Source organism: Rubrivivax sp. JA1055 (assembly GCF_020966565.1).
GTDB classification, from domain to species: Bacteria; Pseudomonadota; Gammaproteobacteria; order Burkholderiales; family Burkholderiaceae_C; genus Rubrivivax; species Rubrivivax benzoatilyticus.
In genome coordinates this window covers 505,981-560,804 of the sequence record NZ_JAJKFP010000006.1, presented here as the reverse complement: position 1 = coordinate 560,804, position 54,824 = coordinate 505,981, and the positions used below count along the sequence as shown (strand labels likewise).

Below are 54,824 nucleotides of genomic sequence, written 5' to 3'. Positions count from 1 at the left end.
TGCACTTCCGCGCCGCGATCGCCGAGCCCGGCTGCGAGGCCAACGTCGACGTTCTGCTGGACTCGACCTTCGCCGACGCCGCCGCGCTGGACGCCTACCAGAACCACCCGCATCACCAGGCGGTGTCCAAGCTGCTCGGCACGCTGCGCCAGACGCGCCACGTGCTCGACTACACGACGGAGGGCTGATTGATGAGTACGCCGGTGATGGACCTCTTCCGCCTGGACGGGCGTGTCGCGCTCGTCACCGGCGGCTCGCGCGGCCTGGGGCTGCAGATCGCCGAGGCGCTGGGCGAAGCCGGCGCCAAGGTGATGCTGACCTCGCGCAAGGCGGCCGACCTGGAGGAGGCCGTCGCCCGCCTGGCCGAGCGGGGAATCGACGCGCGCTGGGTCGCCGGCGACGCCAGCCGCCCCGAGGACGTGCAGCACGTCGTCGACGAGACGCTGCAGCGCCTGGGGCCGATCGACATCCTCGTCAACAACGCCGGCGCCACCTGGGGCGCGCCGGCCGAGGACCACCCGCTCGACGCCTGGGACAAGGTCATGGACCTTAACGTGCGCAGCCTGTTCCTGTTCTCGCAGGCGGTGGCGCGCGCCAGCATGATCCCGCGCCGTTCGGGGCGCATCGTCAACGTCGCCTCGATCGCCGGCCTGGCCGGCAGCCTGAACATGAAGTTCATCGCCTACGGCACGAGCAAGGGCGCGGTGGTGAACTTCACGCGCACGCTGGCCGGCGAATGGGGCCGCCACGGCATCAACGTCAACGCGCTGGCGCCGGGTTTTTTCCCGAGCAAGATGACACGCGGCACGCTCGAAGCGGTCGGCGAGCAGCGCCTGGCCGCCGCGGCGCCGCTGGGCCGCATCGGCGACGACGACGATCTGAAGGGCGCCGCGCTGCTGCTGTGCAGCCCGGCCGGCAAACACATCACGGGCCAGGTGCTGGCGGTGGACGGCGGTGTCAGCGCCGTGCACGCTGGCTAGGGCTCCAGGAGACGACATGAACAACCAGCAGATCGTGCTGGCCTCGCGCCCGCAAGGCGAAGCGACGGCCGCCAACTTCCGCTTCGTCGAGGCGCCGCTGCCGGCGCTGGCCGACGGCCAGGTGCTCGTGCGCCACCACTACCTGAGCCTGGATCCGTACATGCGCGGCCGCATGAACGACTCCAAGAGCTACGCCGCACCGCAGCCACTGGGCAAGGTGATGATCGGCGGCACGGTCGGCGAGGTCGTCGACTCGCGCCACCCGGGCTACGCGGCCGGCGACGCCGTCGTCGGCATGGGCGGCTGGCAGCTCTATTCGGTGGTCGACGGTGGCGCCGCCGGCATGCTGCGCAAGGTCGACACGCGGCTGCCGCTGTCGGTCTACCTGGGCGCCGTCGGCATGCCGGGCGTCACCGCCTGGTACGGGCTGGTGCGCATCATCGCGCCGAAGGCCGGGCAGACGGTGGTGGTCAGCGCCGCCAGCGGCGCCGTCGGCAGCGTCGTCGGCCAGCTCGCCAAGGCGCGCGGCTGCCGCGTCGTCGGTTATGCCGGCGGCGCGGCCAAATGCGCCTACGTCGTGGACGAACTGGGCTTCGACGCCTGCATCGACTACCGCGAACACGCCGACGCACGCTCGCTGGCGCGTGCGCTGCGCGACGCCGCACCCGACGGCGTCGACGGCTGCTTCGAGAACGTCGGCGGCGCGGTGATGGACGCGACGATGCTGCGAATGAACGACTTCGGCCGCATCGCGCTGTGCGGGATGATCGCCGGCTACGACGGCCAGCCGATCCCGATGACCTGGCCGCAGCTCATCCTGCAGTCGCGGCTGACGGTGCAGGGTTTCATCGTCAGCGAGCACATGGGCGACTGGCCCGAGGCGCTGCGCGAACTGGCGGCGGGTGTGGCCGGCGGCACGATCAAGTACCGCGAGAGCGTCGCCGACGGCCTGGCCGCGGCGCCCGAGGCTTTCCTCGGCATGCTGAAGGGCCGCAACTTCGGCAAACAACTGGTGAAACTCGTTTGATCCACTGGCACTGGCTGCGCTGGGACGACCTGCGCCTGGACGACCTCTACGACGCGCTGGCGCTGCGCTGCCGCGTCTTCATCCTCGAACAAGGGCCGTACCTGGACCCCGACGGCATCGACCGGCACTGCTGGCATCTGCTCGGCCGCGACGACGCCGGCGTGTTGCAGGCCTATCTGCGTGTCGTCGATCCGGGGCTGAAGTACGCCGAGCCGTCGATCGGCCGCGTCATCAGTTCGGCCGAGCGCCGCGGCACCGGGCTGGGCCGCGCGCTGGTCGCCGAAGGCGTCACGCGCTGTCTGGCGGCGTGGCCGGGGCAGGGCATCCGCATCAGCGCCCAGGCCCACCTCGAACGTTTCTACGCCGGCTTCGGCTTCGAGCCGGTCGGCGAGCCCTACCTCGAAGACGACATCCCCCACCTCGAAATGCTGCTGAGGAGCCCCCGATGAACACCGACTGGCAGGGCCGCGTCGCGGTCATCACCGGCGCCGCGAGCGGCTTCGGGCTGGAGACCGCACGCATCGCCGCCGCACGCGGCATGAAGATCGTCGCCGCCGACCTGCAGGCCGCCGCGCTGGACGCCGCGGCCGAGGAACTGCGTGGCCGTGGCGCCGAGGTGCTGCCGGTCCGGCTGGACGTCGCCAAGGCGGCCGAGGTCGAGGCGCTGGCCGCGGCCACCTTCGAGCGTTTCGGCACGCCGCACTTCGTCTTCAACAACGCCGGCGTCGGCGCCGGCGGGCTGATCTGGGAGCAGTCGGCGCGCGACTGGGAATGGGTGCTAGGCGTCAACCTGATGGGCGTGGCGCACGGCGTGCGCGTGTTCGTGCCGGCGATGCTGGAAGCGGCGAAGGCCGACCCCGGCTACCGCGGCCACGTCGTCAACACCGCCAGCATGGCCGGCCTCGTCAACATGCCCAACATGGGCGTTTACAACGTCAGCAAACACGCCGTCGTGGCGCTCAGCGAGACGCTGTACCAGGACCTGTCGCTGGTCGCCGAACGTGTGCACGCCCACGTGCTGTGCCCGTTCTTCGTGCCCACCGGCATCCACGAGAGCGGCCGCCACCGCCCGCCCGAGCTGGCCGCCGACGGCCGGCCGACACGCAGCCAGATGGTCGCCCAGGCGATGATGGAAAAAGCCGTCACCGGCGGCAAGGTCAGCGCTGCCGACGTCGCGCAGTGGGTCTTCGACGCGATGGACGAGAACCGCTTCTACGTCTTCAGCCATCCGCAGACGCTGGGCTCGGTGCGCCAGCGTTTGGACGACCTCGTCGCCGGGCGCAACCCGAGCGACGCCTTCGCCGACCGACCCCAGGTCGGCGAGCAGCTGCGCGCGGCGCTGCGCGGCCGGGGCTGAGCGGCAGCGGTTACAGTCCGGGCGCCGGCATGGTGCCGGCACACGTCTTCAGGGCGGGGTGGAACTCCCCACCGGCGGTAGGCGGCTCCGGCCGCGAGCCCGCGAGCGCCCGGCGCAAGCCGGGGTCAGCAGACCTGGTGCGAAGCCAGGGCCGACGGTCACAGTCCGGATGAAAGAAGACGTGCCGCTGTGCCGCGCCCGGCTCCGGCTGGTTGCGGCGTGGCGGCGCGCAGGCGTCCCTGGAACGTCTCCATCCCACTCGAAGGAGCGTCTCCACATGAATCACTCTGTCCACACCCCGGCGCTGGCCGGTTCTCCGTCCACGCTGCGCCAGCGGCTGGCTGCCGCCGCGGCGGCGATGCGCGCCGGCCGCCCGGTGCTGCTCGTCGACGACGACGACCGCGAAAACGAGGCCGACCTGATCGTCGCCGCCGAACACCTCACCGAGGCGACGATGGCGATGCTGATCCGCGAATGCAGCGGCATCGTCTGCCTGTGCCTGCCGCCCGAGGCCATAGCGCGGCTGCGGCTGGCGCCGATGGTCGTTCACAACGGCAGCCGCCACGGCACGGCCTTCACCGTGTCGATCGAGGCGCGCGACGGCGTCACGACCGGTGTCAGCGCCGCCGACCGGCTGACGACGGTGCGTGCCGCCACCGCGCCCGGTGCCGGTGCCGACGCGCTGGTCAGCCCCGGCCACGTCTTCCCGCTGCGTGCCGAAGCTGGCGGCGTGCTGCAGCGCCGCGGCCACACCGAAGGCGCGATCGAACTCTGCGACCTGGCCGGCCTGCAACGCGCCGCGGTGCTCTGCGAGCTGATGAACCCCGACGGCAGCATGGCGCGTGGCGCCCAGATCGAGGCCTTCGCCGCGCTGCACGGGCTGCCGACGCTGTCCATCGAGGACCTCGTGCAGTGGCGCCAGGGGAGGGCCGATGGCTGATCGCCTGGCCGTCGTCATCGGTGCCGGCCCGGCCGGACTGATGGCCGCCGAACGCCTGGCCGCCGCCGGGCACCGTGTCGAGGTCTTCGACGCGATGCCCTCGGCGGGGCGCAAGTTCCTGCTCGCCGGCAAGGGCGGGCTGAACCTGACGCACTCCGAGCCCTTCGAGCGTTTCGTCACGCGTTACGGCCCGGCCGCCGGCTGGATGGCGCCGCGGCTGCAGGCTTTCGGCGCCGACGCGCTGCGCGCCTGGGCCGCCGGGCTCGGCGTGTCGACCTTCGTCGGCACCTCGGGCCGCGTCTTCCCGGCGGAAATGAAAGCCGCGCCGCTGCTGCGCGCCTGGCTGCACCGGCTGCGTGCGGCCGGCGTCGTCTTCCAGATGCGCCACCGCTGGACCGGATGGAGCGACGACGGCGCGCTGGCCTTCGACGGCCCGGCCGGGCCGGTGACGCGCCGCGCCGACGCGACGGTCCTGGCGCTGGGCGGCGCCAGCTGGCCGCGCCTGGGCAGCGACGGCGCCTGGTGGCCCTGGCTGGCAGCGCGTGGCGTCGAGCTGGCGCCGCTGGCGCCGTCCAACTGCGGTTTCGACGTCGCCTGGAGCGAGTTCCTGCGCACGCGCCACGCCGGCGAGCCGCTGAAGTCGGTGGCCATCGCCTTCGGCGGCGAGCGCCGCCCGGGCGAATTCGTGCTGACCGAGACCGGCGTCGAAGGCAGCCTGGTCTACGCCTTCTCGGCCGCGCTGCGCGATGCGATCGCGCGCGACGGCCGGGCGGTGTTCGAGCTCGACCTGCTGCCGGCGCGGCCGCTGGAGTGGGTGCGGCGCGAACTGGCGCACCCGCGTGGCAGCCGCTCGCTGGCCTCGCACCTGAAGTCGCGGCTGAACCTGGGCGGCGTGAAGACCGCGCTGCTGTGGGAGCTGGTGCCCAAGGCCGATCAGCACGACGTCGACAAGCTGGCCGCGGCGATCAAGGCCTTGCCGGTGCCGGTGACGGCGCCGCGGCCGATCGCCGAGGCGATCAGCAGCGCCGGCGGCGTGCGCCTCGGCGCCGTCGACGACGCCCTGATGCTGCAGGCGCTGCCGGGCGTCTTCGTCGCCGGCGAGATGCTCGACTGGGAGGCACCGACCGGCGGTTATCTGCTGACCGGCTGCTTCACGACCGGGCTCGCGGCGGGTGACGGCGCCGCGCGCTGGCTGTCGCGCTGAGCCCTCGCGCCGGCCGTGGCCACCGCCGGCGGGCGGTCACGGCCGGCCATTAAACTGCGCGCCTTTCGCTTTCCCGGACTTTGCTTTTGGACAAGATCGTTCTGCAGATCGCCGCCGAACTGAAGGTTCGCCCGGCGCAGGTGCTGGCCGCGGTCGAACTGCTCGACGGCGGCGCCACGGTGCCGTTCATCGCCCGTTACCGCAAGGAGGCGACCGACGGCCTCGACGACGTCCAGCTGCGTGAACTGGAGGCCCGCCTGGCCTATCTGCGCGAGCTGGAGGAGCGCCGTGCCGCGGTGCTCAAGAGCATCGACGAACAAGGCAAGCTGACGCCCGAACTGCGCGCCGCCATCGAGGCCGCGCCGACCAAGCAGGAACTGGAAGACCTGTACCTGCCGTACAAGCCGCGCCGCCGCACCAAGGGCATGATCGCCCGCGAAGCCGGCCTCGAGCCGCTGGCCGACAAGCTCTTTGCCGACCCGACGCTGGAGCCGCTGGCCGAGGCCGCCGCCTTCATCAACGCCGACGGCGGTTTTGCCGACGCGCACGCGGTGCTCGACGGCGTGCGCGACCTGCTCGCCGAACGCTGGGCCGAAGACGCGGTGCTGGTCGGCCAGCTGCGCGAATGGCTGTGGGCCGAAGGCCTGTTCCAGAGCAAGCTGGTCGACGGCAAGGACGGCAACCACGCCGACGCCGCCAAGTTCCGCGACTACTTCGATTACGCCGAGCCGATCCGCACCGTGCCCAGCCACCGCGCGCTGGCCGTGTTCCGCGGCCGCACGCAGGAGTGGCTGGACGCCAAGCTGGTGCTCGACGAGGAGCTCGTGCCCGGCCAGCCGTCACGCGCCGAAGGCCGCATCGCGCGCCACCTCGGCTGGAGCCACGCCAAGCGCCCGGCCGACGACCTGATCCGCAAGACCGTCGCCTGGACCTGGAAGGTCAAGCTCTCGCTGTCGCTGGAGCGCGACCTGTTCTCGCGCCTGCGCGAGGAGGCCGAGGCCGTGGCGATCAAGGTCTTCGCCGACAACCTGCGCGACCTGCTGCTGGCCGCGCCGGCCGGCAAACGTGTCGTGATGGGCCTGGACCCGGGCATCCGCACCGGCGTCAAGGTGGCCGTGGTCAGCGACACCGGCAAGGTGCTGGACACCTCGACCGTCTACCCGCACGAGCCGCGCAACGACTGGGAAGGTTCGCTGCACGTGCTCGGCCGCCTGGTCGCGACGCACGGCGTCAACCTGATCGCGATCGGCAACGGCACCGCCAGCCGCGAGACCGACAAGCTGGCCGCCGACCTGATCAAGCGCATCCGCCAGATGGCGCCCGACGTCCAGATCGACAAGGTCGTCGTCAGCGAGGCCGGCGCCTCGGTCTATTCGGCCAGCGAGTACGCGAGCAAGGAGCTGCCCGAGCTGGACGTCAGCCTGCGCGGCGCGGTCAGCATCGCGCGCCGGCTGCAGGACCCGCTGGCCGAGCTGGTGAAGATCGACCCGAAGAGCATCGGCGTCGGCCAGTACCAGCACGACGTCAACCAGAGCGGGCTGGCGAAGTCGCTGGACGCCGTCGTCGAGGACTGCGTCAACGGCGTCGGCGTCGACCTGAACACCGCGTCGGCGCCGCTGCTGGCGCGCGTGTCGGGGCTGTCGCCGGCCGTGGCGGCGAGCATCGTGCGCTGGCGCGACGCGCACGGCGCCTTCCGCAACCGCCAGCAGCTGCTGGAGGTGTCGGGCCTGGGGCCGCGCACTTTCGAGCAGGCCGCCGGTTTCCTGCGCATCCGCGACGGTGACAACCCGCTGGACCTGACCGGGGTGCACCCGGAGACCTATCCGGTCGTGCAGAAGATGCTGGCCGCCACCGGCCGGCCGGTGCAGGAGCTGATGGGCCGCGCCGAGGTGCTGCGCACGCTCAAGCCCGAACTCTTCGCCGACGAGAAGTTCGGCGCCATCACCGTCAAGGACATCCTCGCCGAGCTGGAGAAGCCCGGGCGCGACCCGCGGCCCGACTTCACGGTGGCGCGCTTCAACGAAGGCGTCGAGGACATCAAGGACCTGCAGCCGGGCATGGTGCTCGAAGGCACGGTCAGCAACGTCGCCCAGTTCGGCGCCTTCGTCGACCTGGGCGTGCACCAGGACGGCCTGGTGCACGTCAGCCAGCTGTCCAACAAGTTCGTCAACGACGCGCGCGAGGTCGTGAAGACCGGCCAGACGGTCAAGGTGCGTGTGCTCGAGGTCGACCTGGCGCGCAAGCGCATCTCGCTGACGATGAAGCTGGATGCGGCGCCGCGCCCGGCGGGCGAACGGGGCGGCAACGCCTACCGGCCCGCGGGTCGCGACGAGCGTGCCCGCGGCGGCGGCCAGGCCGCCGCGCAGCAACAGGGTCAGGGCGCGATGGCCGCGGCCTTCGCCAAGTTGTTGACCAAGCGCTCGTAGTTCTCCTGACCCTGGGCGCGCTGGACGGCCTCCAGCGCGCGGCGGCGGATGTCGTCGTCGATGCGTGCCGCCGGGCGGTAGCTGGCGTCCAGACGCACGGTCACCGGGCTGGGTTCCAGCTGCACCTGCGGCACGCTGATCGGCGACGAGCGCATCAGCGCGAAGATGTCGCGCTGGGCCTGCAGCGCCGGTGACAGCTGCGGCGTGATGCCGGTCTGCGGCAGCGTGACGAACACTGCCAGCGTGGCCATGCCCGTGGCCATTACCGCGCGCGGCCGGCCGATGGCAGCGGCTGCGCTGCGGGCGGCGTTGACCACCGGCGGCGGCACGAGGTCGGCAAAACCGCGGTTCTCGGCGGCGCGTGCCACCGGGCGCGGCGGTTCGCGGTCTTCGGGCGTCAGCAGCAGGCCGGCGCGGCGCACTGCGCGGCCGACGGCCTCGCTGCCGGTCAGCACCGTGAACGGCACCGCCAGCAGCAGCGGCACGACCAGCGGCGCCAGGTGCCAGACCCCGATCTCGCCGCTGCGCTGGCCCAGCACGGCCAGCGCCAGCATCGGCAGCGACATCAGCCCGATGCTGACCGCCGCGTCGCGCCAGGCGACGGTGCCGGCCTGCCGCGGTGGCGACTTCCATTCCAGCTTCAGCCCGGTCAGCGCGCCGATGACGAAGGTCGTGTGGGCGAGCATGCGCAGCGGCGCCTGGATCGCCGAAGCCAGCAGCTCCAGCACCGAGCTGGCGAGCAGCGCCGCCACGCCGCCGAAGCGGCGGGCCTGGCCGGCGGCCAGCACCGCGACGACGCCGAGCACACGCGGCATCAGCAGCAGCATGGCGGTCATGACCCAGAGCACGACGGCGCTGTCGTGCGACATCTCCGGCGGGTCCAGCAGCGTGCCCAGCACGACGAAGCCGATCCACAGCGGCGCGATCGCGTACGACAGCGCGCCGGTGACGAACATCGCGCGGTGCGCCGGGCGCCAGCCCGGTTCGGCCACCAGGCGCGCGTTCTGCAGGTTGCCCTGGCACCAGCGGCGGTCACGCTGCAGCTCGGCGAGCAGGTTGGGCGGGTATTGCTCCCAGGAGCCGTCGAGCTGCGGCGCCAGCCAGACCTCGTAGCCGGCGCGGCGCATCAGCGCGGCCTCGACGAAGTCGTGCGACAGGATCTCGCCGGCCAGGCCGCCGCGGCCCGGGATCGGCGCCAGCGCGCAGTGCTTCATGAAGGCTTCGACGCGGATGATCGCGTTGTGGCCCCAGTAGTGCGACTCGCCGAGCTGCCAGAAGGCCATGCCCAGCGAGAACAGCCGGCCGGTGACCCGCGTGGCGAACTGCTGCAGCTGCGAGTGCAGCGTGTCCTGCGCCCGCGCCGTCGGCAGCGACTGCACGATGCCGGCGCGCGGGTTCTCTTCCATCAGCCGCACCATGTCGACCAGCGTGCGGCCGCTCATCGTGCTGTCGGCGTCGAGCACGACCATGTAGCGGTACTGCGAGCCCCAGCGGCGGCAGAAGTCGGCGACGTTGCCGGCCTTGCGCTTGGTGCGCCGGCGGCGCCAGCGGTAGAAGACACGCGCGCCGCCGTCGACCTCGCCGTCGCCCAGCATCGTGCGCAGGCGCTCCCAGGCGGCGACTTCGGCCGCGCGCAGCTTCGGGTCGGCGGTGTCCGACAGCACGTAGATGTCGAACAGCGACAGCGCCCCGGTGGCGGCGAGCGACTCGCAGGTCGCGCGCAGGCCGCCGTACACGGTGGCGATGTCCTCGTTGCAGATCGGCATGATCACCGCGGTGCGTGCGCCGCGGTCGATCGGCGCGTGCGGGCGCTTGAGCGTCAGCGCGTGCGGGTCGCCGCGCAGCATCACCCAGCCGCCCATCAGCGCGGTGACGAAGCCGATCGCCACCCAGGCGAAGAGCAGCGTCTGCAGCAGCGCCTGCGGCCATGGCGTGCCCTCGGGTGTCAGCGACCAGGCGGCGACGGCGAAGGCCGCCACCAGCGCCAGCAGCAGCCGGCGGCGCGCCATCGCGGCGGCCAGCCAGGGCGTGTCGCGTGGCACCGCGCCGTAGCTCATGCCGGGCATCGCGGCGAACAGCAGGCCGCGCAGGAAACCGAACCAGGGGTGCGGTCGCATCGGCGAACGCACGACCGGGGGTGCGGTGCGTAGAGTGGTTTTCATTGGGGTGCGAGGGCGTAGGACCAGGTTTCGGACAGCGTGCGGTCGCCCAGGCGCAGGAACGCACGCAGCTCGAGGGCGCGGCCGGCATCGGCGCGCTCGACATCGATCGAGACACGCCAACCGCCGCGCGCCGGATTGGGATAAACGATCGCGCGCAGCGCACGCGCGTTGTCATTGCCGCTGACGACCGCCTCGACGGCGGCGTCGGCCGGCAGCCCGGCCAGCGCCGGGCCGTCGAAGTCGAGGTGGAACTGCAGGCGCTGTGGCGGGATCGGCGCCTCGCGGTAGCCGTGGCCGAAACGCGTCTGCACGACGCGCGCGCCCGGCGGCTGCGTCGCGGCATCGGCGGCCCAGTGCATGCGCCAGCCGATGGCCAGCGGCTGTCCCGGGGGCGGCAGCGTCTGCGGCACCCAGTAGGCGGCGATGTTGTCGTGGGTTTCGTCGGGCGTGTGGAACTGCAGCAGCTCGACACGGCCGGCGCCCCAGTCGCCCAGCGGCTCGATCCAGACGCTGGGCCGGCGCTCGTAGGCGGCTTCGAGGTCTTCGTAGCTGGTGAAGCTGCGGTCACGCTGCTGCAGGCCGAAACCGCGCGGGGACTTCAGCGCGAACGAGGTGACGAAGGCGCCTCGCCTCGGGTTGGTCAGCGGACGCCAGATCCACTCGCCGTCGCCGGTGGCGATCTGCAGGCCGTCGGAGTCGTGCACCTCGGGGCGGTAGTCGTCGGCCACCGGCTGGTTCTCTCCGTGCAGGAACATGCTCGACAGCGGCGCGATGCCCAGCGTCGCGACCGGCGCGCGCAGCCACAGCCGCGCCTGCACGTCGACGACGGTCGTCTGCCCGGGCTTGACGTCGAACTGGTAGGCGCCGGCCACACGCGGGCCGTCGAGCAGGGCGTACAGGCGCAGCGTCTGCGCGCCCGGCACCGGGCGTTCGAGCCAGAAGGCGGTGAAGGCCGGGAACTCCTCGCCGTTGCCGCCGGCGGTGTCCACCGCCAGGCCACGTGCCGACAGGCCGTAGCGCTGGCCGGCGCCCAGCGCGCGGAAGTAGCTCGCGCCGAGGAAGACGATCAGCTCGTCCATCACTTTCGGCGTGTTCAGCGCGTGGTGCACACGCAGCCCGGCGATGCCGGAGACCACCTCCGACGGCGGCAGCACGCCTTCGTCGCTGAACGCGGCGCGCGGGATCTCCAGCGGCCGGGCCTGGCCGTCGACGATCTCCATCAGCTTCAGCGGCCGCGTGAAGCCGCGGCCGACGTGGAAGAACTGCAGCTCGAAGGGCAGGGCCTCGGGGCGCCACAGGCCCTGGTCGGGGCGGTAGCGCACCTTGCGGTAGTCGTCGTAGCTGAGCTGGGCGAGTTCGGCCGGCAGCGGCGCCGGTTCCCGGTAAGGCTGGCGCGCCAGGGCTTCGGCGTCGCGGGCGACATCGTCGAGGCCGAAGGCGCCGGCCTGGCCGGCCGTCAGGGAGGAGGCGGCGACCACGAGGGTCGTCAGGGCACGCAGCCAGCCGCTGCGGCGCATCACGGACGTCGCTTCAATTTGCATTGCCTTGGAACATAGGGTCGCAACCGCCGCGTGTCGCGGGGTGCGGGCGTATCGGGCCGTGAGCGATGGCAACAAGACCTGCCCTAGCATCGCGGCCCATGCGTGCTTTGCAACTCTTCGCCGGGCCACGCGCACGGCGTGCACTCCAGGAACGCGGCCTGCGGGCCAGCGACGTCCGGGTGATGCCGGGTGCCGCCGGCGGGCCGAAAGGTCTGGTGCTCATTCCGCTCGACCGGTTCATTTTCGGGCATTGGCTGCGTGACACGACGGAGACCGTGCACCTTCTGGGCGCATCGATCGGCTCCTGGAGACTGGCTTCGGCCTGCCTGCCCGACGCCGACGGGGCGCTGGCGACTCTGGCCGAGGACTACATCACGCAACACTACGAGCACGAACCGGGCCGGCCGCCGACGAAGCGGCAGGTCAGCGAATCATTCGGACAGACCGTCAACGCACGACTGGTGTTCGCGCTGACGAGGTGTTGTCGCATCCGCGTTTTCGGCTGCACGTTTTCACGAGTCGCGGCCGCCATGTCCTGCGGCGGGAAGGGCGCTGGCGCACGCCGATCGGCTACGCCGGCGCCTTCGTCGCCAACGCCGCCAGCCGGCGAGCGCTGGGCGGCTGGATCGAGCGGGTCGTCTTCAGCGACCCGCGCGACGCGCTGCCGTTCGCGCTGTCGGACTATCCGAGCCGGGTCTGCGCGCTGACACCGCACAACCTCGCGCCGGCGGTGCTGGCCAGCTGCTCGATCCCGTTCTGGCTCGACGCCGTGCACGACGTGCCGGGTGGCCCGCGCGGCGCCTACTGGGACGGTGGCATCACCGACTACCACCTGCACCTGGGCTACGCGGCGATGACCGACGGCCTGGTGCTGTACCCGCACTTCCAGCCACAGGTCGTGCCCGGCTGGCTGGACAAGGCCTGGAAACGCCGCCATCGCGCGACACCGCTGCTCGACAACGTCGTCGTCCTGGCGCCGACACCCGAGTGGGTGGCCTCGCTGCCGAACGGCAAGCTGCCCGACCGCGCCGACTTCAAGGCCTACGGCGACGACCTTGCGGGCCGCGTGCGCGTGTGGCGCCGCGCAGTCGACGAGAGCCGCCGCCTGGCCGACGAATTCGCCGAGCTGGTGGCTTCCGGGCGCACGATCGACGCTGCGGCGCTTGCATGAGGGCTAAAATGCCCGTTCCCATCAACCCAACAAGGGCGAGAAAGGCATGACGGTTATGACACCGCGGACTACCCCGTTCACCACCGAGGTCTGAGCCCCGCGCGTCCCGCGATTCCCTTTCTCCGGACAAAGCGCGGCCTGGCTCCGCGCTTTTTCATTTCCCGAGGTTGAACATGATCCAGATCACCCTGCCGGATGGTTCCCGGCGTGAATACCCGGCGCCGCTGACGGTCGCCGACGTCGCCGCCTCGATCGGCGCCGGCCTGGCCAAGGCCGCACTGGCCGGCCGCGTCGACGGCAAGCTCGTCGACACGAGCTATCGCATCGAACGCGACGCGCAGCTCGCGATCGTCACCGAGAAGGACCCCGACGCGCTGGAGCTGATCCGCCACTCGACGGCCCACCTCCTGGCCTACGCGGTCAAGCAGCTGTTCCCCGAGGCCCAGGTGACGATCGGCCCGACGGTCGAAAACGGCTTCTATTACGACTTCGCCTACAAGCGCCCGTTCACGCCGGAAGACCTGGCGGCGATCGAGAAGCGCATGGCCGAACTCGCGGCCAAGAACGAGCCGGTCGTGCGCCGCGTGCTGCCGCGCGACGAGGCCGTGGCCTATTTCAAGGGTCTGGGCGAGGACTACAAGGCCGAGATCATCGGCAGCATCCCGAGCAACGAAGACGTCTCGCTGTACCGCGAAGGCGACTTCGAGGATCTGTGCCGCGGCCCGCACGTGCCGAGCACGGGCCGGCTCAAGCACTTCAAGCTGATGAAGGTGGCCGGAGCCTACTGGCGCGGCGACCAGAACAACGAGCAGCTGCAGCGCATCTACGGCACGGCCTGGGCGACCAAGGACGAGCTGCAGGGCTATCTGCGCATGCTCGAGGAAGCCGAGAAGCGCGACCACCGCAAGCTTGGCCGCGAGCTCGACCTGTTCCACCTCGACGAGCATTCGCCCGGCACGGTGTTCTGGCACCCCAAGGGCTGGACCGTCTGGCAGGAGGTCGAGCAGTACATGCGCCGTGTCTACCGCGACAACGGCTACCAGGAGGTCAAGGGCCCGCAGATCCTGGACAAGGCGCTGTGGGAGAAGACCGGCCACTGGGACAAGTACCGCGAGAACATGTTCACGACGGAATCGGAGAAGCGCGACTACGCGCTGAAACCGATGAACTGTCCCGGCCACATCCTGATCTTCAAGCAGGGCATCAAGAGCTACCGCGACCTGCCGCTGCGCTACGGCGAGTTCGGCCAGTGCCACCGCAACGAGCCCACCGGCGGCCTGCACGGCATCATGCGCGTGCGCGGCTTCACGCAGGACGACGGCCACATCTTCTGCACCGAGGACATGATCCTGGGCGAGTGCGTGGCCTACACGGCGCTGCTGCAGAAGGTCTACGCCGACTTCGGCTTCACCGACATCCTCTACAAGGTCGCCACGCGGCCCGAGAAGCGCATCGGCAGCGACGCGATCTGGGACAAGGCCGAGGAGGCGCTGATCGAGAGCCTGAAGCGCTCGGGCTGCGACTACGTCATCGCCCCGGGCGACGGCGCCTTCTACGGCCCGAAGATCGAGTACACGCTGAAGGACGCGATCGGTCGCCAGTGGCAGTGCGGCACGATGCAGGTCGACTTCTCGATGGCCGAGCGCCTGGACGCCGAGTACGTCGCCGAGGACGGCTCGCGCCGCCACCCGGTGATGCTGCACCGGGCGATCGTCGGCAGCCTCGAGCGTTTCATCGGCATCCTGATCGAGCAGCACGCCGGCGCGTTGCCGGTCTGGCTGGCGCCGGTGCAGGCGGTGGTGGCGTCGATCACGGATTCCCAGGCCGATTACGCCGCCGAAGTGGCGAAATCGCTGCAAAAGCAGGGGCTGCGAGTGCACCTGGACCTGCGCAACGAGAAAATCAACTATAAAATCCGCGAGCACTCTGTGCAGAAGGCCCCGTTCATCCTCGTCGTCGGTGACAAGGAGAAGGCAAACGGGGCTGTTGCCGTGCGCGCGAGGGGCAACCTCGATCTCGGCGTGATGCCTCTCGCAGACTTCCAGCAGAAGATCGCCAGCGACATCGCCGCCAAGGTATGAGCCTTGCCCGCGCCGCCCGCACCTACGTCTTGGATTGACGGCCCGTCGCCTTCGGGCCGCTCGAGGAGTTGACACATCGCTACGTTCATGGATCGCCGCACTCCCAACGCGGAGCGCAAGCACAGGCTGAATCGGGAGATCATGGCGCCGCAGGTGCGCTTGAACGGGGTCGACAACGAACCCCTGGGCATCGTCCCGACGATGGAGGCCCTGCGCATGGCTGGCGAGCTGGACGTCGATCTCGTCGAGATCGCGGCCACTGCGGATCCGCCGGTGTGTCGGCTGATGGACTACGGCAAGTTCAAGTACCAGGAGCAGAAGAAGGCTGCCGAAGCCAAGTCCAAGCAGAAGGTCATCGAGGTCAAGGAAGTCAAGTTCCGTCCCGGTACCGACGAAGGCGACTACGCGATCAAGATGCGCAACCTGCGCCGCTTCATCGCGGAGGACGGCGACAAGGGCAAGGTCACGCTGCGTTTCCGCGGCCGCGAGATCACGCACCAGGACATCGGCATGCGCCTCCTGGAGCGCATCCGCGACGAGCTGGCGGACGTGGCGGTCGTCGAGCACATGCCCAAGCTCGAAGGCCGGCAGATGATCATGGTGCTGGCGCCCAAGCGGAAGTGAAGGCGCGGGCCGTTTGAGTTGATGGAATTCCGCCGCCGCGGTCGGTCACCGCGGCGGGGGAGCAGAAGCCGCTGCAGGCCGACAAGCACGCCGGATTCTTCCGGCGACGCCTGCAGGGGTCACTTAGAAGGAGCAGTCATGCCCAAGATGAAGACCAAGAGCAGCGCGAAGAAGCGCTTCCGCGTGCGTCCGGGTGGCACCGTCAAGCGGGGCCAGGCGTTCAAGCGCCACATCCTGACGAAGAAGAGCACGACCCGTAAGCGCCACCTGCGCGGCGCCGCGAACGTGCACGAGACCGACATGGGCCACATCGCCTCGATGCTGCCCTTCGCCGGCCTGTAATCTTCTTACGCACGCACAAGGAGCCACACAATGCCTCGCGTCAAACGCGGTGTAACCGCCCACGCCCGCCACAAGAAGATCCTGGCCCTCGCCAAGGGTTTCCGTGGCCGTCGCAAGAACGTCTTCCGCATCGCCAAGCAGGCGGTGATGAAGGCGGGCCAGTACGCCTACCGCGACCGTCGTACCCGCAAGCGGGTGTTCCGTCAGCTCTGGATCGCGCGTATCAACGCCGCGAGCCGTGAGCTCGGCATCACCTACAGCAAGTTCATGGCCGGCCTGAAGAAGGCGCAGATCGACATCGACCGCAAGGTCCTGGCCGATCTGGCGGTCAAGGACCCGGCGGCTTTCGGCGCCATCGTGGCGAAGGTGAAGGCCCAGCTCGCTTGACCGGCAAGCCCCGGCTCGCCGGGGCATGAGCGTTCCAAAGGCCGTCAGCTTGCAGGCGGCCTTTTTTGTTTTCTCGAGCCGACACCGTGGGCGCCGGCTCTCCGCAGATCCTGCCGACATGAACGACCTCGAATCGCTGGTGCAGGCTGCCGTTGCCGACTTCGGCGCGGCGCCCAACCCGGCCGAACTGGAGAACGCCAAGGCGCGCTACCTCGGCAAGAGCGGTCGCGTGACCGAGCTGCTGAAGGGCATGGCCGCCTTGCCGCCCGAGCAGAAGAAGACGCTCGGCGCCGAGATCAACCAGGCCAAGGCCCGCATCGAGACCGAGCTGACGGCCGCGCGCGAGCGCCTGGCCGAAGCCGAACTCGCCGCGCAGCTGCGCGCCGAGGCGCTGGACGTCACGCTGCCCGGCCGCGGGCGTTCGGTCGGCGGGCTGCACCCGGTCAGCCGCGTCATCGAGCGCATCGAGCAGATCTTCGGCTCGATGGGCTTCGACGTCGCCGAGGGTCCCGAGATCGAGACCGACTGGATGAGCTTCACCGCGCTGAACAACCCGGAGAACCATCCGGCGCGTTCGATGCAGGACACCTTCTACGTCGACCTGAAGGACGAGCAGGGCCGCTGGCTGAACCTGCGTCCGCACACCAGCCCGATGCAGGTGCGCTACGCACGTGCCCACGCCGCCAAGCACGCTGCCGATCTGGCCGCCGGCAAGAGCATCCCCGAGATCCGAGTCGTCGCCCCCGGCCGCACCTACCGCGTCGACAGCGACGCGACGCACTCGCCGATGTTCCACCAGTGCGAAGGCCTGTGGATCGGCGAGAACGTCAGCTTCAAGGACCTGAAGTTCGTCTTCTCGGAGTTCATCCGCCAGTTTTTCGAGACCGACGACTTCGACGTGCGCTTCCGGCCGTCGTTCTTCCCGTTCACCGAACCGTCGGCCGAGATCGACATCGCCTTCCGCAGCGGCCCGCTGGCCGGGCGCTGGCTCGAGGTCGCCGGCTCCGGCCAGGTGCACCCGAACGTCGTGCGCAACTTCGGCCTCGACCCCGAGCGCCACATCGGCTTCGCCTTCGGCATGGGCCCGGACCGCCTGGCGATGCTGCGCTACGGCGTGCCCGACCTGCGCCTGTTCTTCGACAACGACCTGCGCTTCCTTTCCCAGTTCCGCTGACCCGACGAGAGCCGCATGCAGTTCCCAGAATCCTGGTTGCGCGAGTTCTGCAACCCCCCGCTCGGCACGCAACAGCTCGCTGACCTGCTGACCATGTCCGGCCTTGAGGTCGAGAGCCTGGCGCCGGTGGCGCCGCCGTTCAGCGGCATCGTCGTCGCCGAGATCCTCGAAGCCGAGCCGCACCCTCAGGCCGACCGCCTGCGCGTCTGCAAGGTGTCCATCGGCGCCGCCGAGCCGCTGCAGATCGTCTGCGGCGCGCCCAATGCGCGCGCCGGCCTGAAGGCGCCGCTGGCCACTGTCGGCGCGGTCCTGCCGCCCGGCGAGGACGGCAAGCCGTTCAAGATCGGCGTCGGCAAGCTGCGCGGCGTGCAGAGCTTCGGCATGCTGTGCTCGGCGCGCGAACTGAAGATCGCCGACGAGCACGGCGGCCTGCTCGAACTGCCGGCCGACGCGCCGGTGGGCACCGACATCCGCGAATACCTGAAGCTCGACGACACCGTCTTCACGCTCAAGCTCACGCCCAACCTGGCGCACGCGCTGAGCGTCTACGGCATCGCACGCGAGGTCTCGGCGCTGACCGGCACGCCGCTGGTGACGCCAGCGATCGCGCCCGTCGTGCCGGCGCACGACCAGCGCCTGCCGGTCGAGGTGCAGGCCGCCGACCTGTGCGGCCGCTTCTCCGGCCGCGTCGTGCGCGGCGTCGACACGAAGGCCAGGACGCCGCAGTGGATGGTCGACCGCCTGGCGCGCTGCGGCCAGCGCAGCGTCAGCGCGCTGGTCGACATCTCGAACTACGTGATGTTCGAGTTCGGCCGCCCGTCGCACATCTTCGACCTCGACAAGATCCACGAGAAGCTGGTCGTGCGCTGGGGCCACGAAGGCGAGACGCTGAAGCTGCTCAACGGCAACACGATCACCGTCGACGCCAAGGTCGGTGTCATCGCCGACGCGGTGCAGGTCGAGTCGCTGGCCGGCATCATGGGCGGCGACGCCACCGCGGTGTCCGACGACACGAAGAACGTCTACGTCGAGGCCGCGTTCTGGTGGCCCGAGGCGGTGCAGGGCCGTTCGCGGCGCTACAACTTCAGCACCGATGCCGGCCACCGTTTCGAGCGTGGCGTCGACCCGGCGCTGACCGTCGAGCACATCGAACGCATCACGCAGCTGATCATCGACATCTGCGGCGGCGAAGCCGGCCCGATGGACGACCAGACGCTGGCGTTGCCGAAGGCCGAGCCGGTGACGCTGCGTGTCGAGCGTGCCGCCAAGGTCACCGGCCTGCCGCTGACGCAGCCGCAGTGCGCCGAGGTCTTCCGCCGCCTGGGACTGCAATTCAGCGAAGAACCCGGCCGCCTGACCGTGACGCCGCCGAGCTGGCGCTTCGACCTGAAGATCGAGGAAGACCTGATCGAGGAAGTCGCGCGGGTCGTCGGCTACGACAAGCTGCCCGCGACGCCGCCGCAGGCGCCGGTGACGGCGCGCGTGCGCCCCGAGGCGCGCCGCAGCGCGTCGGCGCTGCAGCGTGCGGTCGCCGCACTCGACTACCAGGAGACGATCAACTTCAGCTTCGTCGAGGAGCGCTGGGAGCGCGAGCTGGCCGGCAATGCCGACCCGATCAAGGTGCTGAACCCGATCGCCGCGCCGCTGGCGGTGATGCGCTCGAGCCTGATCGGCAGCCTGGTCGCCGTGCTGCGCGGCAACCTGGCGCGCAAGACGACGCGCGTGCGGGTCTTCGAGATCGGCCGCGTCTTCCGCCGCGACCCGGCGGCGGTCGACGGCCCGCTGGCCGTGGCCGGCGTCGCCCAGCCGCTGCGTGTGGCCGGCCTGGCCTACGGCGGCGTCGCGCCGCTGCAGTGGGGGCAGAAGGAGCGCCCGGTCGACTTCTTCGACGTCAAGGCCGATGTCGAGGCGCTGTTCGCGCCGCGCAAGCCGGTCTTCGTCGCCGCCGAGCACCCGGCGCTGCACCCGGGGCGCTGCGCGCGCGTCGAGGTCGACGGCCGTGCCGTCGGTTTCGTCGGCGAGCTGCATCCGAAGTGGCGCCAGGCCTACGAGCTGCCGCAGGCTCCGGTGGTCTTCGAACTCGAGGCTGCGGCGCTGCTCGAGCGCCCGCTGCCGAACGTCGAACCGCTGTCGCGCCAGCAGTCCGTCTGGCGCGATCTGGCGCTGGTGGTGGGCGAGGGCGTGCGCCACGACGCGCTGATCGCCGCCCTGCGTGCCGACGCCCTGGTGCGTCAGGCGACGCTGTTCGACCTGTACAAGCCGGCTCAGCCGGGTGGCGGTCTGGCCGCGGGCGAACGCAGCCTGGCCGTGCGCCTGGAACTGCTGGACCCGGCCGCGACACTGACCGAGGAGCGCATCGAAGCGGCCGTCGCCGCCGCCGTCGAGCGCGTGCAGGCCGCCTGCGGCGCGCGTCTTCGCACCTGAGCCCTAGCCGAGATCCGACATGACCGACACCGCACCGAAGGAACGCGTCATCCTGCCGTCGCTGGAGACGCCGACCCTCACGAAGGCCGAGCTCGCCGACCTGCTGTTCGACCGTCTGGGCCTGAACAAGCGCGAGTCCAAGGACATGGTCGAAGCCTTCTTCGAGATCGTGCACGGCACGCTCGTCGAAGGCGACGACGTCAAGCTCTCGGGCTTCGGCAACTTCAACATCCGCCGCAAGGCGCCGCGCCCGGGCCGCAACCCGCGCACCGGCGAGCTCATCCCGATCAAGGCGCGCAACGTCGTCACCTTCCACGCGAGTCACAAGTTGAAGGCGATCGTGCAGGGCGACACGCCGGCCGAGGTGGACTTCGAGTAAAGTCTCGATCCCGCGTCGATCCTGTTGTTTTCAATGGAGAAAACGCTCCCCTCCATCCCTGCCAAACGCTACTTCACGATCGGTGAGGTGAGCGAGCTGTGCGGCGTCAAGCCGTATGTGCTGCGGTACTGGGAACAGGAGTTCACGCAGCTCAAGCCGATGAAGCGGCGGGGCAACCGCCGCTATTACCAGCATCACGAGGTGCTGCTGATCCGGCGCATCCGCGAGCTGCTTTACGACCAGGGCTTCACGATCAGCGGCGCACGCAACCGGCTGGCCGACGGCCATCCGGCAGCGCGTGCCGCCGCGCTCGACGCCATCGACGGCTCGGTGCCGGCGGAGTTCGAGGGCGCCGCCGATCCGGCGGCCGAGGCGGTCGACTCCGAGCTCGCGACGGCTGCGGACTGGTCGGACGGGGTGTCGCATCTGCGGGCCGAACTGCTGTCGATCCGCGAGTTGCTGACGCCATGATTCACAAGCGCATTCCCTGAGGTATACTGCAGGGCTTCGTCGGGGTGTAGCGCAGCCTGGTAGCGCACTTGCATGGGGTGCAAGGGGTCGCGAGTTCGAATCCCGCCATCCCGACCATTGATAAGCCGAGGCCCGGTATCGCAAGATACCGGGCCTTTTGCTTGGGCCGCCAGTTGTGCCGCGTCTTTCCATTCGCGCCGGTGCGGCCTTGCGCTCGATTTGGACGATTGACGATGCCGATCTACGAATACGCCTGCCAGGACTGCGGCCAGCGCTTCGAGACGCTGGTGCGCTCGGACACTGTTCCCGAATGCCCGCACTGCCACTCGACGGCGCTGGACAAACAGCTGTCGGTTTTCGCCGCGGGCAAGTCCGAAGCCCATGCGCCCGCACCGATGCCGAACCCGTGCGCCGGCTGCGGCCGCGCCGGCGGCCCGGGTTCCTGCGCCTTCGACTGAGCCCGGCCGCCGCAGGCGGGCGGCTCAGGCCCCTCGTCGCAATCCGCCGCCCCTGAGTCGCGGGGCGCACCTCCTCTGGCAGCGCCCCGTCACCAGACGTCGGGCGGCGCCGGCGCGCGTCTGCGGGTCATACCTGCAAAGGTTTGGAGGACCGGAAACGGCGTTCCGCTGGTGGAATTCGTCTCACTGAATTGGCAGCCGCAAGGCTTAATCGGGAGACGATCATGTGGGACATCATTGCTGAAATCCTGGGCTTCCCTCGCACCGGCGGCCTCTGATTGATTATTGAATTGCGGTGCTGACCCGATGGAATTCGGCGGGATTTCGCTCCCGGCGCCATCGGTTTTCAGCGCGCAATGTTTTCTGCGCCCGGCAAGTGCTGGTGATCACGACCCGGGCCTTCGATGCGGGAGCGTTCGTCCCTCCAGCGCACTCGCGTCAGGCGTCGCCCGTCATGGGCGACGCCTCTTTTTTCGCCAACCGGGAGGCTCTCGCGTGCCGAGGCCTCAGAGCAGCCCGATCTCCATGGCTTTCAGCACCGCGCTGTGCTTGCTGGAGACCTCGAGCTTCGTCATCGCATTGCGAAGATGAAACACCACCGTGTGCTCGCTCATCGACAGGATCTGGCCGATCGCCCAGGCCGACTTGCCCTCGCGGGTCCATTGCAGCACCTCGCGTTCGCGCGGCGTGAGCTTCGGACGCTTCGGGACGTTGTCGAGCTTCGGCATCATCACCCGCGCCGCAGTCTCCTGGGCGTGCACCGCCAGCAGCTGCAGGTCGGCCATCAGGCGCATCAGTTCGCGCTCGTCGGCCGGCAATGCCTGTTCGCGGTCGACGCCGAACAGGAACTGGCGGCCGCCGGGCATGTGCAGCGACATCGAGATGCCGGTGCGGAACCCGTAGCGCGCCTGCGTTTCCCAGAGGTCGCCGGCGCCGGCCTCGACGTACGTCGTCTGGTCGTACACGAAGGGCACGCTCGCGGTGCGCAGGCGCTGCAGCACCGGGTCGCGCCGCGAGTCCGCCTCGTCCATCGACGCCTCGGCGAAGTCCGACGGCAGGTTGCTCAGGCGCGAGACGATGGACGGCTGCGACGGGCGCTTGATCATCAGCACGGCCTGGACGATCTGGAAGTCGAGATTCTGGGCAAAGCTCACGAGCCGCGACTTGAACGTCGCGTGATCGCTCGCGGTGCCAATGTCCAGAAAATCCCGGTATCTCATCGCCGTGACCAACATGCCGACCGTGGCGCATCGTCGCGCCCTTGCCGGCGAATTCCTTTGCAGATCGTCATCTAATGGGCACCGTTTGCGTCGAACCCTGGATGATCCGGATGTGGCCCATCCGTGAATGGTACATGCCGGACGACCCCGCCGAATGGCCGGCGTGGTGGCACATGGGAACTCGGGTGCGCGCGCCGCGTGACGAGCAGGGCCGCTGGCAAGGCGACACCGTGTGGGCTGCCACGCTCGAAGGCGTCGAGGTGGCCGCGACATGGAGCTGGACCGAACTGCGGCCCGGCGTGGTGGTGCTCAGCGATCCCAACGGGATCGAGTCCAACCTGCGCTGCGTCGGCGCGACCGCGCCGGCCGAAGAGGGGCTGTCGGCGATGGTCGCCCTCAACCGCCTGGCACACGAACTGCCGTGGTGCGAAACCGTGTGCACCATCCTGCGCATGGTGCGCCACCACTCGCCGGCGAAGGCCGAGCCGGCGCGTGTGCGATCGCCCCGGCGCCAGCGCGCATCCGTCGCCTGCTGAGCCGCGGCCCACACGCTCCGTTCGCCTCATTCCGGCGCGAACAGACGGACTCGCAGTGCCCAGCGCTGCGGCGTCAGCCCGCGGCAGTCTCCGCCGTCTGAGCCGAGGCGCGCACCAGCAGCCGCTTGCGCACCAGCTGCACGTGGCTGCGCAGGTCGTACAGCTCGCCCGTGTAGGCCAGCGGCAGGCCGATGCGGGCGATCTGCGCGTCGATGCGGTCGAGCTCGGCGTGCAGGCGGCCGAACTCCGCATCCGGCCGCTCGATGGCCTGCTCGAGCTCCCGCAGATTGGCGTACCAGCGGTAGACGCGCGAGCGGAAGCGCATCGCCAGCAGCGGCGGCAGCACGCGCGACAAGGGGATCAGTGCCGCGGCCAGCGGCAGCAGCACGATCCACATGCGGTCGACGAAGCTTGCGAACCAGAACGGGAAGTAGCGCTGCAGCCAGGGCGGGCCGCTGCGCGCGAATCGCTCGGCCTCCGGCGCCAGCGGCCACTCGGCACTGGCCGCCTGCGGGAACTCGTTGGGTGCGTGCAGCCAGCCGGCCCCCCCATGCGCCTGGCGGGCGGCCTGTACCAGCAGTTGAACCAGCGCCGGGTGCAGGTCCTGCCGGGCCACCAGCGAGGCGCTGGTGGCCACCAGGTGCAGGTCGTGCGGTGGCTGGTCGTGCGCCAGGTCGACGACGCCTCGCGGCAGCGCCAGCGCGTGCAGGAACGGGAACCGACGGGCGTAGGCCTGGGCCTGCTCGAAGTCCATCAGCCGCACGCCGGGTGCGCGCAGCAGGTACTGCACCAGCGGCGCATCGGCGGCCGAGACCATCGCCAGCGCGTCGGCCCGGCCCTCGACGAGCTCGACGACGCCGAACACGGTCGGCCGGTGCTCGAGCCGCATCGCTCTTGGGTCGACGCCGTTGGCGGCCAGGATCTGCCGCCACAGCGGCGCCGTGCCGCCGCCTTGCGGGCCGACCTCGACGCGCCAGCCGGCCATCTGCGCCACGCGGTTCGGCCCCCTTGGCCCGAAACCCCGCGCACTGGCCTCGCGGTAGAACACCCACAGCGGCTCGTGCGCGATCGTGCCCAGCGACTGCAGCGTGTCGGAGTCCCGGTCAACGATCTCGTCGACGCCGCCTTGCACGAACGCCACCTGCACGCCGGAGGCCGGATCGCGCAGCAGCCGGAGGTTGTCGGCCGAGCCGCCGGTGGGCCGGATCTCGACCTCGACACCGTGCGCGCGCAGCAGCGGGACGTAACGCCGCGCGAACTCCTCGTAAGCGCCTTGTGCCGGCCCGCTGGCCATGACGATGCGGCGCTCGGGCGTCGGCTCCAGCCAGCGGTAGGCCACCCAGGCCGCCGCCACGGCCGCCACCGCCAGGGCCAGCGAGGCCCAGGCCGACAACTGCAGCAGCGCGTCACGCCAGCGCAGCGCGAGCGGGCGGGCCAGCGGTGCGCGCGGGGAAGGGGGGCCGGAGTCCATCGGGCACGACGATAACGGAGAGAAGATCGGGCTGCTTTCCGTCAGATGGCATCGTCTCTCGTGTTCCGGCAGGCGGACGCACGCAGGACTCAGGGAAAGTGACTAGTGTTTGTCGCAACCACATGCCCGTCCGGCATTCGTGATTAGGATTGGCGCATGACGGAACGCAGTACCGGACCTGCGCCCGCCTCGGAGCCGTCACCGCGGGACGCTGGCAAGTCGATCTCGCCCCGGTGGAGCGGCACCCTGCGCGCGGCACTCTGGCTTCTTGGCCCAGCCGACCGCCTGGCTCGCCTGTGGTACGCGCTGCGCAGCGCTGCGGTGCGTCGGCGCTCGGTCGTCTTGCCGCTGCAGAGGGGCGTCTCGGCCTGTGCAGGCGGCGTCGCGATGGCGCCCTGCACGATGCCGGCCGTGGTGTCCGCCGGGCGCCATGGCGCACCGGCGCCCGCCGGGCGATCGCAGCCCGAGGTGATGCGCCTGATCGAGTCCGTGCTGCTGCCCGGCCTCGTGGCCTGGCACCAGTCGCTGCCGGCTGTCGTCGACGAGCGCCGGGCCATCGAACTGGCCCGCCGCCTGGTGGGGCCCACCGGCACTGGCGTGCGAGAGCTGCTGTGCGAGCACTTCGCCGGCCACGGTTCACTGCACCGCCTGTTCACCGGGCTCGTCGAGCCGGCGGCTCGACGCCTGGGTGATCTGTGGTCGTCCGACGACTGCACCGAGAGCGAGGTCACCATCGGGCTGTGCCGGCTGCTGTCGGAGCTGCGCCAGCTCGACGGCTGCGGCTCGCGCGTCGCCGGCCATGCTGGCCGTGCCGCGCTGGTCGTGCCCTTGCCCGGCGAGCCCCACATGCTCGGCGCCGCGCTCGACGCCGAGTCGCTCTGGCAGGCCGGCTGGCTGCCGCAGTCCGAGTACCCGGAAACCGACGACGCCCTGCAGACCCTGGTTGCCGCGCGCCACTACGACGTGCTCTGCATCTCGCTGAGCCCGTCGTTCCGTCGCTCGCACCGGCTCGACCGCCTGGCGCAGTTCATCTCCCGGGCCCGTGCCGTGTCGCTCAACCCGAATCTGGTCGTCGTCGTCAGCGGGCGGGCCTTCCACGAGGACCGCAGCGCGGCGCGCCGCGTCGGCGCCGACGGCAGCAGCCGCTGGGCCTCGCGCTTCGAGCTGCTGCACTGACTCCGGCGGCCGCGCCGGCCGGGATCACTCGCAGCGCCGCAGCTGCGCGTCGGGCAGCTCGGCCAGTGGCCGCCAGCCCAAGGTCCGTGCCTCGTCCAGCATCGCGCCGGGCACATCGACGACCAGGATGCGGCCATCTGACAGGCCGCACATCGCCGCGCGGATGCGCCCATCGTGGCCGCAGCGCGGTGCGGTCGCCTGCACGCCGGCAGCCGCCAGGCGCTGCAGCGCGGCGTCCATCGGATCGGCCGCGGCCGGCTCGCACTGCCGCGTGCCCGCGGAAAGAAAGACGCTCACGCGCTCGCCATCGGCCGATGCGCAGCCGCCGCCCAGCGTCGAAACCAGCACCAGGCCGATGACGGCCCGCCTCTGGCGGCGGGCGCTGCGAACAGGATCGTTCATCGGCCCATGCTCGCGCCGGGCGCGCCCCGGGTCAAGCGCGGCCTCAGTGGCGCGAGAAGAGGTCACGCAGCTTGCACAGCAGCCGCGTGACGTCCGGTCGGGTGTCGGGCAGCGGGTCGCCCGCGATCAGGCGCTCGAGCGCGCGGCGCGGGTCCGACTCGCCGGTGCGCACGACCTCCGCGCCCCAGCTGGCCATGTGACGCACGAAGCCGTCACCGGCACTGCCCACGACCAGCATCTCGCAGCCGCGCAGCGGATGCGGGCCGTCGTCCCTGAAGTGATGCGGCAGCTGCTCCCGGCTCAGCTCGAGGGGCTGCGGCTGCGGCAGCGGCTGGCCGGCGCGGCATTCGTAGACGAGCCAGTGGCGACACTGGCCGGCGTGGCCGGCGATGCGGCCGGCGTTCTCGTCGACGGCGACAGCGATGCGCATGGCGCGGCGGGCCTCAGCGTGCAGCCGCCACCCGCGCCTGCAGCGGCGCAGGCGCGGCGGCCTGGACGACGGGAACCGATCGATCGTGGACGGAGAGCGGGGGCAAGAAGCGGTTCATGGCGTCAGGGGTCACCAGGATGAGTCCTTATACCAGAGCGTTGCTGCGCTGCAGCATGTTCCATGCGTGGCACCGTGACGGTCGTGCTCGACACGGTCCGCGCCGGATGCAGCACGCCCAGGCCGCTCACGTCGCTGTCATGCAGCGCCGGCTCAATGAGCGGCAGGTCGCAATCGACCGCCTGGCGGGCGGCCGACGCGTCGGCGAAACGGCTTCGAGGCAGGTCGGCATTCGGGGTCATGCGCACGCGGGGCCAAGACCGCGCCTGCGGCCAAGGCGCCCTGTGCCGCCTGCGGCGTCATTCACGAGAGGGAACGTGCAGATCGTCTACGTCACCGAAACCTATCCGCCCGAAGTCAACGGCGTCGCGCTGACGACCGCGCGCACCGTGGCCCACCTCCGGGCCGCAGGCCACCCGGTGCATCTGGTGCGCCCGCGCCAGCGTGGCGAGGCGGCACGCGATGACGCCGACGAATGGCGCTGTGCCGGCGCGCCGATCCCGATGTATCCCGAGCTGCGCTGGGGACTGGCGACACGGGCCGCGTTGCGTCGGCGCTGGCGTCGGATCGCGCCGGCACTGGTGCATGTCGCGACACCCGGGCCGCTGGCGCACGCCGCGCTGGCCGTCGCCCGCGCCGAGGGCATCCCGACCAGCGCCGACTTCCGCACCAACTTCCACGCCTATAGCCGGCACTACGGGCTGGGCTGGCTGGAGCCGCTGGTGATGGCCTGGCTGCGGCGTCTGCACGAGCGCGCCGACTGCAGCTTCGTGCCGACCGCCGCATTGGCGGCCGAGCTCGCGGCAGCCGGCTTCCGGCGGCTGGCGGTCAGCGGCCGCGGCGTCGACGCCCGGCGTTTCGATCCGGCGCGGCGCGACGACAGGCTGCGTGCCGCCTGGGGCGCCGCCGCCGCTGACCCGGTGCTGCTGCACGTCGGCCGGCTGGCGGCGGAGAAGAACGTCGCGCTGGCGCTGCGCTGCTGGGAGCGGCTGCGCGCCGCCCGGCCGGGGCTGCGCATGGTGGTCGTCGGCGACGGCCCGCAGCGTCCGAGCCTGCAGCGCCGTCACCCCGAGGCGTGTTTCGTCGGCCAGCGCACCGGCGAGGAGCTCGCGCGTCACTACGCCAGCGCCGACGCCTTCGCCTTCCCGAGCCTGACCGACACCTTCGGCAACGTGACGCTGGAAGCCCTGGCCAGCGGGCTGGCGCTCGCCGCCTTCGACACCGCCGCCGCCGCGGTGCACGTGGTCGACGGCGACAACGGCTGCCTGGCGCCGCCGGGCGACGAAGCCGGCTTCGAGGCCGCACTGGCCCGCGCGCTGGCGCAGGCCCGGCCCGGCTCGGCCCTGCGCCGCCGGGCCCGCGAGAGCGCTGTCGCGGCCGACTGGCCTCTCGTGCTGCAGCGTTTCGAGCAGGTCTTGTGCGCGGTGGCCGAGCGCCGCGGCGCAGGGCGGCTGGGCGATGCCGCTCCGGCCTGATCTCTCGCGCCGGCACGGCGCCGCGTCCGGCCTGCCACCAGCGGAACAGGGGCCATCTGCAGCGACGCAGAATCGACGCATGCGCCTCCCGTTCCAGACCCTGGCCCTGATCCAGGCCCCGATGGCCGGCGTACAGGACGAGTGCCTGGCGCTGGCTGCCGCCGACGCCGGCGCGATCGGCTCGCTGGCAGCGGCGATGCTGCCGCTGCCAGCGCTCGAGCACGCGCTGCAGCGGCTGCGTGACGCCGGCCGGCCATACAACGTCAACTTCTTCGCCCACGTGCCGCCGCCGCCCGCGGCGGCGTTCGACCGCCGCTGGCTGGCCGCGTTGGCGCCGTACTACGACGAACTGGGCCTGCCGCTGCCCGGGCCCGGTGCGGCAGTGGCCAGCCGACAACCCTTCTGCGCCGAGGCCGCGGAGCTGCTGGAGGCCGTGCGTCCGCCGATCGTCAGCTTCCACTTCGGCCTGCCCGAGCCGGCCTTGCTGGCGCGCGTGCACCGCTGGGGCGCCTTCGTGCTGGCTTCGGCGACGACGCTGGACGAGGCGTTGTGGCTGCAGGCCCGCGGCGTCGATGCCGTCATCGCCCAGGGGCTGGAGGCCGGCGGCCATCGCGGCCACTTCCTCGACCCGGACCCGGCGCGCCAGCTCGACACCGCGACGCTGGTCTCGGCGCTGGTGGCGCGGCTGGACGTGCCGGTCATCGCCGCCGGCGGCATCGCCGACGCGGCCGGCGTGCGTGCGGTGATGGAGCGCGGCGCCGCGGCCGTGCAGTGCGGCACCGCCTTCCTGCTCTGCGACGAGGCCCGCACCTCGGCGCTGCACCGCGCCCGGCTGCGCGAGCCGTCGGAGCCGACGGCGCTGACCAACCTGTTCTCCGGCGGCCTGGCGCGCGGGCTCGTCAACCGGGCGATGCGCGAGCTGGGCCCGCTGAGCGCGGTGGCGCCGCCGTTCCCGCTGGCGTCGGCGGCGCTGGCGCCGCTGCGTGAACGTGCCGAGGCGCTGGGCCGCGACGACTTCACGCCGCTGTGGTCGGGCACGCGCCGCGACGGCTGCCGCGAAGCGCCCGCGGCCGAGGTCGTCAAGGCCCTGGCCGCCGGCTTCGACGCCTGAGCCCGTGGCGCCACGGCCACGGCGCGAAGCCCCCCGCATCGGTCCGGGCACTGCGATTGCCAGATGATGGAGACAGGAGCTGCCGGTGATGAACCCCGTCGTCTGGCTTGCCGTCGGCGGGGGCGCCCGCAGGATCACGCGCTCCGACGCGCAGCAGGGCCTGTTCCTCCACGCCGTCGGCGGCGTCATCGGCGCGGCGTTGGCGGTCTGGCTGCTGTCGCCGCAGGTCGGCATCGGCGAGTCCAGCCTTGGCGCGCTCCTCGTTTCGCTGGCCGGCGCGGTCATCGTGCCGGCCCTCGTCAACCTGTTCCGTCGCGGCACGCCGCGTTGACTGGAGATCCCCGATGACTTCGACTCCCGACGACACCCCCCGCGCTGCCGCCGCCGCCACGGCCGGCAGCCCCGACGGCCGCGTCCAGCAGGACGAACTGCTGCAGCGCGTGGTGCAGGGCGCGCACGAGACCATCGACCGTCTGGCCGATCGTGCCGCGCCGCACGTCAGCCGGCTGCACGACGGCGTGCACGACGCCCAGGAGCGCCTGCATGCCAAGGCCGATGCCTTGCGCGAGACCGGCGACGAGTGGACCGAGAGCCTGCGCGAGACGGTGCGCGAGCACCCGATCGCCGCGATCGCCACCGCGCTGGCCGTCGGTGTGCTGATCGCGCGCCTGACGCGCTGAGCGGCGCCGATGGACGACGCCCGCAGCGCAGCACCGGACGGCGAGGGCGGGGCCGGTGCGGCCTCGTCCCCGCCGCCGCCCCAGGGCTGGCTGGACACGTTGCAGTCGTTGCTGCAGGAACTGCCCGGCCTGGTCAGCGACCGGGTCGAGCTGCTGTCGCTCGAGCTGGTGCGCGCCGGCCGTGCGCTGGCGCAGATCCTGATGCTGGTCGTGGCGGTCGCGGTGCTGGCCGTCACCGGCTGGCTGGCGCTGTGGGCCGGCGCCACCGTCGCGCTGCTCGAAGCCGGCCTGCACTGGGCCTGGGCACTGGCCCTGGTGCTGGCGCTGAATCTGGCGGCGGCGCTGCTGGCGCTGCGGCGCATCCGCCGTCTGGTGCCGCTGCTGCAACTGCCGCGCACGCGGCGTCACCTGACGCTGACGCCGGCGGCCCCGCCGCGCCAGGCCAACCCGGGCCCTGCCGATGAACGTGCTGCCGCCTGACGCCGACCTGGACGCGCGCATCGAGGCGGCCGAGGCGGCGCTGATCGCGCGTCAACGGCGGCTGGTCGCCGGCGCCGAGACGCTGGGCCGGCGTGCGCGCCGCGCGGCCAGCCCGTGGCGCCTGGCGGCCTCGGGGCTGGCCGTGCTGCTCGCCGGAACAGCGCTGTGGCGCGTGCTGAAGACGGGGCCGGCCACCGTGCCGCCGTCCGCCCGCGTGCCGCCGCCCGTGGGTGGCGACGCCGCCGCGCTGCCCTGGGCCAGCCTGCTGGGGCTGCTGTGGCCGCTGCTGCCGGCACGCTGGCGCGACCGCACCAGCCCCGCCACGGCGGCTGCCGTGCTCGGAGTCGGCGTGCCGCTGCTGCAGAAGTGGATGCAGCCGCCGGCCTGGCCGCCGCTGGCCACCGTCGAGCACGTCGACCTGGCGCGCTACGCCGGCACCTGGCACGAGGTGGCGCGGCTGGGCTCGCGGCGCGCGGCCGCGGGCGGCGGCTCGCCGCAGGTGCACTACACCCTGTCCGGCGACGGGCTGCGGGTCGAGAACCGCAGCCGTGGGGCCGACGGCCGCGAGCGTGTCGCCCGCGGCGTGGTGCGCGTGGTGCCGGGCAGCGGCAATGCCCGGCTGGAGCAGAACTTCCTGCCGTCCTGGCTGCACGCGCTGCCGCTGGGCTGGGCCGACTGCCGCATCCTCGCGCTGGATCGCGGCTACACGGTGGCGCTGCTCGGCCACCCGAGCCGGGAGTCACTGTGGCTGCTGTCGCGCACGCCGTCGGTCGCGCCGCAGACGCTGCAGGCCCTGCTGGACATCGCGCGCAGCGAAGGCTTCGCCGTCGAGCGGCTGCACCTGCATCTCCCGCCGGAGGCCGAAGCCGCCGACCCGGGCGGCGACGCCGCGACGCGCACACCGGGCCGCGTCTGACGACGCGAACAGCGGGGGCACCGCGTTCCCCCGCCGCGGTCACACCGTCAGGCGTGCGGGCTCGCGCCTCGTCGCGCCTGCTCCAAGGCCGGGCGCGCGCTGCACACGGCTTCGTCCTACGCCACCGTGCCTTGCCGCCCGACCTGCACCCGCCGGGTGGCGGCGTACGGTTGTCGTCATGGGGCAGCCTTCCCGGCGGCCCGTCACGAGGACGGCGACGAGCCTGTACGACCGCCCGATGCCGGCCGGCTCGACCCCGCCCTCGCACCAGGAGATGTCCGATGAACCCGATGTCCCCCCTGATCGCCGCGCTGGCCCTGGCCGCCGGCAGCGCCATCGCCCAGGAGCCGCTGGCCGAGCCGGCCCGCGTGCCGCCCGGCGTGCGCCTGGTGCCGGTGGCCGAGCCGGCCCGCGTGCCGCCCGGCGTGCGCCTGGTGCCGGTGGCCGCTCCCGAGGCGCCGTCACGCGCGGCCGTGCGCGACGAGTACCTGCGTGCGCGCGCCGATGGCACGCTGACCCCCGACGGCGAAGCCGGCGACACGCCGGCGGTGCTGGCGGCGCGTGAACAGGCGCACCGGCAGCAGCATGCCGCCTGGGACGCCGTGCCCGACCGCCTGGCGGCGCTGGCCGCGGCCCGGGCGGCCGCGACCCGGATGTCCGGCCCGGCGGCGGTGGACGGCGCCGACGTCTACGAGATGCAGGACGAGCGCGGCGAGCTGGTCGGCTTCCTCTTCGTCGTCGAGTGAGACGCTGGCGGCAGCGCCAGGCCGCAGGCCCGGCGCTGCCGCGGCTTGTGCCAGGGCAAGCACACGGCCGTCGGAAGGGGCAGAATGCGGGTTGGCAACCATACCCTGCCCCGTATCATGACCGACTCCTATCGCGACCTCACCGCCTCGATCTCGGCCTCGCTGGCCAAGCTGCGCGCCGACATTCCCGACACCACCCGGGGCTTCTCCGCCCTGGCCATGGCGGCCACGAAGAGCGGCACGCTGGACAAGAAGACCAAGGAACTGATCGCGATGGCGCTGTCGGTCGGCGCACGCTGCGATCCCTGTGTCGGCTTTCACGCCGACGCGCTGGTCAAGCTCGGCTGCACGCGTGCCGAGTTCGAGGAGATGCTGGGGCTGTGCGTCTACATGGGCGGCGGGCCTTCGCTGATGTACGCGGCCAAGGCCCTGCAGGCCTACGAGGAGTTTGGCGGCGAACGTGCGGCGCCCGCCGCCTGAGACCGCGGCGGCACGGCTGCCGATAACATCGCTGCCATGACTGTCCGCGTCCCGTGCCGCCGCCGCGGCCCGTTCCGCGCCGGGGCAGGGGGCCGCTGATGCAGGTCACCGCCAACGGCATCGCCATCGAAGTCGACGACCGCGGCCCGCCCGACGGCACGCCGCTGGTGCTCGTGATGGGGCTGGGCATGCAGCTCACGGCCTGGCCCGAGGAGTTCGTGCAGCAGCTCGTCGAGCGGGGCTTTCGCGTCGTGCGCTTCGACAACCGCGATGCCGGCCTGAGCCAGGGTTTCGACGCGCTGGGCGTGCCCAACCTCGCGTTCGCCGGCATCCGTTACGCGCTGCACCTGCCGTCACGCTCGCCGTACCGGCTGGCCGACATGGCGGCCGACACGCTGGGCGTGATGGACGCGCTGGGACTGGCTACTGCGCACCTGTGCGGCGCCTCGATGGGCGGCATGATCGCCCAGCACATCGCCGCGCGTCGCCCGGAGCGCGTGCGCAGCCTGGCGCTGATGATGACGACCTCGGGCGCGCGCGGCCTGCCGCAGCCGACGCTGCGCGCGCGCCAGGCGCTGCTGGCCCGGCCCGCCGACAACTCGCGCGCCGCGATCGTCGCCCACCTGGAGCGCGTGATGCAGCGCATCGGCAGCCCCGGCTATCCGCCCGACCCGGCGGTGATGCGCCGCCGCTTCGAGCAGGCGGTCGACCGCGCCTGGCGCCCGGCCGGCACGGCGCGCCAGATCGCCGCCGTCATCGCCGACGGCGACCGCACGCCGATGCTCGGCGCGATCCGCGCGCCGACCGTCGTGCTGCACGGCCGCGCCGACCCGCTGGTGCCGCCGGCGGCGGCGCACGACCTGGGCGTCAAGATCCGCGGCGCGCAGGTCGAGATCGTCGACGGCATGGGCCACGACCTGCCGGCCGAACTGCTGCCGCGTTTTGCCGACACGATCGAAGCCAATACACGCCGGGCCTGAGACCGGCTTCTTGCCGTCCGGTCGCTGGTGATAATCGCTCGCGGAGGACCTTGGGGAGGCCGCTCTTGGAAGTGCGAGACAAGCACCACGTCCACATCGTGGGCCGCGCCGGCGCGGCCCGGAGCCTCGTGTTCGCGCACGGTTTCGGCACCGATCAGCGCGCCTGGGACACGATCTGGCCCGCATTCGCCGACGAGTTCCGCATCGTGCTGTACGACCACGTCGGCGCCGGCCGTTCGGACCCGGCGGCCTTCGAGCAGCATCGTTACCTGACGATGGACGGCTACGCGCGTGACCTCAACATGCTGCTCGACGAACTGGCACTGAAGGACGTCGTGCTGGTCGGCCATTCGATGGGCGCCACGGCCGCCATGCTCGCCGCGATCGCGCGTCCGGAGCAGTTCGCGCGCCTGGCCTGCATCGGCGCGTCGGCGCGTTACCTCGACGAGCCCGGCTACCACGGCGGCTTCAGCGAGGCCGACCTGAACGCGCTGTACCGCGCGGTGACGATCGGCCGTGACGCCTGGGCCGAACAGTTCGCGCCGGTGGCGATGGGCAACCGCGACCGGCCCGAACTCGCCGAGCACTTCGCCCGGACGATCAAGAGCGTGCCGTCCGACGCGATCCTGACCGTGCTGTGCTCGATCTTCCAGTGCGACTACCGCCAGACCCTGCAGCGCCTGCAGCGCCCGACGCTGCTGCTGCAGACACGAGCCGACGCCGCCGTGCCGCTGGAGGCGGCCGAGTTCCTGCACCGCACGATCGCCGGCAGCACGCTGCGTGTCATCGATGCCGAAGGTCATCTGCCGCACATGAGCGCCCCGGAGCGCGTGATCGAGGCCCTGCAGGACTTCGTGCGCGCGCCGGGCTGAGACAATCGAGGGCTGCGCCGCCCGGCGCCCGAGACCTGCGATGTCTGCCGTTCCTGCTTCCGTCCCTGCCGTCGAACCCAGCCCCTGGCGCCTCTGCGTGGCGCCGATGCTGGACTGGACCGACCGCCACTGCCGCCACTTCCACCGCCTGCTGACCCAGCACGCGCGCCTGTACACCGAGATGGTGACCACCGGCGCGCTGCTGCACGGCGACCAGCCGCGACACCTCGACTTCGGCGACGAGGAGCATCCGGTGGCGCTGCAGCTGGGCGGCAGCGAGCCCGCCGACCTGGCCGTCTGCGCGAAGCTGGCCGAGCGCTGGGGCTACGACGAGGTCAACCTGAACTGCGGCTGCCCCAGCCCGCGTGTGCAGCGTGGTGCCTTCGGCGCCTGCCTGATGAACGAGCCGGCGCTGGTCGCCGACGCGGTGAAGGCCATGCGCGACGCGGTGTCGCTGCCGGTGACCGTCAAGCACCGCATCGGCCTGGGCAAGGACGAGAGCTACGGCTTCGTGCGCGACTTCGTCGGCCGCGTGGCCGAGGCCGGTTGCGAGGTCTTCATCGTGCACGCGCGCAACGCCTGGCTCGAAGGCCTGAGCCCGAAGGAGAACCGCGACATCCCGCCGCTGCGCTACGAGGTCGCGCACCGGCTGAAGGCCGAGTTCCCGCAGCTCACGATCGTCGTCAACGGCGGCATCGCCGGCGACGAGGCGATCGCCGCGCAGCTGGCCCACGTCGACGGCGTGATGGTCGGCCGCGCCGCCTACCACGAGCCCTGGACGCTCGCGACCTGGGACGAGCGCTTCTTCGGCGAGCCCGCGCCGGCGCAGGACCGTGCGGCCGTGGAGCTGGCGATGGTGCGCTACATGGAGCGTCAGGCCGCCGCCGGCGTGCCCTGGGCGCACGTCGCGCGCCACATGCTGGGCCTGTGGAACGGCGAGGCCGGAGCGCGGCGCTGGCGCCAGGTCTGGTCGGACCACCGCCTGAAGGCCGAGCCGGCGGCCGTCGTGCACGCGCTGGCGCAGCGCCCGGCGCGCGCCGCGGCGGAGCAGGGCGCTCCGGCGGCTTGACATTCGGCAGCCGCAGACGCGGCACCGCGACGTAGGATGCGGCCATCGCCGGCGGCGTGAACGCCGGCGGCACGAGGCCGGCCGCCTCCGCGGGCGCCGGCCTTCCTCGTTCCCGACTCCGCCGCGTGCCGCGGCGCTTCGACGACCTATGACGAAACGACTCGCCATCATCGGCGGCAGCGGCCTGTACGACCTGCCCGGCCTCACCGACACCCGCTGGGTCTCGGTCGACACGCCCTGGGGCGCGCCCTCCGACGAGATCTTCCTCGGCCGCCTGGGCGACGCCGAACTGGCCTTCCTGCCGCGCCACGGCCGCGGCCACCGCATCCCGCCGAGCGAGGTCAACTACCGCGCCAACATCGCCGCGCTGAAGCAACTGGGCGCCACCGACGTGCTGTCGTGCAGCGCCGTCGGCGGCCTGCGCGCCGACCTGCCGCCGGGCACCTTCGTCATCGTCGACCAGTTCATCGACCGCACCTTCGCGCGCGAGAAGAGCTTCTTCGGCACCGGCTGCGTGGCCCACGTCTCGATGGCCGACCCGACCTGCCCGCGCCTGGGCGACCACGTGCAGAAGCGCCTGGCCGAGCAGGGCGTACCGCATGTTCGCGGCGGCACCTACCTGACGATGGAAGGGCCGCAGTTCTCCACGCGCGCCGAGTCGCACCTCTACCGCTCGTGGAACTGCAGCGTCATCGGCATGACCAACATGCCCGAGGCCAAGCTCGCACGCGAAGCCGAGCTCTGCTACTGCTCGGTCAGCATGGTCACCGACTTCGACTGCTGGCACGTCGGCCACGACGCCGTGACCGTCGACGCGATCGTCAAGGTGCTGCTGGACAACGCCGAGAACGCACGCCAGATGGTGCGCGGCCTGGCCGAGGACGTCGCCCACGACGAACACGCCACCGCCTGCCGCTGCCGCCACGCGCTGGACAACGCGATCATCACCGCGCCCGCCGCACGCGACCCCGAGGTCGTCAAGCGCCTGCAACCCATCGCCGGCCGGGTGCTCGGATGAAGGTCGACGGAACCCCGCTGCGCACCATCCGCGCCGTCGCCGGCGGCGAGGCGGTCGAGATCATCGACCAGCGCCTGCTGCCGCACCGCCTGGTCATCGAACGCGTCGCCAGCGCCGACGAGATGATCGTCGCGATCCGCGACATGTGGGTGCGCGGCGCGCCGCTGATCGGCGCCAGCGCCGCCTACGGCGTGGCGCTGCTGATGAACGCCGACGCCGGCGATGCCGCGCTCGAAGCCGGCTGCGAACGCATCCGCGCCGCGCGCCCGACCGCCGTCAACCTGGCCTGGGCCGTCGACCGCATGCTGAGCCACCTGCGCCCGCTGCCGGCCGCCGAGCGCCGCGCCGCCGCCTGGGCGCTGGCCGACGCGATCGCCGAGGAAGACGTGGCCGTCAACCGTGCCATCGGCGACCACGGCCTGGCGCTGATCGAGGCCATCGCGGCGAAGCGCCCCGGCCCGGTCAGGGTGCTGACGCACTGCAACGCCGGCTGGCTGGCCACCGTCGACTGGGGCACCGCGACGGCGCCGATCTACCGCGCCCAGGAGCGCGGCATCGAGCTGCACGTCTGGGTCGACGAGACCCGCCCGCGCAACCAGGGCGCGAGCCTCACGGCCTGGGAACTGGGCAAGGCCGGCGTGCCGCACACGCTGGTCGCCGACAACGCCGGCGGCCATTTGATGCAGCGCGGCGAGGTCGACCTGTGCATCGTCGGCTGCGACCGCGTGACGATCCGCGGCGACGTCTGCAACAAGATCGGCACCTATCTGAAGGCGCTGGCCGCGCACGACAACGGCGTGCCGTTCTACGTCGCGATGCCGACCTCGACGCTGGACCCGAAGCTCGCCGACGGCGTGCGCGAGATTCCGATCGAGGAACGCAGCGCGCGCGAGGTGACGCACATCGCCGGGCTGACGGCGGCCGGCGAACTGGCCGAGGTCTGCCTGGTGCCCCAGGGCACGACGGCCGCCAACCCGGCCTTCGACGTCACGCCGGCGCGCCTGGTCAGCGGCCTCGTCACCGAGCACGGCGTCTTCCCGGCCGACGAGACGGCGCTGCGCGCGCTGGCCGCCCGGAGCGCACGATGAGCGTGCCCTTCGTCGAGGTCGCCGCACGCGAGGACGCCGCCGCCGCGGTGCGGCTGCTCGACGCGCGCGGGCTGAACCGCGGCAGCACCGGCAACCTCAGCGTTCGCTGCGGCGACGCGATGCTGATCACGCCGACCGGCATGGGCTCCGAGGTCTGCGGCGAGGACTTCGTGCGGGTCTTCCTCGCCGACGGCCGTGTCGAAGGGACCTGGCAGCCGTCGTCGGAATGGCATTTCCACCAGGCGGTCTACCGCGCCCGGCCTGACCTGAACGCCGTCGTGCACACGCATTCGCCCAACGCGACGGCGCTGGCCTGCCTGGACCGGCCGCTGCCGGCCTTCCACTACATGATCGCGGTGGCCGGTGGCGACACCGTGCCGCTGGTGCCGTATCACACCTTCGGCACCGAGGCGCTGTCGGCGGCGGTCGGCGAGGCGATGGCCGATCGCAAGGCCTGCCTGCTGGCGCACCACGGGCTGGTGGCCGCCGGCGCGACGCTGGCCGAGGCGATGAAGGTCTGCCTGGAGATCGAGTCGCTGTGCGAGGTCTACCTGAAGGCGCTGGCGGTGACCGAGCCGCGTGTGCTCGGCCGTGCCGAGATGGACGAGGTGATCGCCAGGTTCCGCAGCTACGGCCGCAGCGCGCGGCGCGGCTGACGGCGTAGGACAGGCCGTACAGCGGCTTAGGAGCCCGCCGACGCCGGCCGCACCGGCGGTGTTCCACACTGGTTCCATCGGGGCCACCGAGCCCCGGATCCTGCAAGGAGTGGAACCATGAACACGACACGCCCTCTCGCCATTGCCAGCGTTGTGGCCGCCGTGGCGCTCGCCGGGTGCTCCGGCATGACGACCCAGCAGCGCGACACCGCGATCGGCGCCGGCATCGGCGGTGTCGCCGGCTCGGTGCTGACCGGCGGCAGCGCGGCCGGCACGATCGGCGGCGCCGCGGTCGGTGGCGTCATCGGCCACGAGACCAGCAAGGGCAAGAAATGAGGCTGGGGTCAGAAAGGCCGGAAAGGCCGGGGTCAGGTCCCTCGGGACCTGACCCCTACCGCTGACCCCTACCGCTGCCCCGCCGCTGCCCCCTGCCGCGCCGGCCAGGTGGCGAGCAACAGCCCGCTCAGCGCCAGCGCAAATGCCCAGGCATGGCCGGCGCCGAAGTGCTCGCCGAGGAAGACGACGCCGACCAGCGCGGCGGCAACCGGCAGCATCACGGTGAACACCCCCGCCTGCGACGCCGGCACGTGGCGCAGCCCGGCCATCCACAGCCAGACCGTCACCATGCTGGCGGCGATGGCGTAGAACACCAGCAGCGCCCAGGTCGACGGCGCGACGGCGCCGAAGTCGAAACTGAGCGCCTGCCAGACGCCGAACGGCGTGACCAGCGCCAGCCCCCAGAGGTTGATCAGCGCGCTGATGCGCTTGGGCGAGACGTTGCCGGTGAGGCGTTTGCCGATGACGACGTAGCTCGCTTCGCAGACCACGGCCCCCAGCAGCAGCGCGTAGCCCCACCAAGGGGCCTCGGCCTCGGCGCTGCCGGCCGGCGCCTTGGCCAGCGCCAGCAGCGCGATGCCGGCGACCGCCAGCACGATGGCCGCCATCACGCGGCGCGAGATGCGTTCGCCGAGGAAGATCCGCGACAGGATCGCCACCGCGGCGGGGATTGCCGCCATCACGACACCGGCGGCCAGCGCCGAGGTCGCCTTGACGCCGAACAGCATGCAGATGCTGAACAGGAAGTTGCCGAGAAAACTCTCCCAGAACAGCAGCTTGCGGTCGTGCGCCGACAAGGGCGCTTCGTTGGCCGGGCGCTTGACCCAGTGCGCCATCGCCACCGCGGCGATGCCGAACCTCAGCCAGGCGAGCAGAAAGACGGGCAGCGCCGCGACGAGCAGCCGCGACAGGCCGACATAGCAGCCGACCAGCGCCATGCCGGAGGCCAGGCAGGCATAGGCCAGCAGCGGAACACGAGGCGAGGTCATCAGAAAGCCGCAGCGTAGCGCTCCAGCTCCCAGCCGCTGACGTGGCGCGTGTACGCGGTCCACTCGGCGCGTTTGAGGCGCAGGAACTCCGGGCCCAGCGTGGGCCCGAGCGCGCCCAGCACCACCGGGTCGGCGGCCAGCGCGTCCAGCGCCTCGGCCAGCGACTGCGGCAGCAGGCCGATGTCGCGCGCGCGGATCGTCGCCAGGTCGAGTGCGAACAGGTCGTCGTCGACGGCCGGCGGCGGCACCAGGCCGCGTTCGAGGCCGTCGAGCCCGGCGGCGATCAGCCCTGCGGTGGCCAGGTATGGGTTGGCGCTGACGTCGGGCAGCCGCCACTCGAAGCGGCCGGGCAGGGTGCGCACGAGCGCGGTGCGGTTGTTCGGCCCGTGGGCGATGTAGGCCGGCGCCCAGGTCGTGCCCGACAGCGATTCGCCGACGGTCAGCCGCTTGTAGGAGTTGACGGTCGGCGCGGCGAGTGCGGCCAGCGCCGGCGCATGGGCCAGCACGCCGGCGACGAAGGCCGGCAGCACGTCGGCCGCCGGTTCGGCGCCGCGCCACAGCGAGACGTGGAAATGCAGCCCGCTGCCCGGCTGGTTGGCGAAGGGCTTGGGCATCATCGAGAAGACGAGCCCACGCTCCTCGGCCAGTGCATGCGCGGCCAGCTTGAACAGCATCAGGTGGTCGCAGCTCGCCAGCGCCTCGTCGTGCGCGAAGTTGACCTCGTACTGGCCGTGGGCGTCCTCGTGGTCGATCTGCAGCACGTCCAGCCCGGCGTCGGCCAGCGCGGAAGACAGCGCGTGCAGAAACCCATGCTGGCGCGGCAGCGACTTCAGGTCGTACGACGGTTTGTCCAGGCGGTCGGCGTCGTCGGCCGGCAGCCAGCGGCCGGCGGCGTCGCGCTTGAGCAGGAAGAACTCGGGCTCGATGCCGGTCTGCATCGCGAGCCCGTGCGCGGCCAGACGCTCGCGCGCGCGGCGCAGCACCTGGCGCGGACAGGCGTCGAAGGGTTCGCCGGCCACGAAACCGTCGCCGACCAGGCGTGCGACCCCCGGCCACCACGGCAAGGGCAGGGCGGTCGCGGCGTCGCCGCGGGCGTAGTACTCGGAGCGCGGGCCGCAGCGCGGCAGCGCCGTGCCCCAGATCGACGGCCCGGCGAAACCGGCGCCGGTGGCGAGCACCTCGTCCAGGTGCGCCAGCGGCACGAGCTTGCCCTTGGCGACGCCGTGCACGTCGGTGAACTGGACCAGCAGCGTGTGCACGCCGGCGGCTTCGAGCCGCTCGCGCAGCGGCTTCATGCCGGGTTGATGCGCAGCCAGGTGGTCTTCAACTCGGTGTACTTGTCGAAGGCGTGCAGGCTCTTGTCGCGGCCGTTGCCGCTCTGCTTGTAGCCCCCGAACGGGACGGTGATGTCGTCCTCGTCGTACTGGTTGACGTGCACGGTGCCGGCGCGCAGCGCACGCGCGACGCGGTGCGCGCGGTGCACGTTGTCGCTCCAGACACTGGCCTGCAGGCCGTAGGCGCTGGCGTTGGCCATCGCCACCGCCTCGACCTCGTCGGCGAAACGCAGCACCGACAGCACCGGGCCGAAGATCTCCTCGCGGGCGATGCGCATCGTGTTCGTCACGCCGGCGAAGACCGTCGGCTCGACGTAGAAGCCGCCGCTGTCGGCGCGCGCGCGCCGGCCGCCGGCCAGGCAGCTCGCGCCTTCGGCCAGGCCGGCGTCGATGTAGCCTAGCACGGTGGCCATCTGCTGCTCGTCGACCAGCGCGCCCATCACGGTCGAGGGCTCCAGCGGGTCGGCCGGCGTGAACCTGGGCGCCAGCGCCGCCACGCGTGCGGCGAACTCGTCGGCGATGCTGTCGTGCACCAGCAGGCGCGACGGTGCGTTGCAGCTCTCGCCCTGGTTGAAGAAGATGCTGTCGGCCACCGTCTCGGCGGCGCGGCCCAGGTCGGCGTCGGGGAAGACGAGGAAGGCCGACTTGCCGCCCAGCTCGTTGTAGACGCGCTTCAGGTTGGAGCGGCCCGCGTACTCCAGCATGCGCCGGCCGATGCGCGTGCTGCCGGTGAAACCGATCGCGTCGACGTCGGGGTGCAGCGCCAGCGCCTCGCCGGCTTCGCCGCCGTAACCCGGCACGACGTTGAAGACACCCGGCGGCAGCCCGGCCTCGATGGCGATCTCGGCCAGGCGCAGCGCGGTGTACGGGCTCTTCTCGCTGGGCTTCAGCACCACCGAGTTGCCCGCCGCCAGCGCCGGCCCGAGTTTCCAGGCGGCCATGATCATCGGGTAGTTCCAGGGCACGATGGCGCCGACGACGCCCATCGGCTCGCGCGTGATCAGCGCCAGCGCGTTCTCGGCGGTCGGCGCGATCTCGTCGTAGACCTTGTCCACCGCCTCGGCGTACCAGGCGATGCAGCGTGCCGTCGCCGGCACGTCGACGGCCAGCGACCAGCGGATCGGCTTGCCCATGTCCAGCGTCTCGAGCAAGGCCAGCTCGTCCTTGGCGGCGAGGATGGCGTCGGCGAAACGCTGCAGGATCTTCTTGCGCACCGCCGGGGCCTTGCCGGCCCAGCGGCGGTCGTCGAAGGCGGCGCGGGCCGCAGCCACCGCGCGGTCCACGTCCTCGGCGCGGCCGCGCACCACGTCGCCGAGGCGGCGGCCGTCGATCGGTGAGCGTTTCTCGAAGGTCTCGCCGGAGGCTCCGGCAATGCGCTGGCCGTCGATCAGCGCGCGGCCGTCGAAGGCCAGCGCCGCGGCACGTTCGTGCCAGTTCGGGGTAGAGGAAGTCATCGCGTCTCCTGGAGGGCTCGGCACGGGCCGTGCCGGCCCGCCGGGGGGCGCGGCGTCAGAACTTGACGACCACCGAGGCGCCGAGCAGGTGGTTGTTCTTGCGGTAGCTGCCGTCCTTCACGTCCTCGAACACGGCCAGCGAGGCACCGTCGTAGCGGTACTCGAGCTTGAAGATCGTGTTCTCGTCGTAGAGGTAGTTGCCGCCGACCGTCAGCGCGTAGCGGTTGGCGCCCTTGGACGGATCGCCGACGACGATCGGATTGCCGTCTTCGTCGTAGCCGCTGAGCGCCCGGCCGATGCCGTTGGCACCGTCGTCGAAGCTGTAGCCGAGCAGGCCGCCGCCGTTCTTGCGGTTGTGGATGTAGTCGGCGCGCACCACGCCTTCCAGACGCGGCGTGATCTTGTAGGCCGCGGTCGTCGACAGGCCCCACCAGCGTGCGTCGCGCGGGCCGTCCTCCTGGTAGATCGCGGCCTTCTTCTGCTGGCCGTAGCTGATCTGGCCGAACAGCGAGAGGTCGCCCCGCGTGTAGTAGGCGTCGGCTTCGAGCAGGTGGACCTGGGTGCGCTCGCCTTCGGCGTCGGTGCCGTCGGCGGCGTAGTTGACGGTCTTGCCGTGCAGGCCGGTGAAGCCGAAGCCGCTGAACTCGCCCTTCGAGTAGTCGACGCGGTAGATCAGCGACGGCGACTTCTGGCCCCGGCCCTGGCGCGGCGTGTTGAAGTTGGCCAGGCCGACCTTGGCCACCCACTTGCCGCTGGTCAGCTCGTAGACCGCGCCGGTGTACGACGTCGGCGCCATGAAGTCGAACAGCAGGTTGTGGGTGACGAGCTTGTTGCCGTCGGGCAGCGTCATCTCGTAGCCAGTCCAGTCCGGGATCTGGCCCACCCAGAGGCGGTTCTGCAGGTCGCCCAACGGGATCGACACCGAGGCCTCGTGCACGATCGAGCCGCCGTTGGTCAGCGCGCCGGTGCCGCGTTCGGGCGCCAGCGTCAGGTGCCAGATCGTGCCGCCCTCGGTCTCCTTCAGGAAATCGAGCACGGCCATGCCGAAGTACGAGTTGTCGTAGGTGTAGCGGCCATCCTCGCCGTTGAGCAGCACGAAGGAGGCGTTGTCGGCGCGGCGGTTGTAGATCCAGGTCGGGTCGATCTGGCCACTGATCTTCAGGCCCTTGAAGCCCTGCATCTCGAGGTCGTCCTGCAGCGCCTCGGCCTTGGTGCCGATGCGCGCCAGCTCCTGCGCCTGCTCGGGCGTCATGCCCCACTGGCCGGGCTGCGGCGCGGCCGCGGGCTGCGCGGCGAGCTTCTTCTCGAGTTCGCCGACGCGGTCGCGCAGCGCACGCAGTTCCTTCAGCAGTTCCTCGTTGCTCTGGGCGGCCGCGGGGAAGGCGGCCCCGATCGCGATGACGAGGGCGGTCAGGCGGACGGGCTTCATCAGGATTCCTCCTCGGGTGGTCTTCGGATCCGGTTCGATGCTCAGGCGCGGGACGCGGCGGCCAGGTCCAGCAGACGCTGGCGCTCGCGACGGGCAATGACGTAGCTGGCGACGATCACGCCGATCGCGACGACGGCGACGGTGATCGCGGCGACGGCGTTGACGCTCGGGTTCAGCCCCAGGCGGGCACGCGAGAAGATGACCAGCGGCATCGTCGTCGCCCCGGGGCCGGACAGGAAGTTCGACAGCACGACGTCGTCCAGCGAGATCGTGAAGGTCAGCAGCCAGGCCGAGACCAGCGACTGGCCGATCATCGGCAGCGTCACCAGCCAGAAGACCTGGGCCGGGCGGGCGCCGAGGTCCATCGCCGCCTCCTCCAGCCGCGGGTTCAGGTCCTGCAGCCGCGACTGCACGACCACCGTCGCGTAGGCCATGCCGAGCAGCAGGTGGCCGATCCAGATCGTCGTCAGGCCGCGTTCGGGGAAGCCCAGCGCACGCTGCACGCTGACCAGCATCAGCAGCAGCGACAGGCCGACGACGACCTCGGGCATCACCAGCGGCGCGTTGACCATGCCGGAGAACACGGTGCGGCCGAAGAAGCGCTTGTACTTGACGAGCACGAAGGCCGCCAGCGTGCCCAGCACCACCGAGCCGCAGGCCGTCAGGAACGCGACCTTGAGGCTCAGCCACAGGCCCGAGATGATCTCGGTGTCGTGGATCAGCGACTGGTACCAGCGCAGCGTGAAGCCGCGCCAGACGTTGGGCAGCGGCGAGTCGTTGAACGAGTAGACGACCAGCGCGACGATGGGCACGAACAGGAAGGTGTAGCCCGCCGCCAGCCAGGCGCGCCCGAACCACAGGTTGAAACGCGAAGGCTTCATCGCTGTGCCTCCTGGGCTTCGGCCTGGTATTTGTTGAAGATCGCCAGCGGCACGATGATCAGCAGGATCATGATGACCGCGACGCTCGAGGCCATCGGCCAGTCGTTGTTGGAGAAGAACTCGTCCCAGATGACGCGGCCGATCATCAGCGTCTCGGGGCCGCCGAGCAGTTCGGGGATCACGTACTCGCCGACGCAGGGGATGAACACCAGCATCGAGCCGGCGATGATCCCGGCCTTGGACAGCGGCACGGTGATCTTCCAGAAGGCCACCCAGGGCGAGGCGCCGAGGTCGGCCGCCGCCTCCAGCAGCCGCAGGTCCATCTTGGACAGGTTGGCGTACAGCGGCAGGATCATGAACGGCAGGTAGGTGTAGACCATGCCGAGGATCAGCGAGAACGGCGTGTTCATCAGCTTGCCCGGCGCCGGGATCAGGCCGATGGCGGCCAGCAGCTGGTCCAGGCCGATGCCGACGACGAACTGGGCGACGACGCCGCCGTCGCTCAGCAGACCCTTCCAGGCGTAGACGCGCAGCAGGAACGAGGTCCAGAACGGCAGCATCACCAGCATCAGCAGCGCCGGCTGCACCGTGCTGCGCGCGCGTGCCATGAAGTAGGCGAACGGGTAGCCGATGGCCAGGCACAGCAGCGTCGTCGTCGCCGCGTACTGCACGCTGCTCAGGTAGGTGCGGAAGTAGAGGCTGTCCTCGGCGATGTAGAGGTAGTTGCCGAACTTCAGCGTCAGCTGGAAGACGCCGTCGGCGAAGCTGATCACGTCCTTGAACGCGACCGTCTCCATCTCGGAGACGCTGATCTTGCCGACGATCAGGAACGGGAACAGGAAGAACAGCAGCAGGAACGCGTACGGCAGCGCGATGACGAGCTGCCGGCCGTTGAACCAGGACTTCAGACGTTGCACGGCCGCGCTCACTGGGTGAGGACGACGTGGGCCGAACGAGACCAGTGCACCCAGACCTCGTCGCCCCAGGTGTAGCTCTCGTCGCGGTGACGCTGCGTGTTGGCCACGCTCACCTTGATCAGCGCGCCGCTGGGCAGCACGACGTGATAGACGGTGAACATGCCGAAGTACGACAGCTCCTTGATCTTGCCGGGGGCGCAGTTGAACTCGTGCTCGGCCGGCTGGTGGTGCGAGATGTGGATCTTCTCGGGGCGCAGGGCCACCGTGACCGGCATGCCCTCGGTGCCGGTGATGCCGTGGCCGACGAAGTGGCGGCAGTCGGCGCAGTCGATGACGACGTGGTCGGGCTCGTCGACGGTCAGCGTGCCGTCCATCAGGTTGACGTTGCCGATGAAGTCGGCGACGAAGCGCGTCGCCGGCGTCTCGTAGATCTCGCTGGGGGCGCCGACCTGCAGGAAGCGGCCTTCGGACATGATGGCCAGGCGGGTGGCCATCGTCATCGCCTCTTCCTGGTCGTGGGTGACCATCACGCAGGTCACGCCGACCTGCTCGATGATGTTGACGAGCTCGATCTGGGTCTGTTCGCGCAGCTTCTTATCGAGCGCGCCCATCGGCTCGTCGAGCAGCAGCAGTTGCGGCTGCTTGGCCAGGCTGCGCGCCAGCGCGACACGCTGCTGCTGGCCGCCGGAGAGCTGGTGCGGCTTGCGCTGGGCGTACTTGCCCAGCTGCACCAGCTTGAGCATGGCCTCGACACGTTCGGCGATGCGATCCTTGGGCTGGCCTTCGCGGCGCAGGCCGAAAGCGATGTTCTCCCACACCGTCAGGTGCGGGAAGAGCGCGTAGCTCTGGAACATCATGTTCATCGGCCGCTCGTACGGCGGCAGCGTCGCCAGGTCGACGCCGTTCAGCAGGATGCGCCCGGAGGTCGGCGTCTCGAAGCCGGCGAGCATGCGCAGCAGCGTGCTCTTGCCGCAGCCCGAGGGGCCGAGCAGGGCGAAGATCTCGCCCTTGGCGATGTCGACGTTGGCGTGGTTGACGGCACGGTGACCGTCGAAGTCCTTGACGACGTCCTGGATCTGCAGGAACTGCTTTTCTTTGTCGGTGGCAACCATCTCAGCGGCGGGCCTGTGTCTGTCTGAAGAAGGAAAAAGAACGAGCGGAAAGCGAGTCAAGCTGCCGCCGCGGACCGGCTCCGCCGGTCCGCTGGCGGCGCCCCCCCTCGGGGGGGAGCGCCGCAGGCGCTACGGGGGGCTCAAATCCCGGGGGCTACATCCCCGTCTTGAACGAGGTGAAGGTCCGGGTCATCAACCGGCGCAGGTCGTTGTTCAGCGAGTCCGGCGAAACCATGCGGGCCATGTCCGAGGGCGACAGGAAGACCGTCGGATTGTTGGCCACTTCGGGCTTCACGAACTTGCGCGACTCGGCGTTCGGGTTGGCGTAGAAGACCTTGTTGGTCAGCGACGCGTGCACCTCGGGGCGCAGGATGTAGTTGATGAACTTGTGCGCGTTGCCCGGACGCGGCGCGTCCGCCGGGATCACCATCACGTCGAAGAACAGCAGGCCGCCGGTCTTCGGGATCAGCGCCTCGATCTTCTGGCCGGTCTTGCCGTCGATCGCCCGCTGGCGCGCGATGTTGATGTCACCCGACCAGCCCAGCGCCAGGCAGATCGAGCCGTTGGCCATGTCGTTGATGTAGCCCGACGAGCTGAACAGCGTGATGTGCGGTCGCACGCTCTTCAGCAGCTGGCCGGCCGCGGCGTAGTCGCTCGGCGTCTTGCTGAACGAGGGCTTGCCCAGGTAGTGCAGCGCCGCGGGCACGACCTCGGAGGCCGAGTCCAGGAAGCTGACGCCGCAGCTCTTGAGCTTGGAGATGTACTCGGGCTTGAAGACCAGGTCCCAGGCGTTGTCGGGCATCGGCATCGAGCCCAGCGCCGCCTTGACCTTGTCGACGTTGATGCCGACCGTCGTGTAGCCCCACAGCCAGTCGACCATGTACTCGTTGCCCGGGTCCATCTTGGCCAGTGCCGCCTGCACCGCCGGGTCGAGGTTCTTCAGGTTCGGGATCTGCGCCTTGTCCAGCTTACGCAGCAGGCCGCCTTCGAGCTGCAGCTTGGCCCAGTTGGACGACGGCACGACGATGTCGTAGCCCGTCTTGCCCGCCACCAGCTTGGCGTGCACGATCTCGTTGTTGTCGAAGTTGTCGTACCGGACCTTGATCCCGGTTTCCTTCTCGAAGTTGCGGATCGTGTCCTCGGCGATGTAGTCCGACCAGTTGTAGACGTTCAGGATCTTTTCTTCTTCCTGGGCGAACACGGACGAGCAGGCCAGGGCCAAGCCTGCCATCGCTAGGACGGACTTCAAGTTCATGAGGGAACCTCCGAAGGGGTGGGGATTGTCGTGAACAGCGCGCGAGTCTAAGACAGCTAGGACAGCCAGCCGCCCGCCTTGGCGTCGGCAAGCGTCAGATCCAGGCAACGACGGATCAGACCCATCATCTCGTCGATCTGCTGCCGGGTGATCACGAGCGGGGGCGCGATGATCATCCGGTCACCGACCGCCCGCATGATCAGGCCTTCGCGGAAGCAGTGGCCCCGGCAGACCATGCCGATCTCCACGGACTCGGGGAAGGGCGTGCCCGTCGCCTTGTCTTTGGCCAGCAGGATCGCCCCCATCAGCCCGCAGCTTTCCGCGTCGGCGACCAGCGGATGGTCGCGCAGCGTCGCGAACTGGCTCGCAAGATACGGGCCGACGTCGTCGCGAACGTGCTCCACCAGCTTCAGCTCGCGCATCAGCTTGATGTTGGCCAGGGCCACCGCGCAGGCCACCGGGTGGCCGCTGTAGGTGTAGCCGTGGTTGAACTCGCCGCCCTTCTCGATCAGCACCTTGGCGATGCGCTCGCCGACCATCACGCCGCCCAGCGGCACGTAGCCGCTGGTCACGCCCTTGGCGAAGGTCATCAGGTCGGGCCTGGTGCCCATGGTCTCGCAGCCGAACCAGCGGCCGGTGCGGCCGAAGCCGCAGATGACCTCGTCGCTGACCAGCAGGATGCCGTACTGGTCGCAGATGCGCTGGACTTCGGGCCAGTAGGTCGCCGGCGGGATGATGACGCCGCCGGCGCCCTGGATCGGCTCGCCGATGAAGGCGGCGACTCGCTCGGGCCCGAGCTCGAGGATCTTGGCTTCGAGCCAGCGTGCGGCGACGAGGCCGAACTCGTCGCGCGACAGGCCCTTGCCGTGTTCGTGCCAGTAGGGCTGGCCGATGTGCACGATGCCGGGGATCGGCAGCCCGCCCTGGGCGTGCATGCCGCTCATGCCGCCCAGCGAGGCGCCGGCCATCGTCGAGCCGTGATAGGCGTTGTCGCGGCTGATGATGACCTGGCGCTCGGGCTGGCCGAGCAGGTCCCAGTAGCGGCGCACCATGCGCACCACGGTGTCGTTGCCTTCGCTGCCCGAGCCGCTGAAGAAGACGTGCTGGAATTGCGGCGGCGTCACCTCGGCCAGCAGCTCGGCCAGCTCGATGGCCGGCGGCGTCGCGGTCTGGAAGAAGGCGTTGTAGAACGGCAGCTGCTTGAGCTGCGCGGTCGCGGCGTCGACCAGCGCCTGCTGGCCGTAGCCGACGTTGACGCACCACAGCCCGCTCATCGCGTCGAGGATCTTGTGGCCCTCGGTATCCCAGAGGTAGATGTTCTCGGTGCGTTCGATGACGCGGGCTCCCTTGCGCGACAGCGCCTGGAAGTCGGTGAACGGGTGCAGGAAGTGCGCCGCGTCGGCGGCCTGCCATTCCCGGGTGGTGCGTTGCGTGGACATCGGGCTTCCTTCAGACGTGGAGCAGCAGGTGTTCACGCTCCCAGGGCGAGATCACCTTCATGAATTCGGCGTGCTCGATCTCCTTCACCTCGGTGTAGACGGTGATGAAGTCCTCGCCGAGCACACGCGCGAGCTCGCGCTCGTCGCGCAGCAACGTCAGCGCCTCGCCCAGGCTGCGGGGCAGGGCGTACTCGCCGAGATAGGCGTCGCCCTTGCACTCGGCCGAGGGCTCGATGCGGTGCTGGATGCCGAGCCAGCCGCAGGCCAGCGTCGCGGCCAGTGCGACGTAGGGGTTGGCGTCGGCGCCGATGACGCGGTTCTCGATGCGGCGCGCGTTGGGCGATGCCACCGGGCTGCGGATGCCGACGGTGCGGTTGTCGGTGCCCCACTGGATGTTGATCGGCGCCGCGGTGAAGCGCGCCAGCCGGCGGTAGCTGTTGACGTAGGGCGCGAACAGCGCCATCGCCGCCGGGATGTACTTCTGCAGGCCGCCGATGTACCAGTAGAACTCCTTGCTCGGCGTGCCGTCGTCGTTGCTGAAGATGTTGCGGCCGTCGCTCTTGCGCACGATGCTCTGGTGCACGTGCATCGCGCTGCCCGGCTCGCCGGCGATCGGCTTGGCCATGAAGGTCGCGAACATGTCGTGGCGCAGCGCCGCCTCGCGCACCGTGCGCTTGAAGAGGAAGACCTCGTCGGCCAGGCCCAGCGGGTGGGCGTGGAAGAAGTTGATCTCCATCTGCCCGGCGCCGATCTCGTGGATCAGCGTGTCCACGTTCAGGCCCATCTTCTCGCAGTAGTCGTAGACGTCCTCGAACAGCGGGTCGAACTCGTTGACCGCGTCGATCGAATACGCCTGGCGAGAGGTCTCGCTGCGGCCGCTGCGGCCGACCGGCGGCTTCAGCGGCACGTCGGGGTCGGTGTTGCGCGCCACGAGATAGAACTCGAGCTCGGGCGCCACCACCGGCTCCAGCCCGAGATCGGCGTACAGGTCGCAGACGCGGCGCAGCACCGAACGCGGCGCGAACGGCACGAGCTTGCCTTCGCGGTCGTAGCAGTCGTGGATGACCTGCGCCGTCGGGTCGCTCGCCCAGGGCACGATGCGCACCGTCGTCGGGTCCGGCTGCAGGTGCATGTCGCGGTCGGTCGGCGTGATGACGTCGTAGTACGGCCCCTCCTCGGGGAACTCGCCGGTCACGCCCATCGCGACGATGGCCTCGGGCAGCCGCATGCCGCGGTCTTCGGTGAACTTCTCGCGCGGCAGGATCTTGCCGCGGGCCACGCCGGTGAGGTCGGGCACCAGGCACTCGATCTCGGTGACGCGGTTCTTGTCGAGCCACTGTTCGAGCTCGCTGAAGGTGTAGGGATCTTTCTTGACCATGGGGTACCTGTCTTCGCTGTCGGCGCGCCGCGATCGAAGGGGCGGCGCACGAAACCCTGTCGTTCAAGCGGCAGGGACGCGAGGCAAGGGCCCGCGCACCCGGTCGCGGTAGGCACGCACGGCGACGCCGAACGCGTTGAAGAGCTGGACCGAGACGGGGTTGTCTGCGGCACGCCACTCGGGGTGCCACTGGACGCAGAGGTTGAAGCCCGGCGCGGCGGGCTGGGTGAAGGCTTCGACGAGACCGTCGGGCGCATGGGCCTCGGCGCGCAGGCCGGGCGCGAGCTCACGCACGCCCTGACCGTGCACCGAGTTGACCTCGAAGTGCTCGCGCCCGGTGATCGCCGCCAGCATGCCGCCGGCGACGACGTCGACACGGTGCGCCAGGTCGTACTGAATCGCCGCCGGCTGGTCGGCCGGCGCGCGGTGGTCGTGGCGGCCCTCGGCCTGGTGCACCGCCTGGTACAGCGTGCCGCCGAGCGCGACGTTGGCTTCCTGGAAGCCGCGGCAGATGCCGAACAGCGGCACGCCGCGTTCGAGCGCCCGCCGGATCAGCGGCAGCGTCCAGGCGTCGCGGTCCGGGTCCAGCGGCAGCGAGGTGTCGAGCACCGTCTCGTTGAAATGCGAGGGGTGCACGTTGGATTGCGAGCCCGTCAGCAGGACGCCGTCGCAGGTGTCCAGCAGCGCGTCGATCTCGTCGGGCCCGAAGGGCGGTGCGATCAGCGGCAAGGCGCCGGCGAGGCGCACGGCGTCGACGTACTTGCGTCCGGCGACGTGGAGCGGGTGTTCGCCCGAGGGGCGATTGCAGCTGGTGACGAGAACGACGGGCGTGCTTTGACTCATGAAGTAGCGAGGGTCAGCCTAGGATGTCCCGCAGCCTATACCAGGCCATGCCGAGCACCAATGCGGGTGTACGCAGCATCCGGCCACCGGGGAAGGCCCGGTGGCGCAGCCTGGCGAAGACGTCGAAGCGGGACGCGTCGCCGGCGATCGCCTCGGCGACGAGGCGGCCGGCCATTCCGGTCAGGGCGAGCCCGTGACCGGAGAAACCTTGCAGGTAGTAGACGTTGGGCGCGCCGGCGAGACGGCCGAAGTCGGGCGCGCGGTTCATCGAGATGTCGACGAAGCCGCCCCAGGCGTAGTCGACCTGGGCCGACGCGAGCTGGGGGAAGCTCAGCAGCATGCGCTGGCGCATGCTCTGTGCGAGGTTGGACGGCGTCAGCGTGCTGTAGCTGACGCGGCCGCCGTAGAGCATGCGGTTGTCGTCGGTGGTGCGGAAGTAGTCGAGCACGAAGTTGGTGTCGCAGACCGCCGATCGCGACGGGATCAGCCGGTCGGCCACCGCGTCGTCGAGCACGCTGCTGCACGCAATGTACGTGCCGACCGGCATGATGCGCGGCTCCAGCGCCGGCGCCAGTCCCGAGAGGTACACGTTGCCGGCGAGCAGCACGCGCCGGGCGTGCACCTCGCCGCCGGCGGTGCGCAGCACGGCCGGCTCGCCCGGCGTCATCGAGACCACCGGGCTGTGTTCGTGCAGGCGCACGCCGGCCTCGGCGGCCGCGCGCGCGATGCCCAGCGCGTACTTCAGCGGATGCAGGTGCCCGGAGCGCGGGTCGTGCACGCCGCTGTGGAAACGCGGGCTGTCGATCCAGTCGCGCACCTCGGCGTGGCCGACGCGGGTCAGCGGGTAGCCGTAGACCGAGTCCATGCGGTCGGCCCATTCGGCGAGTTCGGCGCCCTTGCGGGCGTTGGTCGCCAGGCCGAGGTAGCCGTCGCGCCATTCGCACTCGATGTCGTGGCGGGCGATGCGCTCGCGGATCAGGTCCAGCGCCTCGATCGATATCGCCCAGACACGTTTGGCTTCGTCCAGGCCGAGCTGGGCCTCGATCGTGGCCTGGTCGCAGGCCAGGCCGTGGATCGCCTGGCCGCCGTTGCGGCCGCTGCCGCCCCAGGCGAGCTGGCGGCCTTCGAGCAGCACGACGTCGAAGCCGCGCTGGCGCAGCTCCAGCGCCGCCGACAGCCCGGCCAGACCGCCGCCGACGACGGCGACGTCGCAGCTCGTCGTGCCGGTCAGCGGTGCATGGCCGGGGCCACGCGCCGCGGTCGCCGCGTAATAGGAGTCGCGGGCCAGGTCCTGGTCCGTGTCGAGCAGCGGCATCGCGGCGGCCTCCGGGCGTCCGTGCGTCAGGCCAGGCGGCGCAGGGCCGTGCGGATCGTCTCGACGATGCGGTCGATCTGCGCCGTCTCGATGATCAGCGGCGGCGACAGCGCGATGACGTCACCGGTGGTGCGGATCAGCACGCCCTGCTCGTAGCAATCGAGGAAGGCGTCGAAGGCGCGCTTGCCGGGCTCGCCCGGGCGCGTGGCCAGCTCGATGCCGCCGACGAAGCCGACGTTGCGCACGTCGACGACATGCGGCTCGCCCTTCAGCGAATGCACCGCCTGCGCGAAGTGGCCGCCGAGCTCGGTGGCGCGGGTCAGCAGGCCTTCCTCGGCGTAGGTGTCGAGTGTCGCCAGGCCGGCGGCGCAGGCCAGCGGGTGGCCGGAATAGGTGTAGCCGTGGGCGAACTCGATCAGGTGCTCGGGCCCGTTCATGAAGGTGTCGTGGATCGTGTCCTTGACGAGCACGGCCCCCATCGGCACGGTGCCGTTGGTCACGCCCTTGGCCAGCGTCACGAGGTCGGGCGTCACGCCGAAGGTCTGTGCCGCGAAGGGCTGGCCGGTGCGGCCGAAACCGGTGATGACCTCGTCGAAGATCAGCAGGATGCCGTGGCGGTCGCAGATCTCGCGCAGGCGCTGCAGGTAGCCCTGGGGCGGCAGCAGCACACCGGTGGAGCCGGCGACCGGCTCGACGATGACCGCGGCGATCGTCGACGCGTCGTGCAGCGCGACCAGGCGCTCCAGGTCGTCGGCGAGTTCGGCGCCGTGCGCGGGCTGGCCGACGCTGAAGGCGTTGCGCGCCGGGTCGTGGGTGTGGCGGATGTGGTCGACACCCCCCAGCAGCGTGCCGAAGACCTTGCGGTTGCCGACGATGCCGCCGACCGAGATGCCGCCGAAGTTGACGCCGTGGTAACCACGCTCGCGGCCGATCAGCCGCGTGCGGCTGCCTTCACCGCGCGCGCGGTGATAGGCCAGCGCGATCTTCAGCGCCGTCTCGACCGACTCGGAGCCCGAGTTCGTGAAGAAGACGTGGTCCAGCCCGGCCGGTGCCAGCTTGGCGAGACGGTCGGCGAGCTCGAACGCCTTGGGGTGCGCCATCTGGAACGGCGGCGCGTAGTCCAGTTCGGCGGCCTGGGCCTGGATGGCCTGCACGATCTTCGGCCGCGCGTGGCCGGCGTTGACGCACCACAGGCCGGCCACGCCATCGAGGATCTGGCGGCCACGGTCGTCCCAGTAGTACATGCCTTCCGAGCGGGTCAGCAGGCGCGGAGCCTTCTTGAACTGCCGGTTGGCGGTGAAGGGCATCCAGTAGGCGGAAAGATCCTGAGTCATGGCGGTGTTCCGGGGTGGCGCCAAGGCCGGCGCCGGGTGTTTCGACGTGGGAAGACGGGTGCGGGACCCGGCCTCAGTCTAGCCAGGACCGTTAGCAATGTGCGTGCTCGGTCGATGCGGGTTGGCCCGTGGCAACGCACTATGATGCGATCGAACTGACGGAAGGCGCAATTTCATGCGAACTAGCGAAGCATCGTCGCAATGGCCTGCCAAACTCGACGCGATCGACCGGGCCATCCTGCAGGAACTGCAGATCGACGGCCGGCTGTCCAACGTCGACCTCGCGCAGCGTGTTCACCTGTCGCCGTCGGCCTGCCTGCGGCGCGTCAAGGCGCTGGAGGAGCAGGGCGTCGTCGACCGCTACGTCGCGCTGCTCAATCCACGCGCCATCGGTCGCCACGGCACGAGCTACACCATCGTCAACCTGGAGAGCACGCAGCCAGGCAAGCTCGAAGCCTTCGAGCGCGCGGTGAAGGACACGCCGGAGATCCTCGACTGCTTCTACGTCGCCGGGGCCAACGACTACCTGGTGCGCTTCACCTACCGCGACGCCGAGGACCTGGAGCGTTTCCACGCCGAGGTGCTGCCCCGCCTGCCCGGCGTGGTGCGCTCCAACTCCATGTTGGTGCTGCGCACCGTGAAGAAGACCAGCGCCTTGCCGCTGTGACGCCACAACGAAAACGGGCGCCCTCGGGCGCCCGCGTCGGCTGGAGAGGATGCCGCTCAGCCGCGCGACT

At 70.9% G+C, this 54,824-nt stretch carries 56 protein-coding genes, 1 tRNA gene, 1 pseudogene and 1 riboswitch (2 of these 59 only partly in view); of the genes and pseudogenes, 37 read left to right on the top strand and 21 right to left on the bottom strand.

Features of this window, described 5'->3' with window-relative positions:
• The 8 genes from LOC65_RS12005 to LOC65_RS11970 all read left to right on the top strand — a co-directional run.
• On the top strand, window positions 1–188 hold the 3' portion of the coding sequence (locus tag LOC65_RS12005; RefSeq protein WP_014428644.1) for a Dabb family protein. 103 nt of this gene lie to the left of the window's left edge; the window shows 188 of its 291 coding nt (coding positions 104–291); its start codon lies beyond the left edge, outside the window; the stop codon is at window positions 186–188.
• 3 nt (window positions 189–191) lie between these two features.
• Window positions 192–980, top strand: coding sequence for an SDR family oxidoreductase (locus tag LOC65_RS12000; protein ID WP_230247631.1), 789 nt, complete (start codon window positions 192–194; stop codon window positions 978–980).
• Between the two features lie 16 nt (window positions 981–996).
• Window positions 997–2,007, top strand: coding sequence for an NADP-dependent oxidoreductase (locus LOC65_RS11995; protein ID WP_230247630.1), 1,011 nt, complete (start codon window positions 997–999; stop codon window positions 2,005–2,007).
• Window positions 2,004–2,456: a GNAT family N-acetyltransferase gene (locus LOC65_RS11990; protein WP_009856988.1), complete on the top strand. Its 453-nt coding sequence runs from the start codon at window positions 2,004–2,006 to the stop codon at window positions 2,454–2,456. The genes LOC65_RS11995 and LOC65_RS11990 overlap by 4 nt, the downstream gene beginning before the upstream one ends.
• Window positions 2,453–3,364, top strand: coding sequence for an SDR family oxidoreductase (locus tag LOC65_RS11985; protein ID WP_230247629.1), 912 nt, complete (start codon window positions 2,453–2,455; stop codon window positions 3,362–3,364). The genes LOC65_RS11990 and LOC65_RS11985 overlap by 4 nt, the downstream gene beginning before the upstream one ends.
• Before the next feature lie 40 nt (window positions 3,365–3,404).
• Window positions 3,405–3,549: riboswitch (FMN riboswitch) on the top strand.
• 92 nt (window positions 3,550–3,641) lie between these two features.
• Complete coding sequence (gene ribB, locus LOC65_RS11980) at window positions 3,642–4,304, top strand: 3,4-dihydroxy-2-butanone-4-phosphate synthase (protein ID WP_230247628.1); 663 nt, start codon at window positions 3,642–3,644, stop codon at window positions 4,302–4,304.
• Window positions 4,297–5,508 (top strand): TIGR03862 family flavoprotein, encoded by a 1,212-nt coding sequence (locus LOC65_RS11975; protein ID WP_230247627.1) that lies wholly within the window; start codon window positions 4,297–4,299, stop codon window positions 5,506–5,508. Before ribB ends, LOC65_RS11975 begins: the two co-directional genes overlap by 8 nt.
• 86 nt (window positions 5,509–5,594) lie before the next feature.
• Window positions 5,595–7,934 carry a Tex family protein gene (locus LOC65_RS11970; RefSeq protein WP_230247626.1) on the top strand — a complete coding sequence of 780 codons (2,340 nt, stop codon included), beginning with the start codon at window positions 5,595–5,597 and terminating at the stop codon, window positions 7,932–7,934.
• Here the strand turns inward: LOC65_RS11970 and mdoH are convergent.
• Window positions 7,883–10,096: a glucans biosynthesis glucosyltransferase MdoH gene (gene mdoH / locus LOC65_RS11965; protein ID WP_255718016.1), complete on the bottom strand. Its 2,214-nt coding sequence runs from the start codon at window positions 10,094–10,096 to the stop codon at window positions 7,883–7,885. The genes LOC65_RS11970 and mdoH overlap by 52 nt on opposite strands.
• Window positions 10,093–11,613 (bottom strand): glucan biosynthesis protein, encoded by a 1,521-nt coding sequence (locus LOC65_RS11960; protein WP_405048254.1) that lies wholly within the window; start codon window positions 11,611–11,613, stop codon window positions 10,093–10,095. Before LOC65_RS11960 ends, mdoH begins: the two co-directional genes overlap by 4 nt.
• A 122-nt stretch (window positions 11,614–11,735) precedes the next feature.
• On the opposite strand from LOC65_RS11960, the pseudogene LOC65_RS11955 reads away from it, so the two are divergent.
• From LOC65_RS11955 to LOC65_RS11905, 11 genes and pseudogenes are all read left to right on the top strand, one after another.
• Window positions 11,736–12,808: pseudogene (locus LOC65_RS11955) on the top strand (phospholipase).
• Window positions 12,809–12,981: 173 nt separating this feature from the next.
• Window positions 12,982–14,889, top strand: coding sequence for a threonine--tRNA ligase (gene thrS / locus LOC65_RS11950; RefSeq protein ID WP_164964178.1), 1,908 nt, complete (start codon window positions 12,982–12,984; stop codon window positions 14,887–14,889).
• Window positions 14,890–14,976: 87 nt separating this feature from the next.
• On the top strand, window positions 14,977–15,513 hold the full coding sequence (gene infC / locus LOC65_RS11945) for a translation initiation factor IF-3 (RefSeq protein ID WP_081467610.1): 537 nt from the start codon (window positions 14,977–14,979) through the stop codon (window positions 15,511–15,513).
• A gap of 138 nt (window positions 15,514–15,651) precedes the next feature.
• Entirely contained in the window at window positions 15,652–15,855 is a 204-nt protein-coding gene (gene rpmI / locus LOC65_RS11940) for a 50S ribosomal protein L35 (protein WP_009856975.1), read from the top strand.
• 30 nt (window positions 15,856–15,885) lie between these two features.
• On the top strand, window positions 15,886–16,242 hold the full coding sequence (gene rplT, locus LOC65_RS11935; protein ID WP_009856974.1) for a 50S ribosomal protein L20: 357 nt from the start codon (window positions 15,886–15,888) through the stop codon (window positions 16,240–16,242).
• Window positions 16,243–16,360: 118 nt separating this feature from the next.
• Window positions 16,361–17,416: a phenylalanine--tRNA ligase subunit alpha gene (gene pheS, locus LOC65_RS11930; protein WP_009856973.1), complete on the top strand. Its 1,056-nt coding sequence runs from the start codon at window positions 16,361–16,363 to the stop codon at window positions 17,414–17,416.
• Window positions 17,417–17,431: 15 nt separating this feature from the next.
• A complete protein-coding gene (gene pheT, locus LOC65_RS11925) occupies window positions 17,432–19,840 on the top strand; it encodes a phenylalanine--tRNA ligase subunit beta (RefSeq protein ID WP_230247623.1) in 2,409 nt (802 codons plus the stop codon).
• 19 nt (window positions 19,841–19,859) lie between these two features.
• Entirely contained in the window at window positions 19,860–20,219 is a 360-nt protein-coding gene (locus LOC65_RS11920) for an integration host factor subunit alpha (protein WP_009856971.1), read from the top strand.
• Between the two features lie 33 nt (window positions 20,220–20,252).
• Window positions 20,253–20,690 carry a MerR family transcriptional regulator gene (locus tag LOC65_RS11915; RefSeq protein ID WP_009856970.1) on the top strand — a complete coding sequence of 146 codons (438 nt, stop codon included), beginning with the start codon at window positions 20,253–20,255 and terminating at the stop codon, window positions 20,688–20,690.
• Between the two features lie 40 nt (window positions 20,691–20,730).
• Window positions 20,731–20,807, top strand: a tRNA-Pro gene (locus LOC65_RS11910).
• Window positions 20,808–20,923: 116 nt separating this feature from the next.
• Window positions 20,924–21,148, top strand: a complete 225-nt coding sequence (locus tag LOC65_RS11905; protein ID WP_009856969.1) for a zinc ribbon domain-containing protein — start codon at window positions 20,924–20,926, stop codon at window positions 21,146–21,148.
• Between the two features lie 506 nt (window positions 21,149–21,654).
• On the opposite strand, the gene LOC65_RS11900 is transcribed toward LOC65_RS11905, so the two are convergent.
• The gene (locus LOC65_RS11900) at window positions 21,655–22,383 is read right to left on the bottom strand and encodes an autoinducer binding domain-containing protein (RefSeq protein ID WP_230247622.1); all 729 of its coding nucleotides are present in this window, start codon (window positions 22,381–22,383) and stop codon (window positions 21,655–21,657) included.
• Window positions 22,384–22,502: 119 nt separating this feature from the next.
• On the opposite strand from LOC65_RS11900, the gene LOC65_RS11895 reads away from it, so the two are divergent.
• Entirely contained in the window at window positions 22,503–22,904 is a 402-nt protein-coding gene (locus LOC65_RS11895) for a hypothetical protein (protein WP_206023550.1), read from the top strand.
• Window positions 22,905–22,977: 73 nt separating this feature from the next.
• On the opposite strand, the gene LOC65_RS11890 is transcribed toward LOC65_RS11895, so the two are convergent.
• Window positions 22,978–24,375: a TAXI family TRAP transporter solute-binding subunit gene (locus tag LOC65_RS11890; RefSeq protein ID WP_230247621.1), complete on the bottom strand. Its 1,398-nt coding sequence runs from the start codon at window positions 24,373–24,375 to the stop codon at window positions 22,978–22,980.
• A 387-nt stretch (window positions 24,376–24,762) separates the two neighbouring features.
• Between LOC65_RS11890 and LOC65_RS11885 the strand changes: the two genes are divergently transcribed.
• On the top strand, window positions 24,763–25,551 hold the full coding sequence (locus LOC65_RS11885) for a B12-binding domain-containing protein (protein ID WP_230247620.1): 789 nt from the start codon (window positions 24,763–24,765) through the stop codon (window positions 25,549–25,551).
• Window positions 25,552–25,575: 24 nt separating this feature from the next.
• Here the strand turns inward: LOC65_RS11885 and LOC65_RS11880 are convergent, their stop codons facing one another.
• The 3 genes from LOC65_RS11880 to LOC65_RS11870 all read right to left on the bottom strand — a co-directional run bounded on the left by LOC65_RS11880 (window position 25,576) and on the right by LOC65_RS11870 (window position 26,742).
• Complete coding sequence (locus LOC65_RS11880) at window positions 25,576–25,953, bottom strand: hypothetical protein (protein ID WP_230247619.1); 378 nt, start codon at window positions 25,951–25,953, stop codon at window positions 25,576–25,578.
• A gap of 43 nt (window positions 25,954–25,996) precedes the next feature.
• Entirely contained in the window at window positions 25,997–26,383 is a 387-nt protein-coding gene (locus LOC65_RS11875) for a hypothetical protein (RefSeq protein WP_230247618.1), read from the bottom strand.
• Window positions 26,384–26,505: 122 nt separating this feature from the next.
• Window positions 26,506–26,742, bottom strand: a complete 237-nt coding sequence (locus LOC65_RS11870) for a hypothetical protein (protein WP_230247617.1) — start codon at window positions 26,740–26,742, stop codon at window positions 26,506–26,508.
• 75 nt (window positions 26,743–26,817) lie between these two features.
• Between LOC65_RS11870 and LOC65_RS11865 the strand changes: the two genes are divergently transcribed.
• From LOC65_RS11865 to LOC65_RS11795, 15 genes are all read left to right on the top strand, one after another.
• Window positions 26,818–27,975, top strand: coding sequence for a glycosyltransferase (locus LOC65_RS11865; protein WP_230247616.1), 1,158 nt, complete (start codon window positions 26,818–26,820; stop codon window positions 27,973–27,975).
• Between the two features lie 79 nt (window positions 27,976–28,054).
• Window positions 28,055–29,086, top strand: a complete 1,032-nt coding sequence (locus LOC65_RS11860) for a nitronate monooxygenase family protein (RefSeq protein WP_230247615.1) — start codon at window positions 28,055–28,057, stop codon at window positions 29,084–29,086.
• A gap of 88 nt (window positions 29,087–29,174) precedes the next feature.
• Complete coding sequence (locus tag LOC65_RS11855; RefSeq protein ID WP_230247614.1) at window positions 29,175–29,417, top strand: GlsB/YeaQ/YmgE family stress response membrane protein; 243 nt, start codon at window positions 29,175–29,177, stop codon at window positions 29,415–29,417.
• A gap of 13 nt (window positions 29,418–29,430) precedes the next feature.
• The gene (locus LOC65_RS11850; RefSeq protein WP_009856959.1) at window positions 29,431–29,766 is read left to right on the top strand and encodes a YqjD family protein; all 336 of its coding nucleotides are present in this window, start codon (window positions 29,431–29,433) and stop codon (window positions 29,764–29,766) included.
• A gap of 9 nt (window positions 29,767–29,775) precedes the next feature.
• A complete protein-coding gene (locus LOC65_RS11845; RefSeq protein ID WP_230247613.1) occupies window positions 29,776–30,246 on the top strand; it encodes a phage holin family protein in 471 nt (156 codons plus the stop codon).
• Window positions 30,227–31,162: a lipocalin family protein gene (locus LOC65_RS11840; RefSeq protein ID WP_230247612.1), complete on the top strand. Its 936-nt coding sequence runs from the start codon at window positions 30,227–30,229 to the stop codon at window positions 31,160–31,162. The genes LOC65_RS11845 and LOC65_RS11840 overlap by 20 nt, the downstream gene beginning before the upstream one ends.
• 281 nt (window positions 31,163–31,443) lie before the next feature.
• Window positions 31,444–31,908: a hypothetical protein gene (locus LOC65_RS11835; protein WP_230247611.1), complete on the top strand. Its 465-nt coding sequence runs from the start codon at window positions 31,444–31,446 to the stop codon at window positions 31,906–31,908.
• Window positions 31,909–32,025: 117 nt separating this feature from the next.
• Entirely contained in the window at window positions 32,026–32,388 is a 363-nt protein-coding gene (locus LOC65_RS11830; RefSeq protein ID WP_009856955.1) for a carboxymuconolactone decarboxylase family protein, read from the top strand.
• Window positions 32,389–32,486: 98 nt separating this feature from the next.
• Window positions 32,487–33,368 (top strand): alpha/beta fold hydrolase, encoded by an 882-nt coding sequence (locus LOC65_RS11825; protein ID WP_230247610.1) that lies wholly within the window; start codon window positions 32,487–32,489, stop codon window positions 33,366–33,368.
• Between the two features lie 71 nt (window positions 33,369–33,439).
• Complete coding sequence (locus tag LOC65_RS11820; protein ID WP_230248288.1) at window positions 33,440–34,240, top strand: alpha/beta fold hydrolase; 801 nt, start codon at window positions 33,440–33,442, stop codon at window positions 34,238–34,240.
• Window positions 34,241–34,280: 40 nt separating this feature from the next.
• On the top strand, window positions 34,281–35,309 hold the full coding sequence (gene dusA, locus LOC65_RS11815; RefSeq protein WP_230247609.1) for a tRNA dihydrouridine(20/20a) synthase DusA: 1,029 nt from the start codon (window positions 34,281–34,283) through the stop codon (window positions 35,307–35,309).
• A 148-nt stretch (window positions 35,310–35,457) separates the two neighbouring features.
• Entirely contained in the window at window positions 35,458–36,327 is an 870-nt protein-coding gene (locus LOC65_RS11810) for an S-methyl-5'-thioadenosine phosphorylase (protein WP_230247608.1), read from the top strand.
• Window positions 36,324–37,415, top strand: coding sequence for an S-methyl-5-thioribose-1-phosphate isomerase (mtnA, locus tag LOC65_RS11805; protein ID WP_009856950.1), 1,092 nt, complete (start codon window positions 36,324–36,326; stop codon window positions 37,413–37,415). Before LOC65_RS11810 ends, mtnA begins: the two co-directional genes overlap by 4 nt.
• Window positions 37,412–38,071, top strand: a complete 660-nt coding sequence (locus LOC65_RS11800) for a class II aldolase/adducin family protein (protein WP_230247607.1) — start codon at window positions 37,412–37,414, stop codon at window positions 38,069–38,071. The genes mtnA and LOC65_RS11800 overlap by 4 nt, the downstream gene beginning before the upstream one ends.
• Window positions 38,072–38,188: 117 nt before the next feature.
• On the top strand, window positions 38,189–38,407 hold the full coding sequence (locus LOC65_RS11795) for a glycine zipper 2TM domain-containing protein (RefSeq protein ID WP_009856948.1): 219 nt from the start codon (window positions 38,189–38,191) through the stop codon (window positions 38,405–38,407).
• 68 nt (window positions 38,408–38,475) lie between these two features.
• On the opposite strand, the gene LOC65_RS11790 is transcribed toward LOC65_RS11795, so the two are convergent.
• The 13 genes from LOC65_RS11790 to LOC65_RS11730 all read right to left on the bottom strand — a co-directional run bounded on the left by LOC65_RS11790 (window position 38,476) and on the right by LOC65_RS11730 (window position 54,087).
• Entirely contained in the window at window positions 38,476–39,396 is a 921-nt protein-coding gene (locus tag LOC65_RS11790; RefSeq protein ID WP_230247606.1) for a DMT family transporter, read from the bottom strand.
• Window positions 39,396–40,691, bottom strand: a complete 1,296-nt coding sequence (locus tag LOC65_RS11785; RefSeq protein WP_230247605.1) for a type III glutamate--ammonia ligase — start codon at window positions 40,689–40,691, stop codon at window positions 39,396–39,398. The genes LOC65_RS11790 and LOC65_RS11785 overlap by 1 nt, the downstream gene beginning before the upstream one ends.
• Window positions 40,688–42,184, bottom strand: a complete 1,497-nt coding sequence (locus LOC65_RS11780) for an aldehyde dehydrogenase (RefSeq protein WP_230247604.1) — start codon at window positions 42,182–42,184, stop codon at window positions 40,688–40,690. Before LOC65_RS11780 ends, LOC65_RS11785 begins: the two co-directional genes overlap by 4 nt.
• A gap of 55 nt (window positions 42,185–42,239) precedes the next feature.
• Window positions 42,240–43,613, bottom strand: a complete 1,374-nt coding sequence (locus LOC65_RS11775; RefSeq protein WP_009856944.1) for a DUF3138 family protein — start codon at window positions 43,611–43,613, stop codon at window positions 42,240–42,242.
• A 41-nt stretch (window positions 43,614–43,654) separates the two neighbouring features.
• Complete coding sequence (locus LOC65_RS11770; protein WP_164964198.1) at window positions 43,655–44,494, bottom strand: ABC transporter permease subunit; 840 nt, start codon at window positions 44,492–44,494, stop codon at window positions 43,655–43,657.
• On the bottom strand, window positions 44,491–45,411 hold the full coding sequence (locus LOC65_RS11765) for an ABC transporter permease subunit (RefSeq protein ID WP_037289828.1): 921 nt from the start codon (window positions 45,409–45,411) through the stop codon (window positions 44,491–44,493). Before LOC65_RS11765 ends, LOC65_RS11770 begins: the two co-directional genes overlap by 4 nt.
• 8 nt (window positions 45,412–45,419) lie before the next feature.
• On the bottom strand, window positions 45,420–46,523 hold the full coding sequence (locus tag LOC65_RS11760; protein WP_009856941.1) for an ABC transporter ATP-binding protein: 1,104 nt from the start codon (window positions 46,521–46,523) through the stop codon (window positions 45,420–45,422).
• A 154-nt stretch (window positions 46,524–46,677) separates the two neighbouring features.
• Window positions 46,678–47,778 carry a polyamine ABC transporter substrate-binding protein gene (locus tag LOC65_RS11755; protein ID WP_029718364.1) on the bottom strand — a complete coding sequence of 367 codons (1,101 nt, stop codon included), beginning with the start codon at window positions 47,776–47,778 and terminating at the stop codon, window positions 46,678–46,680.
• A 56-nt stretch (window positions 47,779–47,834) separates the two neighbouring features.
• Window positions 47,835–49,217: an aspartate aminotransferase family protein gene (locus tag LOC65_RS11750; RefSeq protein ID WP_230247603.1), complete on the bottom strand. Its 1,383-nt coding sequence runs from the start codon at window positions 49,215–49,217 to the stop codon at window positions 47,835–47,837.
• 10 nt (window positions 49,218–49,227) lie between these two features.
• Window positions 49,228–50,595 carry a glutamine synthetase family protein gene (locus LOC65_RS11745; RefSeq protein ID WP_009856938.1) on the bottom strand — a complete coding sequence of 456 codons (1,368 nt, stop codon included), beginning with the start codon at window positions 50,593–50,595 and terminating at the stop codon, window positions 49,228–49,230.
• A 63-nt stretch (window positions 50,596–50,658) separates the two neighbouring features.
• Window positions 50,659–51,438: a gamma-glutamyl-gamma-aminobutyrate hydrolase family protein gene (locus tag LOC65_RS11740; RefSeq protein ID WP_230247602.1), complete on the bottom strand. Its 780-nt coding sequence runs from the start codon at window positions 51,436–51,438 to the stop codon at window positions 50,659–50,661.
• Between the two features lie 13 nt (window positions 51,439–51,451).
• Entirely contained in the window at window positions 51,452–52,753 is a 1,302-nt protein-coding gene (locus LOC65_RS11735) for an FAD-binding oxidoreductase (protein ID WP_230247601.1), read from the bottom strand.
• A gap of 26 nt (window positions 52,754–52,779) precedes the next feature.
• Complete coding sequence (locus tag LOC65_RS11730) at window positions 52,780–54,087, bottom strand: aspartate aminotransferase family protein (RefSeq protein ID WP_164964202.1); 1,308 nt, start codon at window positions 54,085–54,087, stop codon at window positions 52,780–52,782.
• Between the two features lie 175 nt (window positions 54,088–54,262).
• Here LOC65_RS11730 and LOC65_RS11725 point away from each other — a divergent pair, with 175 nt between their 5' ends.
• Complete coding sequence (locus tag LOC65_RS11725; protein ID WP_230247600.1) at window positions 54,263–54,754, top strand: Lrp/AsnC family transcriptional regulator; 492 nt, start codon at window positions 54,263–54,265, stop codon at window positions 54,752–54,754.
• A 56-nt stretch (window positions 54,755–54,810) separates the two neighbouring features.
• On the opposite strand, the gene LOC65_RS11720 is transcribed toward LOC65_RS11725, so the two are convergent.
• Window positions 54,811–54,824, bottom strand: partial view of a hemerythrin domain-containing protein gene (locus LOC65_RS11720; RefSeq protein WP_029718366.1) — the 3' portion only. 511 nt of this gene lie beyond the right edge of the window; only the last 14 of its 525 coding nucleotides appear in the window; the start codon falls outside the window, past its right edge — the gene reads right to left on this strand; it ends in the stop codon at window positions 54,811–54,813.

Bases quoted from the DNA above. Each gene is read 5' to 3' on its own strand.
- LOC65_RS11745 (WP_009856938.1), bottom strand. From the start codon at position 50,595: ATGGTCAAGAAAGATCCCTACACCTTCAGCGAGCTCGAACAGTGGCTC.
- LOC65_RS11995 (WP_230247630.1), top strand. From the start codon at position 997: ATGAACAACCAGCAGATCGTGCTGGCCTCGCGCCCGCAAGGCGAAGCG.
- LOC65_RS11855 (WP_230247614.1), top strand. From the start codon at position 29,175: ATGAACCCCGTCGTCTGGCTTGCCGTCGGCGGGGGCGCCCGCAGGATC.
- LOC65_RS11840 (WP_230247612.1), top strand. From the start codon at position 30,227: ATGAACGTGCTGCCGCCTGACGCCGACCTGGACGCGCGCATCGAGGCG.
- LOC65_RS11735 (WP_230247601.1), bottom strand. From the start codon at position 52,753: ATGCCGCTGCTCGACACGGACCAGGACCTGGCCCGCGACTCCTATTAC.
- pheT (WP_230247623.1), top strand. From the start codon at position 17,432: ATGCAGTTCCCAGAATCCTGGTTGCGCGAGTTCTGCAACCCCCCGCTC.
- LOC65_RS11770 (WP_164964198.1), bottom strand. From the start codon at position 44,494: ATGAAGCCTTCGCGTTTCAACCTGTGGTTCGGGCGCGCCTGGCTGGCG.
- LOC65_RS11730 (WP_164964202.1), bottom strand. From the start codon at position 54,087: ATGACTCAGGATCTTTCCGCCTACTGGATGCCCTTCACCGCCAACCGG.
- LOC65_RS11870 (WP_230247617.1), bottom strand. From the start codon at position 26,742: ATGACCCCGAATGCCGACCTGCCTCGAAGCCGTTTCGCCGACGCGTCG.
- LOC65_RS11845 (WP_230247613.1), top strand. From the start codon at position 29,776: ATGGACGACGCCCGCAGCGCAGCACCGGACGGCGAGGGCGGGGCCGGT.
- LOC65_RS12000 (WP_230247631.1), top strand. From the start codon at position 192: ATGAGTACGCCGGTGATGGACCTCTTCCGCCTGGACGGGCGTGTCGCG.
- LOC65_RS11760 (WP_009856941.1), bottom strand. From the start codon at position 46,523: ATGGTTGCCACCGACAAAGAAAAGCAGTTCCTGCAGATCCAGGACGTC.
- LOC65_RS11975 (WP_230247627.1), top strand. From the start codon at position 4,297: ATGGCTGATCGCCTGGCCGTCGTCATCGGTGCCGGCCCGGCCGGACTG.
- LOC65_RS11985 (WP_230247629.1), top strand. From the start codon at position 2,453: ATGAACACCGACTGGCAGGGCCGCGTCGCGGTCATCACCGGCGCCGCG.
- thrS (WP_164964178.1), top strand. From the start codon at position 12,982: ATGATCCAGATCACCCTGCCGGATGGTTCCCGGCGTGAATACCCGGCG.
- LOC65_RS11915 (WP_009856970.1), top strand. From the start codon at position 20,253: ATGGAGAAAACGCTCCCCTCCATCCCTGCCAAACGCTACTTCACGATC.
- LOC65_RS11795 (WP_009856948.1), top strand. From the start codon at position 38,189: ATGAACACGACACGCCCTCTCGCCATTGCCAGCGTTGTGGCCGCCGTG.
- LOC65_RS11780 (WP_230247604.1), bottom strand. From the start codon at position 42,184: ATGACTTCCTCTACCCCGAACTGGCACGAACGTGCCGCGGCGCTGGCC.
- LOC65_RS11830 (WP_009856955.1), top strand. From the start codon at position 32,026: ATGACCGACTCCTATCGCGACCTCACCGCCTCGATCTCGGCCTCGCTG.
- LOC65_RS11810 (WP_230247608.1), top strand. From the start codon at position 35,458: ATGACGAAACGACTCGCCATCATCGGCGGCAGCGGCCTGTACGACCTG.
- LOC65_RS11755 (WP_029718364.1), bottom strand. From the start codon at position 47,778: ATGAACTTGAAGTCCGTCCTAGCGATGGCAGGCTTGGCCCTGGCCTGC.
- pheS (WP_009856973.1), top strand. From the start codon at position 16,361: ATGAACGACCTCGAATCGCTGGTGCAGGCTGCCGTTGCCGACTTCGGC.
- infC (WP_081467610.1), top strand. From the start codon at position 14,977: ATGGATCGCCGCACTCCCAACGCGGAGCGCAAGCACAGGCTGAATCGG.
- LOC65_RS11750 (WP_230247603.1), bottom strand. From the start codon at position 49,217: ATGTCCACGCAACGCACCACCCGGGAATGGCAGGCCGCCGACGCGGCG.
- mtnA (WP_009856950.1), top strand. From the start codon at position 36,324: ATGAAGGTCGACGGAACCCCGCTGCGCACCATCCGCGCCGTCGCCGGC.
- LOC65_RS11920 (WP_009856971.1), top strand. From the start codon at position 19,860: ATGACCGACACCGCACCGAAGGAACGCGTCATCCTGCCGTCGCTGGAG.
- LOC65_RS11775 (WP_009856944.1), bottom strand. From the start codon at position 43,613: ATGAAGCCCGTCCGCCTGACCGCCCTCGTCATCGCGATCGGGGCCGCC.
- LOC65_RS11960 (WP_405048254.1), bottom strand. From the start codon at position 11,613: ATGCGCCGCAGCGGCTGGCTGCGTGCCCTGACGACCCTCGTGGTCGCC.
- rpmI (WP_009856975.1), top strand. From the start codon at position 15,652: ATGCCCAAGATGAAGACCAAGAGCAGCGCGAAGAAGCGCTTCCGCGTG.
- LOC65_RS11825 (WP_230247610.1), top strand. From the start codon at position 32,487: ATGCAGGTCACCGCCAACGGCATCGCCATCGAAGTCGACGACCGCGGC.
- ribB (WP_230247628.1), top strand. From the start codon at position 3,642: ATGAATCACTCTGTCCACACCCCGGCGCTGGCCGGTTCTCCGTCCACG.
- mdoH (WP_255718016.1), bottom strand. From the start codon at position 10,096: ATGAAAACCACTCTACGCACCGCACCCCCGGTCGTGCGTTCGCCGATG.
- LOC65_RS11790 (WP_230247606.1), bottom strand. From the start codon at position 39,396: ATGACCTCGCCTCGTGTTCCGCTGCTGGCCTATGCCTGCCTGGCCTCC.
- LOC65_RS11850 (WP_009856959.1), top strand. From the start codon at position 29,431: ATGACTTCGACTCCCGACGACACCCCCCGCGCTGCCGCCGCCGCCACG.
- LOC65_RS11740 (WP_230247602.1), bottom strand. From the start codon at position 51,438: ATGAGTCAAAGCACGCCCGTCGTTCTCGTCACCAGCTGCAATCGCCCC.
- LOC65_RS11860 (WP_230247615.1), top strand. From the start codon at position 28,055: ATGCGCCTCCCGTTCCAGACCCTGGCCCTGATCCAGGCCCCGATGGCC.
- dusA (WP_230247609.1), top strand. From the start codon at position 34,281: ATGTCTGCCGTTCCTGCTTCCGTCCCTGCCGTCGAACCCAGCCCCTGG.
- rplT (WP_009856974.1), top strand. From the start codon at position 15,886: ATGCCTCGCGTCAAACGCGGTGTAACCGCCCACGCCCGCCACAAGAAG.
- LOC65_RS11800 (WP_230247607.1), top strand. From the start codon at position 37,412: ATGAGCGTGCCCTTCGTCGAGGTCGCCGCACGCGAGGACGCCGCCGCC.
- LOC65_RS11835 (WP_230247611.1), top strand. From the start codon at position 31,444: ATGAACCCGATGTCCCCCCTGATCGCCGCGCTGGCCCTGGCCGCCGGC.
- LOC65_RS11875 (WP_230247618.1), bottom strand. From the start codon at position 26,383: ATGCGCATCGCTGTCGCCGTCGACGAGAACGCCGGCCGCATCGCCGGC.
- LOC65_RS11900 (WP_230247622.1), bottom strand. From the start codon at position 22,383: ATGTTGGTCACGGCGATGAGATACCGGGATTTTCTGGACATTGGCACC.
- LOC65_RS11890 (WP_230247621.1), bottom strand. From the start codon at position 24,375: ATGGACTCCGGCCCCCCTTCCCCGCGCGCACCGCTGGCCCGCCCGCTC.
- LOC65_RS11785 (WP_230247605.1), bottom strand. From the start codon at position 40,691: ATGAAGCCGCTGCGCGAGCGGCTCGAAGCCGCCGGCGTGCACACGCTG.
- LOC65_RS11895 (WP_206023550.1), top strand. From the start codon at position 22,503: ATGCCGGACGACCCCGCCGAATGGCCGGCGTGGTGGCACATGGGAACT.
- LOC65_RS11885 (WP_230247620.1), top strand. From the start codon at position 24,763: ATGGCGCCCTGCACGATGCCGGCCGTGGTGTCCGCCGGGCGCCATGGC.
- LOC65_RS11725 (WP_230247600.1), top strand. From the start codon at position 54,263: ATGCGAACTAGCGAAGCATCGTCGCAATGGCCTGCCAAACTCGACGCG.
- LOC65_RS11905 (WP_009856969.1), top strand. From the start codon at position 20,924: ATGCCGATCTACGAATACGCCTGCCAGGACTGCGGCCAGCGCTTCGAG.
- LOC65_RS11880 (WP_230247619.1), bottom strand. From the start codon at position 25,953: ATGAACGATCCTGTTCGCAGCGCCCGCCGCCAGAGGCGGGCCGTCATC.